Origin of the sequence: Streptomyces showdoensis, from assembly GCF_039535475.1 — a bacterium.
Lineage (GTDB): Bacteria > Actinomycetota > Actinomycetes > Streptomycetales > Streptomycetaceae > Streptomyces > Streptomyces showdoensis.
The window spans coordinates 288358-342866 of sequence record NZ_BAAAXG010000002.1; the positions used below are offsets into that span (position 1 = coordinate 288358).

The 54509-nt window shown below is 74.1% G+C and carries 57 protein-coding genes and 2 pseudogenes (2 of these 59 only partly in view); 25 read left to right on the forward strand and 34 right to left on the reverse strand.

The window, feature by feature from the left end; all coding sequences use genetic code 11:
• Positions 1–972 carry the 3' portion of a phospholipase D-like domain-containing protein gene (locus ABD981_RS01290; RefSeq protein ID WP_345527442.1) on the forward strand. 621 nt of this gene lie to the left of the window's left edge, so the window shows 972 of its 1593 coding nt (coding positions 622–1593); its start codon lies off the left edge, out of view; its stop codon occupies positions 970–972.
• A gap of 109 nt (positions 973–1081) precedes the next feature.
• On the opposite strand, the gene ABD981_RS01295 is transcribed toward ABD981_RS01290, so the two are convergent.
• The 6 genes and pseudogenes from ABD981_RS01295 to ABD981_RS01320 form a co-directional block, all read right to left on the reverse strand.
• On the reverse strand, positions 1082–1468 hold the full coding sequence (locus ABD981_RS01295; protein WP_345527444.1) for a hypothetical protein: 387 nt from the start codon (positions 1466–1468) through the stop codon (positions 1082–1084).
• 334 nt (positions 1469–1802) lie between these two features.
• Positions 1803–2721, reverse strand: a pseudogene (locus ABD981_RS01300) (MurR/RpiR family transcriptional regulator).
• A 98-nt stretch (positions 2722–2819) separates the two neighbouring features.
• On the reverse strand, positions 2820–4187 hold the full coding sequence (locus ABD981_RS01305; RefSeq protein WP_345527446.1) for a tannase/feruloyl esterase family alpha/beta hydrolase: 1368 nt from the start codon (positions 4185–4187) through the stop codon (positions 2820–2822).
• A gap of 325 nt (positions 4188–4512) precedes the next feature.
• Positions 4513–5352, reverse strand: coding sequence for a hypothetical protein (locus tag ABD981_RS01310; RefSeq protein WP_425586392.1), 840 nt, complete (start codon positions 5350–5352; stop codon positions 4513–4515).
• 233 nt (positions 5353–5585) lie between these two features.
• On the reverse strand, positions 5586–6107 hold the full coding sequence (locus ABD981_RS01315; protein ID WP_345527448.1) for a hypothetical protein: 522 nt from the start codon (positions 6105–6107) through the stop codon (positions 5586–5588).
• Positions 6108–6376: 269 nt separating this feature from the next.
• Positions 6377–6979 (reverse strand): class I SAM-dependent methyltransferase, encoded by a 603-nt coding sequence (locus ABD981_RS01320; RefSeq protein ID WP_345527450.1) that lies wholly within the window; start codon positions 6977–6979, stop codon positions 6377–6379.
• Between the two features lie 185 nt (positions 6980–7164).
• Between ABD981_RS01320 and ABD981_RS01325 the strand changes: the two genes are divergently transcribed.
• From ABD981_RS01325 to ABD981_RS01360, 8 genes are all read left to right on the forward strand, one after another.
• Positions 7165–8067 carry an MHYT domain-containing protein gene (locus tag ABD981_RS01325; protein WP_345527452.1) on the forward strand — a complete coding sequence of 301 codons (903 nt, stop codon included), beginning with the start codon at positions 7165–7167 and terminating at the stop codon, positions 8065–8067.
• A gap of 114 nt (positions 8068–8181) precedes the next feature.
• Complete coding sequence (locus ABD981_RS01330; RefSeq protein WP_345527454.1) at positions 8182–11082, forward strand: sensor histidine kinase; 2901 nt, start codon at positions 8182–8184, stop codon at positions 11080–11082.
• Positions 11079–11513, forward strand: coding sequence for a roadblock/LC7 domain-containing protein (locus tag ABD981_RS01335; RefSeq protein WP_046911522.1), 435 nt, complete (start codon positions 11079–11081; stop codon positions 11511–11513). Before ABD981_RS01330 ends, ABD981_RS01335 begins: the two co-directional genes overlap by 4 nt.
• A gap of 183 nt (positions 11514–11696) precedes the next feature.
• A complete protein-coding gene (locus ABD981_RS01340) occupies positions 11697–12041 on the forward strand; it encodes a DUF742 domain-containing protein (protein WP_046911553.1) in 345 nt (114 codons plus the stop codon).
• Positions 12022–12636 carry a GTP-binding protein gene (locus ABD981_RS01345; RefSeq protein ID WP_046911523.1) on the forward strand — a complete coding sequence of 205 codons (615 nt, stop codon included), beginning with the start codon at positions 12022–12024 and terminating at the stop codon, positions 12634–12636. Before ABD981_RS01340 ends, ABD981_RS01345 begins: the two co-directional genes overlap by 20 nt.
• Positions 12637–12753: 117 nt before the next feature.
• Positions 12754–13176, forward strand: a complete 423-nt coding sequence (locus tag ABD981_RS01350) for a roadblock/LC7 domain-containing protein (RefSeq protein ID WP_046911524.1) — start codon at positions 12754–12756, stop codon at positions 13174–13176.
• 60 nt (positions 13177–13236) lie between these two features.
• Positions 13237–14262 carry a DUF6397 family protein gene (locus ABD981_RS01355; protein ID WP_046911525.1) on the forward strand — a complete coding sequence of 342 codons (1026 nt, stop codon included), beginning with the start codon at positions 13237–13239 and terminating at the stop codon, positions 14260–14262.
• 149 nt (positions 14263–14411) lie between these two features.
• Positions 14412–15959, forward strand: coding sequence for an ATP-dependent DNA ligase (locus ABD981_RS01360; protein WP_046911526.1), 1548 nt, complete (start codon positions 14412–14414; stop codon positions 15957–15959).
• 132 nt (positions 15960–16091) lie between these two features.
• Here ABD981_RS01360 and ABD981_RS01365 read toward each other — a convergent pair.
• Positions 16092–16739 (reverse strand): annotated as a pseudogene (locus ABD981_RS01365) (IS110 family transposase); the annotation flags it as partial.
• A gap of 259 nt (positions 16740–16998) precedes the next feature.
• Complete coding sequence (locus tag ABD981_RS01370; protein WP_046911554.1) at positions 16999–17475, reverse strand: DUF6328 family protein; 477 nt, start codon at positions 17473–17475, stop codon at positions 16999–17001.
• A 366-nt stretch (positions 17476–17841) separates the two neighbouring features.
• On the opposite strand from ABD981_RS01370, the gene ABD981_RS01375 reads away from it, so the two are divergent.
• The 4 genes from ABD981_RS01375 to ABD981_RS01390 all read left to right on the forward strand — a co-directional run bounded on the left by ABD981_RS01375 (position 17842) and on the right by ABD981_RS01390 (position 20754).
• Positions 17842–18219, forward strand: a complete 378-nt coding sequence (locus tag ABD981_RS01375) for a hypothetical protein (protein WP_046911528.1) — start codon at positions 17842–17844, stop codon at positions 18217–18219.
• Between the two features lie 261 nt (positions 18220–18480).
• Positions 18481–19266 carry a polysaccharide deacetylase family protein gene (locus ABD981_RS01380; RefSeq protein WP_046911529.1) on the forward strand — a complete coding sequence of 262 codons (786 nt, stop codon included), beginning with the start codon at positions 18481–18483 and terminating at the stop codon, positions 19264–19266.
• 418 nt (positions 19267–19684) lie between these two features.
• Complete coding sequence (locus ABD981_RS01385; protein WP_046911530.1) at positions 19685–20386, forward strand: hypothetical protein; 702 nt, start codon at positions 19685–19687, stop codon at positions 20384–20386.
• Positions 20383–20754: a peptidase inhibitor family I36 protein gene (locus ABD981_RS01390; RefSeq protein WP_046911531.1), complete on the forward strand. Its 372-nt coding sequence runs from the start codon at positions 20383–20385 to the stop codon at positions 20752–20754. The genes ABD981_RS01385 and ABD981_RS01390 overlap by 4 nt, the downstream gene beginning before the upstream one ends.
• A gap of 70 nt (positions 20755–20824) precedes the next feature.
• Here the strand turns inward: ABD981_RS01390 and ABD981_RS01395 are convergent, their stop codons facing one another.
• The 5 genes from ABD981_RS01395 to ABD981_RS01415 form a co-directional block, all read right to left on the reverse strand.
• A complete protein-coding gene (locus ABD981_RS01395; RefSeq protein ID WP_123955142.1) occupies positions 20825–21559 on the reverse strand; it encodes a rod shape-determining protein in 735 nt (244 codons plus the stop codon).
• A 104-nt stretch (positions 21560–21663) separates the two neighbouring features.
• Positions 21664–22851, reverse strand: a complete 1188-nt coding sequence (locus ABD981_RS01400; RefSeq protein ID WP_046911533.1) for a globin domain-containing protein — start codon at positions 22849–22851, stop codon at positions 21664–21666.
• Between the two features lie 84 nt (positions 22852–22935).
• A complete protein-coding gene (locus tag ABD981_RS01405; protein WP_046911534.1) occupies positions 22936–23382 on the reverse strand; it encodes an RrF2 family transcriptional regulator in 447 nt (148 codons plus the stop codon).
• Between the two features lie 36 nt (positions 23383–23418).
• Complete coding sequence (locus tag ABD981_RS01410; protein WP_240495461.1) at positions 23419–24213, reverse strand: hypothetical protein; 795 nt, start codon at positions 24211–24213, stop codon at positions 23419–23421.
• Positions 24214–24356: 143 nt separating this feature from the next.
• The gene (locus tag ABD981_RS01415) at positions 24357–24761 is read right to left on the reverse strand and encodes an SHOCT domain-containing protein (protein ID WP_046911535.1); all 405 of its coding nucleotides are present in this window, start codon (positions 24759–24761) and stop codon (positions 24357–24359) included.
• 164 nt (positions 24762–24925) lie between these two features.
• On the opposite strand from ABD981_RS01415, the gene ABD981_RS01420 reads away from it, so the two are divergent.
• Positions 24926–25372 (forward strand): DUF6325 family protein, encoded by a 447-nt coding sequence (locus tag ABD981_RS01420; protein ID WP_046911536.1) that lies wholly within the window; start codon positions 24926–24928, stop codon positions 25370–25372.
• An 11-nt stretch (positions 25373–25383) separates the two neighbouring features.
• Positions 25384–25728 carry an SHOCT domain-containing protein gene (locus ABD981_RS01425; protein ID WP_046911556.1) on the forward strand — a complete coding sequence of 115 codons (345 nt, stop codon included), beginning with the start codon at positions 25384–25386 and terminating at the stop codon, positions 25726–25728.
• 10 nt (positions 25729–25738) lie between these two features.
• On the opposite strand, the gene ABD981_RS01430 is transcribed toward ABD981_RS01425, so the two are convergent.
• Entirely contained in the window at positions 25739–26194 is a 456-nt protein-coding gene (locus tag ABD981_RS01430) for a peroxiredoxin (RefSeq protein WP_046911537.1), read from the reverse strand.
• A gap of 34 nt (positions 26195–26228) precedes the next feature.
• Positions 26229–26807 (reverse strand): PadR family transcriptional regulator, encoded by a 579-nt coding sequence (locus ABD981_RS01435; RefSeq protein ID WP_046911538.1) that lies wholly within the window; start codon positions 26805–26807, stop codon positions 26229–26231.
• Between the two features lie 438 nt (positions 26808–27245).
• Between ABD981_RS01435 and ABD981_RS01440 the strand changes: the two genes are divergently transcribed.
• The 4 genes from ABD981_RS01440 to ABD981_RS01455 all read left to right on the forward strand — a co-directional run bounded on the left by ABD981_RS01440 (position 27246) and on the right by ABD981_RS01455 (position 30241).
• Positions 27246–27731, forward strand: coding sequence for an SRPBCC family protein (locus ABD981_RS01440; RefSeq protein WP_046911557.1), 486 nt, complete (start codon positions 27246–27248; stop codon positions 27729–27731).
• Between the two features lie 88 nt (positions 27732–27819).
• Positions 27820–28383 (forward strand): MBL fold metallo-hydrolase, encoded by a 564-nt coding sequence (locus ABD981_RS01445; RefSeq protein ID WP_046911539.1) that lies wholly within the window; start codon positions 27820–27822, stop codon positions 28381–28383.
• 183 nt (positions 28384–28566) lie between these two features.
• A complete protein-coding gene (locus tag ABD981_RS01450) occupies positions 28567–29880 on the forward strand; it encodes a L,D-transpeptidase (RefSeq protein WP_345527479.1) in 1314 nt (437 codons plus the stop codon).
• A 43-nt stretch (positions 29881–29923) separates the two neighbouring features.
• Positions 29924–30241 carry a CU044_2847 family protein gene (locus tag ABD981_RS01455; protein WP_046911540.1) on the forward strand — a complete coding sequence of 106 codons (318 nt, stop codon included), beginning with the start codon at positions 29924–29926 and terminating at the stop codon, positions 30239–30241.
• 36 nt (positions 30242–30277) lie between these two features.
• Here the strand turns inward: ABD981_RS01455 and ABD981_RS01460 are convergent, their stop codons facing one another.
• The 7 genes from ABD981_RS01460 to ABD981_RS01490 all read right to left on the reverse strand — a co-directional run bounded on the left by ABD981_RS01460 (position 30278) and on the right by ABD981_RS01490 (position 39213).
• Positions 30278–30775 (reverse strand): DUF6069 family protein, encoded by a 498-nt coding sequence (locus ABD981_RS01460; protein WP_046911541.1) that lies wholly within the window; start codon positions 30773–30775, stop codon positions 30278–30280.
• A gap of 130 nt (positions 30776–30905) precedes the next feature.
• Entirely contained in the window at positions 30906–33428 is a 2523-nt protein-coding gene (locus tag ABD981_RS01465; RefSeq protein ID WP_046911542.1) for an ATP-dependent Clp protease ATP-binding subunit, read from the reverse strand.
• 133 nt (positions 33429–33561) lie between these two features.
• Positions 33562–34974 (reverse strand): threonine/serine exporter family protein, encoded by a 1413-nt coding sequence (locus tag ABD981_RS01470; RefSeq protein ID WP_123955146.1) that lies wholly within the window; start codon positions 34972–34974, stop codon positions 33562–33564.
• 53 nt (positions 34975–35027) lie between these two features.
• On the reverse strand, positions 35028–35843 hold the full coding sequence (locus ABD981_RS01475; RefSeq protein WP_046911543.1) for an ABC transporter permease: 816 nt from the start codon (positions 35841–35843) through the stop codon (positions 35028–35030).
• 49 nt (positions 35844–35892) lie between these two features.
• Positions 35893–36795, reverse strand: coding sequence for an ABC transporter permease (locus tag ABD981_RS01480; RefSeq protein ID WP_046911544.1), 903 nt, complete (start codon positions 36793–36795; stop codon positions 35893–35895).
• A 9-nt stretch (positions 36796–36804) separates the two neighbouring features.
• Complete coding sequence (locus ABD981_RS01485) at positions 36805–38004, reverse strand: ABC transporter substrate-binding protein (RefSeq protein ID WP_046911545.1); 1200 nt, start codon at positions 38002–38004, stop codon at positions 36805–36807.
• A gap of 102 nt (positions 38005–38106) precedes the next feature.
• Positions 38107–39213, reverse strand: coding sequence for an ABC transporter ATP-binding protein (locus ABD981_RS01490; protein WP_046911546.1), 1107 nt, complete (start codon positions 39211–39213; stop codon positions 38107–38109).
• Positions 39214–39392: 179 nt separating this feature from the next.
• Between ABD981_RS01490 and ABD981_RS01495 the strand changes: the two genes are divergently transcribed.
• The 3 genes from ABD981_RS01495 to ABD981_RS01505 all read left to right on the forward strand — a co-directional run bounded on the left by ABD981_RS01495 (position 39393) and on the right by ABD981_RS01505 (position 41672).
• On the forward strand, positions 39393–40181 hold the full coding sequence (locus ABD981_RS01495) for a FadR/GntR family transcriptional regulator (RefSeq protein WP_345527488.1): 789 nt from the start codon (positions 39393–39395) through the stop codon (positions 40179–40181).
• Positions 40132–40989, forward strand: coding sequence for a cache domain-containing protein (locus ABD981_RS01500; RefSeq protein WP_123955147.1), 858 nt, complete (start codon positions 40132–40134; stop codon positions 40987–40989). The genes ABD981_RS01495 and ABD981_RS01500 overlap by 50 nt, the downstream gene beginning before the upstream one ends.
• A gap of 182 nt (positions 40990–41171) precedes the next feature.
• Positions 41172–41672 carry a tetratricopeptide repeat protein gene (locus tag ABD981_RS01505; protein WP_046911548.1) on the forward strand — a complete coding sequence of 167 codons (501 nt, stop codon included), beginning with the start codon at positions 41172–41174 and terminating at the stop codon, positions 41670–41672.
• A gap of 50 nt (positions 41673–41722) precedes the next feature.
• Here ABD981_RS01505 and ABD981_RS01510 read toward each other — a convergent pair whose 3' ends face one another.
• The 4 genes from ABD981_RS01510 to ABD981_RS01525 form a co-directional block, all read right to left on the reverse strand.
• A complete protein-coding gene (locus ABD981_RS01510; protein WP_165591026.1) occupies positions 41723–42154 on the reverse strand; it encodes a LysR substrate-binding domain-containing protein in 432 nt (143 codons plus the stop codon).
• Positions 42046–42378, reverse strand: coding sequence for a LysR family transcriptional regulator (locus ABD981_RS01515; RefSeq protein WP_338058660.1), 333 nt, complete (start codon positions 42376–42378; stop codon positions 42046–42048). Before ABD981_RS01515 ends, ABD981_RS01510 begins: the two co-directional genes overlap by 109 nt.
• A gap of 67 nt (positions 42379–42445) precedes the next feature.
• The gene (locus tag ABD981_RS01520; RefSeq protein ID WP_046911549.1) at positions 42446–42778 is read right to left on the reverse strand and encodes a cupin domain-containing protein; all 333 of its coding nucleotides are present in this window, start codon (positions 42776–42778) and stop codon (positions 42446–42448) included.
• Positions 42779–42858: 80 nt separating this feature from the next.
• Complete coding sequence (locus ABD981_RS01525) at positions 42859–44085, reverse strand: MFS transporter (protein ID WP_240495463.1); 1227 nt, start codon at positions 44083–44085, stop codon at positions 42859–42861.
• Between the two features lie 89 nt (positions 44086–44174).
• Between ABD981_RS01525 and ABD981_RS01530 the strand changes: the two genes are divergently transcribed.
• The gene (locus ABD981_RS01530; RefSeq protein ID WP_046911551.1) at positions 44175–45089 is read left to right on the forward strand and encodes a LysR family transcriptional regulator; all 915 of its coding nucleotides are present in this window, start codon (positions 44175–44177) and stop codon (positions 45087–45089) included.
• A 4-nt stretch (positions 45090–45093) separates the two neighbouring features.
• Positions 45094–45984, forward strand: a complete 891-nt coding sequence (locus ABD981_RS01535; protein ID WP_046911561.1) for a DMT family transporter — start codon at positions 45094–45096, stop codon at positions 45982–45984.
• Here ABD981_RS01535 and ABD981_RS01540 read toward each other — a convergent pair.
• From ABD981_RS01540 to ABD981_RS01575, 8 genes are all read right to left on the reverse strand, one after another.
• Positions 45981–47144, reverse strand: coding sequence for an oxygenase MpaB family protein (locus tag ABD981_RS01540; protein ID WP_046911552.1), 1164 nt, complete (start codon positions 47142–47144; stop codon positions 45981–45983). The genes ABD981_RS01535 and ABD981_RS01540 overlap by 4 nt on opposite strands.
• 115 nt (positions 47145–47259) lie before the next feature.
• Complete coding sequence (locus ABD981_RS01545) at positions 47260–48330, reverse strand: polyprenyl synthetase family protein (protein ID WP_046910024.1); 1071 nt, start codon at positions 48328–48330, stop codon at positions 47260–47262.
• Positions 48323–48601: a hypothetical protein gene (locus ABD981_RS01550; protein WP_046910025.1), complete on the reverse strand. Its 279-nt coding sequence runs from the start codon at positions 48599–48601 to the stop codon at positions 48323–48325. Before ABD981_RS01550 ends, ABD981_RS01545 begins: the two co-directional genes overlap by 8 nt.
• An 86-nt stretch (positions 48602–48687) precedes the next feature.
• The gene (locus tag ABD981_RS01555; RefSeq protein WP_240495364.1) at positions 48688–49995 is read right to left on the reverse strand and encodes a M20 metallopeptidase family protein; all 1308 of its coding nucleotides are present in this window, start codon (positions 49993–49995) and stop codon (positions 48688–48690) included.
• A 58-nt stretch (positions 49996–50053) separates the two neighbouring features.
• Positions 50054–51706 (reverse strand): acyl-CoA dehydrogenase family protein, encoded by a 1653-nt coding sequence (locus ABD981_RS01560; RefSeq protein ID WP_046910026.1) that lies wholly within the window; start codon positions 51704–51706, stop codon positions 50054–50056.
• Complete coding sequence (locus ABD981_RS01565) at positions 51690–52331, reverse strand: TetR/AcrR family transcriptional regulator (RefSeq protein ID WP_046910027.1); 642 nt, start codon at positions 52329–52331, stop codon at positions 51690–51692. Before ABD981_RS01565 ends, ABD981_RS01560 begins: the two co-directional genes overlap by 17 nt.
• A 43-nt stretch (positions 52332–52374) precedes the next feature.
• A complete protein-coding gene (locus ABD981_RS01570) occupies positions 52375–52914 on the reverse strand; it encodes a hemerythrin domain-containing protein (protein WP_123954860.1) in 540 nt (179 codons plus the stop codon).
• Between the two features lie 52 nt (positions 52915–52966).
• Positions 52967–53551: a TMEM165/GDT1 family protein gene (locus ABD981_RS01575; RefSeq protein WP_046910028.1), complete on the reverse strand. Its 585-nt coding sequence runs from the start codon at positions 53549–53551 to the stop codon at positions 52967–52969.
• Positions 53552–53882: 331 nt separating this feature from the next.
• Here ABD981_RS01575 and ABD981_RS01580 point away from each other — a divergent pair, with 331 nt between their 5' ends.
• Positions 53883–54509 carry the 5' portion of a TetR/AcrR family transcriptional regulator gene (locus ABD981_RS01580; protein ID WP_123954861.1) on the forward strand. The gene runs 105 nt beyond the window's last position, so 627 of the gene's 732 nt are visible here — the first part of the coding sequence; it begins with the start codon at positions 53883–53885; its stop codon lies beyond the right edge, outside the window.

Consider the following 54509-nt stretch of genomic DNA (forward strand, 5'->3'; position numbering starts at 1 on the left):
GGCGGCATCAACAGCTGGAAGGACGACTACCTGGACACCACCCACCCGGTGAACGACGTCGACCTCGCGCTCTCCGGCCCGGCGGCGGGTTCCGCGGGCCGCTACCTCGACGCCCTGTGGGACTGGACCTGCAAGAACAAGAGCAGCTGGAGCAGCGTCTGGTTCGCCTCCTCCAACGGCGCCGGCTGCCTGCCCACCCTGCCCCGGACCACCGCCCCGGCGGCCGTCGGCGACGTCCCCGCGATCGCGGTCGGCGGCCTCGGCGTCGGCATCCGGCAGAGCGACCCGGCCTCGCCCTTCAAGCCCGCGCTGCCGGACGCCTCCGCCGCCAAGTGCGGCCTGACCGGCCGGGACCACACCAACGCCGACCGGGACTACGACACGGTCAACCCGGAGGAGAGCGCCCTGCGCGCGCTGGTCGCGAGCGCGACCGAGCACGTCGAGATCTCGCAGCAGGACCTGAACGCGTTCTGCCCGCTGCTGCCCCGGTTCGACATCCGGCTCTACGACACCCTGGCCGCGAAGCTGGCCGCCGGGGTGAAGGTCCGCATCGTCGTCAGCGACCCGGCCAACCGGGGTGCCGTCGGCAGCGGCGGCTACTCCCAGATCACGTCGCTGTCCGAGGTGAGCGACGTCCTGCGGGCCCGCCTCAAGCTCCTGACGGGCGACGACCGGAAGGCGCGCACGGCCATGTGCCAGAGCCTCCAGCTCGCCTCGTTCCGCGCCTCCGACAAGGCCACCTGGGCGGACGGCAAGCCGTACGCGCAGCACCACAAGCTGGTCTCGGTGGACGACGCGGCCTTCTACATCGGCTCGAAGAACCTGTACCCGTCCTGGCTCCAGGACTTCGGCTACGTGATCGAGAGCCCGGCCGCCGCCCGCCAGCTCGCGGACAGCCTGCTCGCCCCGCAGTGGAAGTACTCGCAGGCGACCGCCACGTACGACTACGCGCGCGGCGTCTGCCAGGGCTGACGGAGACAGGGTCCGGCCGACCCGCCCGGTCCGTGCGGCCTTCCCGGCCCTCCCGGTCCTCCCGTCCCTCCTGGTCTTCCTGGTCTTCCCGGTCTTCCCGGCCCTCCGGTCAGTGCCTGCGCTGCCCGGAGGGGCCCACCAGAAGCGCTTCGGAGACCAGGCGGACGCCCCGGGAGAGCCGGCCCAGCTGGTCGAGCTCGGTGGCGTACATCCGGATCGTGTTCTCGATGACCACCTCGGCCACGCCCATCCTCGGCAGCTCGGCCCGGCTCGTCTGGAGGGCCGCGCGCACCGTCCGCATCTCGTGCTGGAGCTGCAGCTGCACGTGCCGGGTGAGCACGGCGGGGTGGCGGGTCAGCGTCGAGTAACCGCCGTAACGGGCCGGGAGGAGGTCGCGCATCCAGCGGGTCGCGGTGCGCTCCCAGTCGTGCGTGCCGGGGGCCTTGACCTGGAGGGGCCAGTCGGGGCTGCGCGTGAGGGTGGCCGTCTGGGACATTCTCGTCACTTCCGAGGGGTGTCGAAGCTCTGATCGAGACAGTGGGAGGCGGCCTCGGCCCAGGGGGGGTTGGCCGAGGCCGCCACGGGCGCTCCTCCGAGGGATCCATGAGCCTTGAACGTCACCCGGTCCCGCCGCGAGGAGGTGCGACGCGCTGGGTGGCTGATCGACGAGGACGTGGGGTCGTCCTCCCTGGCTCCTGACGGATCCGGAACGCCGCAGTCAGTAAATATATTTACTGTCGAGTACGCAAGGGTATGAAAAATTTCATGCAGGAGCGGGTCCTGAATACCCCTCTGCGGAGACACGGCCTCCGCGGCCTCCGGAGCTGCCGCTAGAGGAAGAATCCGTGCTGGTCAGCGGCCTGCTCATACTGTTCGAGCCGGGCCTGGGTCCGCTCCGGGTCGGCGTCGGCCATGGCCTGGAGCAGGGCGGCCGAGAGCATCCCGGGAGCCGCGTACGAGTCGAAGACCAGCCGGGAACCGGTCCCCGCGGTCAGCACCACGTCGGCCTCCTCGACCAGCGGGCCGACCGTCGGGTCGGTGATCAGCACCACCCGCAGGCCGGTGCTCCGGGCGGCCCGCAGGGCGGCCAGGGTCTCGTTGGCGTGCCGCGGCATGGCGAAGGCCAGCACCCACTCGCCGCCGGCCGCCCGGGCCTGGAGCAGCGCGTCGTAGGCCACGCTGCCGCCCCGGGTCACGAGGCGGACGTCGGGGTGGATGCGGCGGGCCGCGTACGCGAAGTACTCCGCGAGCGACACCGAGATCCGCAGGCCCAGGACGGTCAGCGGCACCGAGCGCGCCAGCTCGCGGCCGATCTCGAGGACCTGGTTGGTGTCGGCGAGGAGGCGGCGGACGTTCTCCAGGTTCTCGATCTCGGCGTCGACGGCGGCCTGGAGCTCGTTCTGCCGGATCTGCTCGCGCGTGTCGGGGGTGCCGGCCACCGCGCTCAGGGCGATGGGCTGCAGCGCGTCGCGCAGGGCGGGATAGCCGCTGAAGCCGAGGGAGACGGCGAACCGGGTCACCGAGGGCTGGCTGACGCCGACGCGCTCGGCGACCTCGGTGATGGAGAGGAAGGCGGCCTCGGTGAGGTGGTCGATCAGGTACTGGGCGATCCGCCGCTGACCGGGGGAGAGTCGGTGTCCGTCGAAGAGCGCGAGCAGCCGGTCGGCGGGCGCCTTCTCCTGCCCCCGGCGGGGTCCCGCCGGGCGTGATCGCGGCCGCCTGTGCGCGTGCCTGCTGCCCCGATGACACCGGCGGACCTCCCTCTCAGTCGCTCGTGTTCCAACATAGCCCACGCCCCGCAGGCGGATGATCATTGCGCCGTGCGGGGCGGGGCCGGCGGGCGACCATCACTCCACGGAGCAGGAGTTGACCACGTCGCCGTCGGCCGGCCGGGCGATCACGTGGTCCGCGGGCGGCGTCACGTCCCGCTCGACCCACCGGGTCAGCGCGGTGAACGCCGAGCGGTAGCAGGGCAGGATCGGCCGCAGCCGGTCCGGGTACGTGTCGTACAGCCCGTCGGTGTGGGTGCCGTCCTGGACCGTGTAGAAGCGGTGCAGCGCGCCCCGCCCCCGTCCGTCGATCATCCGCGCGTACACGTCCGAGTCGGTGGCGACCGGCAGCAGCGTGTCCAGGTCGCCGTGCAGCGTGATCAGCGGCTTGCCGATCCGGCCGGTCAGCGCCACCTTGGCGACCGCCCGGTGCACCGAGGCCGGCCGGGACGCGTAGTCGTACGCGGCGTCCGACGCGCACGGCGCGAGGATCTCCGGCACGGTGGTGCCGGCCGTCGCGCCGGGGCACTTCGGGTCGTACGAGGGGTCGAACTCCGCCCGGAACATCTTCTGCGTCAGACCCCAGTAGGCCTTCTCGTGGTACGGCCACAGGAAGCGCGAGCCGGGCGCGAAGCCGGCGCGGAGCAGGTCCTCGTCCGTGGCCGTGCCGAAGGTCCGGGCCACGGTGACCGGGAGGCTGGTGAGGAGGTTGGGGCCGCGGGTGGTCCACAGCACGCCCTCCCAGTCGACGCCGCCGTCGTACAGCTCGGGCCGGTTCTCCAGCTGCCAGCGGGTCAGATAGCCGCCGTTGGAGATGCCCGTCATGTACGTGCGGCGCGGGGCCTTCCCGTAGCGCTGGCGCACCGCCCTCTTCGCCGCCTTGGTCAGCTCGGTCACCCGGCGGTTCCATTCCGCGACCGCGTCGCCCGGCTCCCGCCCGTCCGTGAAGAAGTCGGCGCCCGTGTTCCCCTTGTCCGTGGCGGCGTACGCGAAGCCCTGGGCCAGCACCTGGTCCGAGACGATCGTGTCCGCGGAGTACTGCCGACGGGTGCCCGGGGCGCCCGTGACGACCAGGCCGCCGTTCCAGTCGTCGGGCAGCCGGATCACGAACTGCGCGTCGTGGGCCCAGCCGTGGGTCGCGTTGGACCGCGAGTCGTCGGGGAAGTACCCGTCGATCTGGACGCCCGGGACCCCGGACGGATGGCGCGTCCCCTTCGCCGAGAGCCCCGCCTGGTCGCCCATGTCGGTGTACGGCGTGCCGGCGAGCCCCGCGGTCGTCAGGTCCGGCAGGCACGCCGACTCCTGGCGCTCCGCCCCCGGCACCTGCAGTCGCTCCTGTCGGGCGCAGTGCCCGGGGACCTGCGCCCCGGCGGGAGCCGCGGGCCCGAGGACGGTCAGCCCCGTCAGGAGCGCGGCGAGCAGGGGGACGCCTTGGGACGGGCGCATGGTGGGCCTCCGGGGGTGACGACGGTACGGGCGCCCGGCGCGCTGCGGGCGCCGGCGCGCGCCGTGGTGCGTCGGCGTACACCGCGGCGCGCCGCCACATCCTGCGCGGCACCCCCGGTCACCGGACCATGGGCCCGGGCCACACCTCGGCCTCCGCCGACATGTGGACCGCGGGCACCCTCGCGCCGGGCCCCGTGCCGTCTCCTCGCGCCGGGCCCCGTGCCGTCCCCTCGCGTCGTCCCCTCGTCTTCCCCGGGCGCCTACGAGGGCCGGACCGCCATCGCGTCGAGCGCTTCGAGGAGCGCGGGCAGCTTCGGCCCCGGGGTCACCGGAAGCACCTCGTTCGGCGCGTCGTCGAGGAGGACGAAGGCCATGTCACCGGTCCGCGCCACCAGCGACCAGCCGGGCCCGTCGGCGCGCAGGGTCCGCGCGTCGCCCCGGCGAAGCTGGACCGGACCCGGCCGACGGGCGGAGCCTCCTCCAGGTAGGCGCCGAGTTCGGCAAGCGCCCGGCGCACCCCGGCGGAGGGGCCGGGCACGGGCACGGGGGAGCCGCCGGCCGCGGCGGCATCCGAGCCCGCCGCGGCGTCCCCGCCCGGGGCTCCCGTTCCGCCCCCACCCCTGGCCACAGTGCCGGCCCCGTCCCCGGCCCCTTCCGTCCCGGCGTCCATCCGCCCGCGCCACTCGGCCCACTGAAGGGCCACCATGTCCGCGCCGAGCCGCCGCTGGGCCGGCCCCCACCCGTTCTCGTCCGGCGGCGAGAGCGGCTCCAGGGAGCCCTCCTCCGGCGCGGGATCGTGGGGCGCCGGAAGGCCGTGCGCGGCGGCGGCGACCGCGAGCGGCCAGCCGGGGAGCGCGGAGACGACCGAGCGCTCGTCGGGGGAGAGGTCGTACGGCATCCCGCAGTCCCAGGTGGAGATGGCCACGGCGACCAGCGACACGTCGTCGACGACCACGGTCCACCGGGCGCCCGTGCCGTCCTGCCCGAGCACGAGCCCGTAGCCCTCGGCGTACGGTGCGAGGCCCAGGGAGGCACAGGCGGCCGGGTAGTCGTCGCCGAGCACGGTCGGGAACCGCGCGGGCGTCAGCAGCGCCGCCGTCAGCACGAACAGCGCGTCGTCGTCGCCGTCCTCCGCGCCGGGCACGGCGGATTCCGCTCCACTCACGTGAGCCTCCCCATCTGGTCGTCGGCGCACCCTAACCAGCCGGTAACCTGCCCGTCGAGAGGAATGCAGTGTGACCTGCGCGGATGAGGAACGGCTACGTCCCCCGTCCGCATCCCCTGCAAGCTGACCAGCGGTACGCGAGGCGTACCGCAGCCGGCCCGGAGGCGTTGCGAGGTCAGGGGAGCGCGGCTTCACGAGGAGTGCTCCACCGAGCCGCCGAGCGCTCCGCCTCGTCAGCGCAGTGTCTTGCTCCAGCTTCCGTTGACCTCCACCGCGTCCGCGTAACCGTAGGAGCCGTAGAGGCCTGCTCCGGCGGGTTCGAGGGCCAGGATGGGCTCACCCCGTCCGCTGGTCTTGCGGTAGACCACCACGAAGGACCCGATCATCGGGAAGTCCCGCAGGAACTGCTTGATGATGTCCCGGCAGGAGTGGCAGGGGCCCTTGTCCGTGACGAGCTGGATCTCGCCACCGGTGACCTGCGCCAAGATCTGGTTCAGGTACTGGTCGTCAGGGCAGCCGAGCCGCTCCAGGACCATGTTGGCCAGGAGGTTGATGGTCTGCCGCTCCGGATCCTTGTTGTGCATGTAGTTGCCCGCGTTCACGCCCTTGGGGTCGGGCAGCCCGTGGTAGTAGGTGCTCCCGACCACGGTGGTGCCCGACGTGCGCTGGAGCGTTCCTTCGAGGTCGGGACCTGCGGTGAAGGAGAGACGGAACTTCAAGGTCGCCTCGTTGAGGTATGCGGCTGCCGTGGTCACGTGTACTCCGTCCGCTGATGGGGCTGGGTCCGGAACACCGTGACACACGCCAATAAACGAGGAATAAACGGGCAGTTGAGGGCCATCCGGCACGAGGATCGCCGTCATGCCCCTGGAGCGGTCCTCGTCGCCGGCAGAGGGCTCGCCGTCGATCGGCCAGTTCTTGAAGACGTGGCCGGGCGGGCGGGCCGGGGTGGCCGGGCCTCGTCCGGCGGGGCGGCGGGAGACTTCCTCGCGGCACAGGCGTGATCACCGGATCGCCCGCACGGTCACTCCGTACGCCGCACCGCGAGGGCCAGGTACCGGTCGTCCTCGTCCACGTAGCTCTCCAGCTCCCATCCCGAACCGGTCAGCACCGCGCGGAGGTTGGGCTCGGCGCGCAGGTCGTCGTCGGTGATCTGCCGGCCGTGCCGGGCGGCGAGCGCGGCGCGGCCGATCGGGTGGAAGAGGGCGAGCCGCCCGCCGGGCCGGACCACCCGGGCCAGCTCCCGCAGGTCCGCGGCCGGGTCGGCGAGGTGCGAGACGAGCCCCGCCCCGAACACGGCGTCCAGCGCGCCGGACCGCAGCGGGAGCCGGGCCACGTCCGCGAGGACCAGCGCGGCGGCCTTCCCGCGCCCGGCCGCCACCGCCGCGTCGAGCATCTCGGGCGTCAGGTCCGCGCCGATCACGGTGCCCGCCGGGCCGACCGCCTCGCGCAGCGGGGGCAGGGCGCGGCCGGTGCCGCAGCCCGCGTCGAGCACGGCGTCGCCGGGGCGCAGCCCGAGGTCGGCGACGGCGGCGGCGTAGGCGGGGCCGTCGTCGGGGAACCGGGAGTCCCAGTCGGCGGCGCGCACGCCGAAGAACTCGCGTACCTGTGTGGGGTCATCGCTCATGCGCCCCATGATCGCGTACCGGCGGGGTCACCCGCAGGCGTGAGGTTCCTCCCCGGACGAGTGAACGTTCTGTGTGCACGTTCGAGTCCGCCGCGATCGTTCGGGACCATCTCTCTGTCATATTCCATCAGCTTTCGAAATGCGCCCCTGATGCGCCCCTGGGGGCGCACTAGCGTCCCTGAGTCATGGGACACCTGGACCACGCCACCTTCGGCTGGCTGACACCCGCGCTGTCGTACGCGATGGCCTGCATAGGCGCCGCCCTCGGTCTGCGCTGCACCGTACGCGCCCTCGACGCCACCGGCCGCTCACGGCGCAACTGGCTGCTCGCCGCGGCCTCCGCCCTCGGCACCGGCATCTGGACGATGCACTTCGTCGCGATGCTCGGCTTCGGCGTGACCGGCACGGACATCCGCTACGACGTCCCGCTCACCCTGCTCAGCCTGGTCGTCGCCATGGCCGTCGTCGGCGTCGGGGTCGTCGCCGTCGGATACGGACGCGACAGCCGCCGCTCCCTCCTGATCGGCGGCCTCACCACCGGCGTCGGCGTCGCGAGCATGCACTACATGGGCATGGCGGCCCTCCGGCTGCACGGGGAGGTCCGGTACGACCCGATGCTCGTCGCCCTCTCCGTCGTCATCGCGGTCGTGGCGGCCACGGCGGCCCTCTGGGCGGCGCTCAACATCCACGCACCGGCGGCCGTGGCCCTCGCCTCCCTCGTCATGGGCGCCGCGGTCAGCAGCATGCACTACACCGGCATGCTCGCCGTCCGGGTCGAGGTATCCCCCTCCGCCGCGCCCCTCCCGGGCGCCTCCGTCATGCAGTTCATCTTCCCGCTCGCCGTCGGCCTCGGCTCCTACCTCTTCATCACCTCGGCCTTCGTCGCGCTCTCCCCGACCGCGAGGGAACGCGCCGCCTACGCCTCCGCCGGACGGCTCACCGAACCCGACGACCGCGCCGTGGACGTCGCACCCCCCGGCTTCCGCCCCGAGCCGCCGGACGCCCGCCACCCCGTCCCGCCCGCCCGCCCCCATCCCTCGGGCCCGGTGGACGACACCCCGGCGGACCCCCGCCACGTGCGGGCCTGAGGCCCCAGGGGCGCCCGCCGGGACACCACAGGCGCCGTCGCCCGCACCGTAAGCCCCGAGCACCAGGCGGACCGCCCCTTACCGGCCGGCCGTGAACGAAGGAACGAGGAGGCCATGCGAACTCCCCGCAAGACCCCGGAGGCCGAGCCCCCGGCGCAACCGTCCACGGCGGCCCGCGGCCGCCGCGCGCACGCCGGGCGGCCCGCCGACGAGACGGCACGGAGCGAGCCGACCGCCCCCCGCACGGCCACCGCCCACTCGGCCACCGCCCACTCGGCCACCGCCCACTCGGCCTCCGCCCACTCGGCCTCCGCCCACTCGGCCTCCGCAACCGCCGGCCCCCGTCCCGGTTCCGCCGGCCCCGCCTCCCGCCCCGGCAGCCGCCCGCCCGCGCGCGCCCGCGTGAGCGGACTGCGGCCCCGCACGGTCCGCGCCAAGATCGTCTCCCTGCTCATGGTCCCGGTCGTGTCCCTGCTCGCCCTCTGGGGATTCGCCACCGTCACCACCGCCCAGGACATCGCCCGCCTCCGCCTCCTCCAGACGGTCGACACCGACATCCGGCAGCCCGTCGCCGCCGCCGTCGCCGCCCTCCAGGACGAGCGCCGCGCCGCCGTCCGCCAGACGGCGGCCCCCGGCACCGGACGCTCCGCCGAGCTCAAGGACCGGATCGGGCGCACCGACGCCGCCGTCGCCCGGCTCCGCCTCGACGACCGGCACACCGTCGGCGACACCGGCAACCTCCCCGAGGACGTCTCCGGCCGGGTCGCCGCCTTCGTCGCGAAGGCCGAGGGACTGAGCCGGCTCCGCACCGCCGCGGCCGAGGGCCGCGCCGACCGGGACCAGATCTACGACGCGTACACCTCCGCGGTCTCCGCCGGGTTCGCCGTCACCGGCGCCCTGACCGGCATCCAGGACGCCCAGGCCGGCTCCGACGCCCGCGTGCTCCTCGAACTCGCCCGCGCGGGGGAGATGCTGGCCCGCGAGGACGCCCTCCTCGGCTCCGCCCACCTCACCGGGCAGCTCGACGCCGACCACCTCCGGGCGTTCGGCGGCGCCGTCGAGGCCCGCCGCGCCCTCGTCGAATCCGCCACCGCCGACCTGCCCGCGGCCCAGCGCACCGCCTGGCACGCGCTCACCGCCCAGCCCGGCTACCGGCAGCTCACCGAGGCCGAGGACCTCGTCCGCGCCGCCGACCCCGGCCGCCGGGCCGCCCAGGCCGCCCCCTCCGCCGACTGGGACGACGCCCACGCCGTCGTACGCGACGGCATCTCCGCCATCGAGGCGGCCGCCCACCGCGCCGCGGCCGACCGGGCCGACCCGTTCGGCGGCGGCGCCTTCAGCACGGGCGGCGCCGCCGTCCTCCTCGGCCTCGCCGCCGTGGCCGCCTCCCTCGCCATCTCCGTCCGCATCGGCCGCGGCCTCGTCGTCGAACTCGTCAGCCTGCGCAACACCGCTCTGGAGATCGCCCGCCGCAAACTCCCCTCCGCCATGCGCCGGCTGCGCGCGGGAGAGGAGATCGACGTCCAGGCCGAGGCCCCGCCGGGACCCGCGCCCCAGGACGAGATCGGCCAGGTCGGCGAGGCGCTCACCACCGTCCACCGGGCCGCGCTCTCCGCCGCCGTCGAGCGCGCCGAACTCGCCAACGGCATCTCCGGCGTCTTTGTCAACCTCGCCCGCCGCAGCCAGGTGCTGGTGCACCGCCAGCTCAACCTGCTCGACACCATGGAACGGCGCGCCGACGACCCCAACGAACTCGGCGACCTCTTCCGGCTCGACCACCTCACGACCCGGATGCGCCGCCACGCCGAGAGTCTGATCATCCTCTCGGGCGCCGCCCCCGGCCGCGCCTGGCGCATGCCCGTCCCCCTCACCAACGTCGTCCGCGCCGCTGTCTCCGAGATCGAGGACTACGCCCGCGTCGAGGTCCGGCAGCTCCCCGAGACCGCCATCGTCGGCGGCGCCGTCGCCGACCTCACCCACCTGCTCGCCGAACTCATCGAGAACGCCGCCCAGTTCTCCCCGCCGCACACCAAGGTCCGGATCAGCGGCGAACCCGTCGGCAACGGCTACGCCCTGGAGATCGAGGACCGCGGCCTCGGCATGGGCAAGGACAGCCTGGCCGAGGCGAACGCCCGGATCGCCCAGTCCGAGGCCCTCGACCTCTTCGACAGCGACCGGCTCGGACTCTTCGTCGTCTCCCGCCTCTCCGCGCGGCACGAGATCCGGGTCCACCTGCGCACCTCGCCCTACGGCGGCACCACCGCGGTCGTCCTGCTCCCCACCGACCTGCTCCAGGGCGCCCTCCCGCCCGGCCGCGGCACCGCCACCGGCCACCCCGCACAGATCCCCCATGCGCCCGGACCCACGCGCGGCGCCGAGACCGGCCACGCCGCCGAGGCGCCCGTACGCGGAGAGCGCCCCGACCCGGTCGTCCTCCCGCCCCAGGCCGCCCGCGGGCACGACCCCGAAATGCCCCGCCCGCCCCGGATACCGGCGCTCCCCGCACCTCGTGAGGCGCAGGGCGGGCCGCAGGCGGCGGGCGGCCGCGCCGCGCAGGGCCCGCCGCCCGCCGGAGTCACCGCCCTCCGCCAGCGCACCCGCTCCGTGACCGCCGCACCCCCGCCGCGCCCCGCCCCCGTCCTGCCGCCGCCCCCGGCCCCGCCCGGCGACGGCGCCGACGGCCGGCCGCCCGAGGCGGGCGGCGAGGGAGCACCGGACCCGGGCGCCGACCTGCCCCGACGGGTGCGACAGGCCAGCCTCGTACCGCAGTTGCGCGAGGCACCCGCCGCCGGGCCGTACGCCCCGGCGGACACCGGGCCCGCCCCGGACGAGCGCACCCCCGAGCAGGTCAGGGACCGCATGGCCGCCTACCGCGACGGCTGGCAGCGCGGCGGCGGCCCCGCCCCGGGCACCCCGGCCCACGGCACCCCCCTCGGCAGCAGACGCCCCCTGGGCTCCGGTCACCACGGCCGGCCCGCAACCAGCGCCCCCGGCAGTGAAGGAGACGACGCATGATCGACCACGAGAGGATGTCCCACCACCGCTCCGGCGAGCTCGACTGGCTCCTCGACGACCTCGTCACCCGGGTCCGCGAGGTCCGGCACACCGTCGTCCTCTCCAACGACGGCCTCGCGGTCGGCGCCTCCAGCGGGCTCAGCCGCGAGGACGCCGAGCACCTGGCCGCCATCGCCTCCGGCTTCAACAGCCTCGCCAAGGGCGCCGGACGCCAGTTCCACACCGGCGGGGTGCGCCAGACGATGGTCGAGATGGACGACGGCTTCCTCTTCGTCGCGGCCGCCGGAGACGGCTCCTGTCTGGCCGTGCTCAGCTCCGTCCACGCCGACATCGGCCTCATCGCCTACGAGATGGCCCGCCTGGTGAAGCGGGTCGGCGAACACCTGCACACCCCGCCGCGGCTCACCGTGACCCCGCCGGCCGCCGGCTGACCGGAGAGCCCCATGAACACCGACAGCACGGGCAGCACCGCCGGCGATGACGGCATCGGCAGCATCGGCAGTACCGGCAGAACCAGCAGCACTGACAGCACGGGCAGCGCCGGCAGCGCTGGCAGTGCCGGTCCGGCCCGGGCAGAGCCGGGCAGTCGGTGGTACGACGCCGAGGCCGGGCCGCTGGTCCGGCCGTACGCCCTGACCGGCGGCCGCACCAAACCGGGACCGAGCAACGTACGGTTCGACCTCATCGCGCTCGTCGTCGTCGACGACGACCCGCCGGGCGGGGCCGAGGAGTCCCTGCTCGGCCCCGAGCACCGGTCCCTGCTCGCCCTGTGCCGGGCCGAGACCCAGTCGGTCGCCGAACTCGCGGCCGACGCCGACCTCCCGGTCGGCGTCGTGCGGGTGCTCCTCGGCGACCTCCTCGAAGCGGGGTTCGTACGGGTCAGCAGGCCCGTCCCGCCCGCGCAACTCCCTGATGAACGCATCCTGAGGGAAGTAATCGATGGCCTACGAGCGCTCTGAGAGCACCCCGGCGGGCGGCGTGGACACCACGGCCCTCGCGCTGAAGATCCTGGTCGCCGGCGGCTTCGGGGTCGGCAAGACCACCCTCGTCGGCGCCGTGAGCGAGATCCGGCCGCTGCGGACGGAGGAACTGCTCAGCCGGGCCGGGGAGTCGGTGGACGACACCGGAGGCGTCGCCCAGAAGACCACCACGACCGTCGCCATGGACTTCGGCCGCATCACCATCCGTTCCGGACTCTCCCTCTACCTCTTCGGGACCCCGGGACAGGACCGGTTCTGGTTCCTGTGGGACGAGTTGTCCCAGGGGGCGCTCGGCGCGGTCGTCCTCGCCGACACCCGGCGCCTGGAGGACTGCTTCCCCGCCGTCGACTACTTCGAGCACCGCAAGATCCCCTTCGTCGTCGCCGTCAACTGCTTCCCGGGCGCCCGGACGTACGGCGCGCACGACGTCTCGCGCGCCCTGGACCTCGACCGCGGGACCCCGGTGGTGCTCTGCGACGCCAGGGACCGCGACTCCGGCAAGGAGGTGCTGATCCGCCTGGTCGAGTACGCCGGCCGGATGCACACGGCACGGCTTCTGGACTCGGTGGGATGAGCGCCGTCGGGCGTCGCGTGCGCGGGGCGGCGCGCAGGTGGCGACGGGTGCTTGCTCTGTCCACGACAGTGCGTAAGGCTGACCGGTGACAGGCACCAACAGGGGGAGGACCACACGATGGCGTTGGACCGAGGACTCGACTGGCTTCTCGACGACCTGACCGGTCGGGTCGATTCCATACAGCACGCACTGGTGTTGTCGAACGACGGCCTGGTGACCGGGGCGAGCAGCGGCCTGGCCCGGGAGGACGCGGAGCACCTCGCCGCGGTCTCCTCCGGTCTGCACAGCCTCGCCCGCGGCTCCGGCCGGCACTTCAAGGCCGGGCGGCCACGGCAGACGATGGTCGAGTTCGACGAGGCCCTGCTCTTCGTGACCGCGGCCGGGGACGGCAGCTGCCTGTGCGTCCTGAGCGCGGCGGAGGCCGATGTCGGCCAGGTCGCCTACGAGATGACGCTGCTCGTGAACCGGGTCGGCGAGCACCTGGGCGTGGCGGCGCGACAGCCCGGCGGCGAGGTTATCCACAGGCCGAGCGAAGGATAGTCACTACGGGTTACGGTCGTCACCGAGAGTATTCACGACTCGTGGGGGAGGACCGACCGTATGGACACGCAGGAGAACGGCTCGCCGACGGTGGCACCGGGGCGGGCGGCAGAAGAGCTGGGACTGCGGCGCGACGAGTTCCAGCTCGCCGTCCAACTGGGCGTCGTCCGGACCGTACCGGGACGGGCGCAGGGGACGGCGACGGGCTCCGCGCCCGCCGCCGGCCCGGACGGGCCCGCGGGCGCGGCCCGCCGACGCGTGCACCGGAGCGAGATCGAACGGCTCAGAGCCGCCCCGGACTTCCCCGACGGACTCAGGGACCGGGTCCGCCTCGTCGGCGCGACGGAGGGTGCCGGTCTGATGGAGGTCACCCGGGACCGCTTCACCAGACTCGCCAGGACCGGCCACTTCAGCCCGCTGAGGTTCTACGTCAACCGCTATCGACGGGTCGTCTGGCTCTACCCCGCCTCCGAACTGGGCGAGTTCGCCCTCAACCACCCTGGCCTCCTCAGCGGGCGCCTCCCCCTCGACGTGCGCTCCAGGGCCGAGGGCTTCGAGGACTGGCGGCCGCGCAACTGGAGGGCCCGGCGGCTCGGTTCGCTGCTTCGGGCGAGCGACGACCCCTGGGTGCGCACGGCGGCGATCGCCTCGCTGCTCGACCCCCTCCAGCTGGCGGAGGTCGTCGACGACCCGTACGAGCGGGTCTATGTGGACCGGCTCCGGCCCGCGCCGCCCGCGTGGCGTCCGACCGGCCCGACCGCCCGCGAGATCGCCGACCGGCTGATGCTCGCGGACGACCCGGACGAGATCCTCTGGCACCGGATGAGCCTCGCCCTCGCCCTGGACGAGGCCCGGGCCGACCGCCCGGCCCCACGGCCGGACGGACGGAGGGGGCCGCCCGCCGCCGCGGTGGGGGCGGAGGCGGCGCCCGTCCGTGAGGACGGTGAGGGGCAGGAGGACGATCCTCCGTCCGGCGCACCCGGCCCGGTGCGCCCGGCGGGCGTCACCCGGCCGCCCGGGAGGCGCGTCAGGCGCGGCCTGCTCGACCGGCTCCGTCGCAGGCGCAGGGAGGCGGTGCGCGGCTAGGCCGGGTGGCGCGGGGCAACGGCGGAGGACGGAACCGCCGAGCGGCGGTGCGATGCCCGGCGGAACTGCGGAGCGGCGGAACGTCGCCCGGCGGTCGGCCGGCGGTCGGCCGGGGTGCGGAGGGGCGGGGGCGCGGGCACGATGGGCGCATGTTGCTGGCCCGGGTCGCGGACGTGTCGGGGAAGGTCGCGGCCACCTCGGCGCGGTCCCGGAAGATCGGCCTGCTGGCCGAACTGTTCGCGGAGGCGGCGCCCGAGGAGAGCCCGCTGGTCATCGCCTACCTCTCCGGGCGGCTTCCGCAGGGGCGGATCGGCGTCGGCTGGAGCGTGCTCAAGCACGTCGTCCCGCCGGCCGTCGGGCCCGCCGCCGAGCCGACCCTGACCCTCGCCGGCACCGACGGGGTCATGACCGAACTCGCCGCCGTCTCCGGCGCGGGGGCGCAGGCGCGTCGCGAACGGCTCGTACGCGGGCTGATGGAGGCCGCCACCCTCAGCGAGCAGGAGTTCCTGATCCGGCTTCTGTCCGGGGAGGTGCGCCAGGGGGCTCTCGACGCCATCGCGCTGGAAGGGGTGGCCCGGGCCGCCGAGGTGGCACCGGAGGAGCTGCGGCGGGCCGTCATGCTCGAAGGCTCGCTGCCCCGGGTGGCGAGGGCCGTGCTCGCCGAGGGCGCCGCGGTGCTCGACACGTTCACGCTGCGGGTGGGCAGTCCCGTGCAGCCCATGCTCGCCCACACCGCGGGCAGCGTGACGGAGGCCCTCGGCGGCCTCGGGCCCTGCGTCGTGGAGGAGAAGCTGGACGGGATCCGCATCCAGGTCCACCGCCTCGGCGAGGAGGTCCGGGTGTACACCCGCTCCCTCGACGACATCACCGACCGGCTCCCCGAGGTCGTCGCCGTCGCCCTGGAGACGCGCGGCGACGGGCTCGTCCTGGACGGCGAGGTCATCGCGGTCGACCCCGCGACGGGGCGGCCGATGCCCTTCCAGGACATCGCCTCCCGGGTCGGCTCCCGGGTCGACGTGGCCACTGCACGGGCCGCGCTGCCCCTGTCGCCGGTCTTCTTCGACGTGCTCGCGGCGGACGGCCGGGTGCTCGTGGACCTCCCGGGGGAGGAGCGGCACCGGGTGCTCGCCCGGCTGCTGCCCGAGCCGTTGCGGGTGCGCCGCAGCGTCGTCGCCGACCCGGCGGAGCCCGGCGCGGCCGAGGCCGCCGAGGACTTCTTCCGGGAGGCGCTGGCCCGCGGCCACGAGGGCGTGCTGGTCAAGGCGCTCGACGCGCCCTACGTCGCGGGGCGCCGGGGACGCAGCTGGCTGAAGGTGAAGCCCGTGCACACCCTGGACCTGGTGGTGCTCGCCGCCGAGTGGGGGCACGGGCGGCGTACCGGGCTGCTGTCCAACCTGCATCTGGGGGCCCGGGCGGCCGACGGCACGTTCGTGATGTTGGGGAAGACCTTCAAGGGGCTCACGGACGAGATGCTTCGTCTGCAGACCGAGCGGCTCGGCGAACTGGCCGTGTCCGACGACGGGTTCACGGTGCGGGTGCGGCCGGAGTTCGTCGTGGAGGTCGCCTACGACGGGCTCCAGCGCTCCACCCGCTACCCGGCGGGGGTGACCCTGCGCTTCGCCCGGGTCCTGCGGCACCGCCCGGACAAGAGCGCGGCCGAGGCCGACACGGTGGAGCGGGTCCTCGCGGGCGGCTGAGAGCCGTCCACAGGGAGGGCGGAGGGCGGAGGGGGGGAGGGGGGTGCCCCTATCTTTGGTCAAGGGAAACGGGGGTGCGTCGAGTCGGTGAGCCGGGGCAGCATGGCGGGGTGGCTGATCTGCTGTGGGATGACGTGAAGTGCTTCTTCGACCCTTCGGCCGCAGCAGCGTGACCAGTCGACGCCGTCCGGCCTTGCGTATCTGGTCCGGGGAGCCGAACCGTTCCAGCAGGGTGAGGATGGCCGGGTGCTGCAACCGCGGTCCCAGCACCCGTTCCAGGGAGGGATGGATCTGGGTCAGCAGGCCGTGCAGCCGGTTCGCGACCCTGGTCGCCTCGCCGGCCAGGTCGTCGTCGAACCCGACGATCATCTCCAGCTCGGCGATCGTCTCGTCCTCGCCGTCGATCGCCCGCAGTGTGTGCGGCATCGCGCGGGCCGCGTCCGCGATGATGAAAGCGTCTCTCGCGTCGGTCTTGGCCTCGCACGGGTAGAGGTCGGCGATCCGTCTCATCGTCAGCCCCGGCAAGTAGGCGACCGGGCAGCCCATGTCCCGGGCGACCGCCAGCGGCAGGGCGCCGATCGAGGCCGGCTGGTCGACCACGACGAGCACCGTTCCGTGCTTGGCCTGGAGTTTTGCGAACAGCTCGCGGAGTTTGGGCTCGGTGTTGGGCAGGCGCTTGTCGAACGCCTTCTTTCCGGCCGGGGTGACGGCGGTGGCGTGGTGTTCGCCCTTGCCGACGTCCAGGCCGAGGAAGACGTCGATGTCGCCGGTGTCGATCACGCGCAGGCCCCTCCATCACGCTTTCGTCCGGCCTTGCCTCGGCACCGAGCTGCCACATCCACGTTACGGAGAGCTCTTCCAGCCTGGGTGAAGCCGGTGCTCAAGCCCCTCATCACCGGGTCCGGCGATGCCTCCGGACCCGGTGACACCACCCCCCGGATCCTGAACAACAAGGGGGGGGGAAGTCATGCCGGACCCGAAGGCCGGAGGCCCCATTGCGGAGCCACGGAAAAGGTAACGGGGGGGAGGGCCCCCGGGGTCAGCGGTTGTCGTCCGTGTGGCGGCGGCGGACCCAGAGCGGGAGGACGAACCAGCACAGCAGGTACCAGAGGAACAGGCCCCCGACCAGCCAGGGCACGTAGGAGGCCCGTGTCGCCACCCGGAGCACCAGCAGCAGGGCCGTGGTCAGGGTGGCGAGGAGCAGCACGAGCCCGACGGAGATCAGCCGGGAGGTCCAGATGACCGCCCGGGGCTTGAGGCGGCGCCCGGCGACCATCCGGTGGAAGGAGACCGGGCCGATCAGCGCCCCGATCGCCGCGGCGGAGAGCGAGACGGTGATCACGTAGATCGTCCGGTCGGTGTCCGGCAGTTCGGCGAAGCGGGGGGTGAAGACGACCGTGAGGAGGAAGCCGAAGAAGATCTGCACGCCTGTCTGGGCGACCCTGATCTCCTGCATCAGTTCGCCCCAGCGCCGGTCCGCCCGTTCCTCGGGCGTCTCGTGGCGCCCGCGGCGCAAGCCCGCGTCGTCGGGCCGCGCGGGTTCGTCCTGCCCCGCGGGTTCGTCCTGCCCCGCGGGTTCGTCCTGGCCCGCAGGTTCGTCGGGCCCCGAGGGTTCGTCGGGCCCCGCAGGTTCCTCGGGGCTCGCGGGTTCCTCGGGGCTCGCGGGTTCCTCGGGCCCCGCGGGTTCCTCGGGCCCCGCGGGTTCGTCAGGCCGCTCCGGTCCTCCGGCCACCTGTCCTCCCGTGTCCCTCTCGATGTTCCTCTCGTGTCCCTGCCTGCCCCTGGCTGTCCCTGCCTGTCCTCCGTGTCGCTCCCCTCCACCGTGCCACGAACCTCGCGGTACGCCCTGCCGGGGGGCATGCTGGAAGCGGGACATGAGGAGATGAGCGACGTGTACGACTTGCACATCGACACCGATGTCACCGTGCAGCTGAGCGAATGCTGCCGGGAGGACGCCCAGGCCGTCTTCGAGGTCCTCGACCACACCTATCAGCTCGAGGACATGACGGCACCGGGCCCCAAGGCGGCCACCGGGCCCGCCACCACCGTCTGGATGGCCACCTTCGACACGGCGGGGGGCCGGCACGAGAAGACCCCGCCGGTCCGGCTGACCGCCATGGTCGGCGCGACGCTCACCGGCGGTTACCACGCCGTCGACGAGGTCGAGAAGGTGCTGGCACGCAGTTTCGACATCCAGTCCCTGCAATCCGTCTCCGGCGACCAGGAGACCGAGGCGCGACTCCTTCTCGCCTCCCGCTGAACCGTGACTCCGGGTGACGTCATGCGACCTCGTGACCCCATGAACCCGTGACCCCGTGACCCCCGAGCCCCCGGGCGGAGCGGACGGGCGCCGCCCGGGGCCGTCCTGCGCGGACGGGCCAGGAGCCGGTCCGGCGCCCGGCCGGGGCCCCCTCGCGGCGCAGCTATACACCGTGTGTAGAGTGCTGGATGTGCCGGAAGGCCCCGCCATGACCAGCGCGGGCCCGGCACTCGAACCATCTTCGGGGAAAGTGGGTAGCTCATGTTCCGAACCAGGTCGGGCCGACGCCGGGGACCGGCGGTCGCCCTCCTCGCCGCCGCGTCCCTGGTCCTCACCGTCTCCGGCTGCTCCGCGGACACGGTCACCCCCGGTGACGCGCGCGGCGGCGCCCCGGTGGACCGCAAGGGCGCGGCCGCCGCCGGCGTGGACTGCGCCAAGGCCAAGTGCATCGCGCTCACCTTCGACGCGGGACCGGGCAAGGACACGCCGCACCTCCTGGACGTGCTCAAGGAGAAGAAGGTCCACGCGACCTTCTTCCTGCTCGGCAAGAAGCACGTCGACCGCTATCCGCAGGTCGTCAAGCGGATCTCGGACGAGGGGCACGAGGTCGCCAACCACACCTGGACCCACGGGATCCTCACCGACCTGGACGCCGCAGAGGTCCGCGACGAGCTCTCCCGCACCCAGGACGCGATAGCGAAGATCACCGGGCACAAGCCCACCCTCATGCGCCCGCCGCAGGGCCGCACCGACGAGACCGTCGCCGAGGTGAGCCGCGAGCTCGGTCTGGCCCAGGTCCTGTGGAGCATCACGGCCAAGGACTACTCCACCACCGACACCGCGCTCATCCGGAAGCGGGTGCTGGACCAGGCCCACCGCGACGGGATCATCCTGCTCCACGACATCTACGACGGCACCGTCCCGGCCGTGCCCGGGATCATCGACGAGCTGAAGAGCCAGGGGTACACCTTCGTCACCGTGCCCGAGCTGCTCGCCCCCGGGAAGGCCGAGCCGGGTGTGGTGTACCGCCCCGAGAAGGACGACTGATCCGGCCGGAGCCGTGGAGCGGGTGCCAAAACGGGTGAGGTGACTCACATCCGGCACAGGGGACACCCCGGAACAAGGGGCGAAGGTTTAGCGTTCATCTGTATGTGACGGTGAAGGGGCCCGGTGCCCTAGGTCCCCCCCCAAGTGGCGACCGCCCTTCCGCTACGTCACGGCAATCGGCCCCGGTTGGAATCCCCCGTCCAACCGGGGCTTTGTCGACTCCGGGCGCAGGCCTCGCACGCCCCGCACGCCCCCTGAGCACCCTCTTGGCGGCGCGTGCCCCGGCGTGTCCGACCCCTTCGAGTGAGTCGTACGGGCCCTCCGCATGGCCGGTACGGCGCCGGGCATTGATCGCCACGAACGGCGGCGAGCACGCCGTCCGACCGCCCCGATCAGGCCCGCCACCAGGGGGAACCCCATGCGTCACGGAATCCGCAGCGCACTCGTGACGGCCGCGGCCGCCCTCGTCCTGGCCGGCTGCGCCACCGTCCGGCCCGGCCTCCCGGGGCCGCCGGCCGCCACCACGCGGCAGGAGCAGGACCGGCTCCTCCGGTCCGTCGAGCACCGCCTCGTCGCCGACTGCCTCGACGACCGCGGCCTCGCCCTCACCACGCGTGCCCGGGCCCCCGCGGAGGACCGCCGGCTCGAGGCCGCACTCTTCGGCAGCGGACCCCGCGAACTCTCCCTGACCCTCGCCGGCGGGCTCACCGTCACCGCCAACAGCGACGGCTGCGTCGCCACCGCCCGCGCGAGCCTCTACGGCGACCAGTCCCGCTGGTTCCGCGCCCAGGTCACCGTCGACAACCTGCACGCCGAGGCCCAGGCCCGGATGAAGGACGACCCCGCGCACCGGGCGGCCCTCGACCGCTGGACCCGGTGCGCCGCACCGGACGGCGAGCCGCGGGACGCCCGCCCCGACCCGATCCTCGCCGAGCGCTGCTCCCGCGAGAGCGGACTCGCCGACGTCCGGGCCCGGCTGGAGCCCGTCGAGCTGGCCGCGGTGCGCACCCTGCACCGCGACCAGGTCACCGCCTACGAGCAGCTGCGCGCCCGCGCGCTGCGGCGGGCAGCCGCGCTGTCCGCGACCACCCCCACGACGAAAGGCAACGACGCTTCATGAAGCGATTCCTCGGCTCCACCGCCGCCGCCGTGCTCGCCCTCGCCGGCGGACTCGCGCTGACCGCACCGGCCGCCGCGGCCGAATGCCCCTCAGGGGAGTTCTGTGTGTGGCAGGACGCGAACTTCGGCGGCCAGCGGGCCAACTGGAGCGGCGACGACGGCTGGTGGGAGAGCTGGATCGCCGACACCGACTCCTCCTGGGCCAACCACGGCATCTCGGGCCCGGGCATCAAGGACCACGTCCGGGTCTACGAGAGCGCCTGGCAGGGCGGCTCGATGACGGTCTGTCTGGCCCCCGGTCAGGAGGTCGGGTCCAACGGCGCGGCCAACGACCGGGGCGACTCACACATCTGGGCCACCGGCTGCTGAGCCCCCGCCGGACGCCCGCGCCCCGCCCCCTAAGCTCCGGGGAGGCGGGGCGCGGCGTTCCGCCGGACGGTCAGCCGCGCGGGCCGCCCGGGTGTCGCAGGGCCGAGGAGAGCAGCAGTCCCGCGCCCCGCACCGTGCTGGTGGCCGGGTCGTTCGCCAGACGCAGCCGGACGCCGAGGCGCAGGGCGAGGCGGCTGGTCAGGTCGAGACGGAGCGCACCGCCGCCGGTCACCAGGACGCCGCGGCCCAGCGCTCCGCGGACCGCGCCCGTCGAGTCCCGCCGCCACAGGTCCACGACCATCTCCGCGGCCGCGTGCACGACCGCCCCCGGCGAACCGCCCGCCTCCGCGAGGTCGTCGAGGCCGACCTCGGCCAGGCGGGCGTCCTGGACGGCGCCGTCGACGAGCAGGGTGACCTCGGTCAGCTCCGCCCCCAGGTCGACCACGAGCAGCGGGCCGCCGCCCGAGGGGCCCGCGTAGGCCGCGGCCGCGCGGGCGCTGTTCACCGACACGATCCGCGCCGGACCGAGCCCGGCGACCATCCGCCGGGCCTCCTCGCGTTCCGCCGGGCCGGCCAGCACCGGGTGGCAGAGCATCACGACGGCCTCGTCCATCGTTCCGCCGAACGCCGACTCGGCGACCTGGCGGAGCAGCCGCCGGTGCGGGGTGGCGTCGGTGACCCGCCCGCGCCGCACCGGCCCGCTGGGCACGTCCGCGACGACGCCCGCGCCGGGTGCCCACACCCGGGTGCGTGAGCTGCCGATGTCCAGGGCGAGCCCGCGAACCGCCTTCTGCGCCGTACCCATCCGCCCGCTCCTGCCACTGATCATGAGGTGATTTAGCGGCATCACTATGCAATATCCCGGGCGATAAAGCTATGGCCCATCGGATTGCAGGAAGCTGCAGCCGGTCAGGCCTCGCCGCCCAGCCACAGGTCGGGGCCGAAGACCTCGTAGTGGACCGCCGCCGGGGCCACCCCGCGGGCGAGCAGGTCGCCGCGCACCGCGCGCATGAAGGGCAGCGGGCCGCAGAGGTAGGCGGTGAGGTCCGTCGGCAGGTCGAGTTCCGCGATCCGGGCCCGGCCGCGCCCGGCGTCGGCGGCGCCCGGTTCCTCGTACCAGAGGTGCAGCGAGCCCTGCGGCAGCGCGTCGACCAGGCGGCGCAGCTCCTCGCGGTGTGCGTGGCTCTCGGGGGAGCGGTCGGCGTGGACGACGGTCACCGGGCGGTTCGAGCCGGTGGCCGCGAGGTGGTCGAGCATCGCCAGCATGGGCGTCGAGCCGATGCCGGCGGAGGCGAGCAGCAGCGGACCCTCGCCCTCGGGGAGGACGAGGTCGCCGAACGGCGCCGAGACGGTGAGCCGGTCGCCGACGGCCGCGTGCGCGTGCAGCCAGGACGAGACCTCGCCGGCCGGGTCGCCGTCGACCCGCTTGACGGTGATGCGCCATTCGGGTCGGCCGGGCGCGGCGGAGAGGCTGTACTGGCGGATCTGCCGGGCGCCGTCGGGGAGCGTGACCTGGACGCTGACGTACTGGCCGGGGCGGAACGCGCCGGCCGGCCGGCCGTCGACGTGGCGCAGCACGAAGGAGGCGGTGTCGGGGGTCTCGGTGCGCCGTTCGGCGATCTCCATCGGCTGCCACACCTGCCCCTCCGCGACGCCCTGCTCCTGGTAGAGCCGGGCCTCGATGGCGATGAGGGCGTTGGCCATCAGCCAGTACACCTCGTCCCAGGCGCGGGCGACCTCGGGCGTCACGGCCTCGCCGAGCACGGCGGCGATCGCGGCGAAGAGGTGCTCGTGGACCACCTTGTACTGCGCGGAGGTGACGCCGAGCGAGGCGTGCTTGTGGGCGATCCGGGAGAGCATCACGTCGGGGCGGGCCCCGGGCTGCTCCAGCAGCGCCCCGGCGAAGGCGGCTATGGAGCCGGCCAGGGCCTTGCGCTGGTCGCCGGTGGCCTGGTTGCCGCGGTTGAAGAGGTCCCGCAGCAGCTCGGGGTGGGCGGCGAAGAGCCCCGCGTAGAACCGTTCGGTGATCTCGTCGAGCGCCCCGCCGACGGCGGGGAGGGTGGCGCGGACGACCGGGGTGGCCTGCTCGGACAGCATGGCGGCTCCATAAGTGGTAGATGATCTACGTATTTAAAGAGGTGTGGAAGCCCCGCGGGTGCGCGGGGGAGTGGCGGGGCTCGGTCAGTCGGTGCGGCGGCCCGCGGACAGGGCGACGAGCACCGGGCCGGTGGGGGACTCGACCAGCTCCGCGACGGTCAGCGGATCGAGGGTGCGGTAGAAGGCCTCCTGTGCCTCCCGCAGTGCGCCGCGCAGCCGGCAGGCCGTACGCAGCGGACACGGAGGATCGCCCTCACAGGCGACGACCTCCTCCTCGCCCTCCAGGGTCCGGGCCAGCCAGCCCACCGAGGAACGCCGGCCGAGCTCGGTCAGCGTCAGCCCGCCGCCCCGGCCGCGCCGCGCCTCGACCACGCCGAGGTGCTGGAGGCGCGTGACCACCTTCGCCATGTGGGCGTGGGGGACGGCCATGGACTCCGCCACCTCCCGTGTGGTGGGGGAGTCGTCCTGCCCGGAGACCGCCAGGCGCATCACGGCTCGCAGCGCCAGGTCGGTGAATTTCGTCAACCGCACGGAACGACCGTATCAAAGGCGTATCTGGCATGCGTATTAAGGGTCGGGTTCTCCGTGCCGCCGCTTGTGGTGCCGCCACAGCCACCAGCCGCCGACCGCCATCGACCCCGTGAACAGCGTGATGCCCAGGACCGGCCACTGCCGGTCGGCGATCCGGGCGTCCGTGAGCGCGACCACCGTGAGCGCCACCAGGGGGACGAGCAGGGACAGCACGGCCCGCAGTGAGGCGACCACCATCGCCGGGTCGAGCCGCCCGGAACGGCGCGGCAGCCGCGCCCCGGCGTAGAACAGCGTCGCGCGGTCCGCGACCCGGGCCGTGCTGCGGTGGTACGAGACGGCCATGTACGGCAGCCAGACCAGTGGGGCCACCAGACCGACCAGGAACACCACGACGACGAGCAGCCACTGGCCGATCCGCACGAGGAGCCTGGTCCGCGGGCCCTCCTCGGGGGTGGCGAGGCCGAGCAGTCGGGCCATCCGCAGGACCAGCGCCCACAGGGCGCCGAGCCGCCCCGGCCGCCGGGCGGGTGGCGCGTGCGGGGCGGCGAGCCCGGCCCGCGCCGCGTCGGTGTCCTCGTACACCCCCTGCAGGACGAGCAGTTCGGCGGTCCGCTCGGGGTCGGCCGGATCGCGGCCCTCCAGCGCCGCGAGTTCCAGCATCATGCGGGCCTGGGAGAGGAGGGCAGCGCAGAACGCGAACGGGATGAACAGCATGAACGGCCCGCCCACGAAGGCGCCCTCGGACGTCGCCGCCCGGTTGCCGCGCGCCACGATCCGGGCGCGCAGCCGCTCCGGGGTCTCGTCGGGATGCGCCGTGCGCAGCCGCTCCACCGTCCGGCCGGCCCCGTGGCCCAGCCGGCGGGTGGCGAAGTCGGCGAGGAGTTCCGGCAGCCGGGCCGGCTCCGCGCTCGCCGCGCGCAGCAGCGAGCGGGGGAGGTCCGACGGCGCCTCGTGCTCCTCGCCGTTCCGTCCGGTCAGGACAGGACCTTGGCCTTCGCCTTCTCGAACTCCTCGTCCGTGATGGCTCCCTTGTCCTTCAGCTCGGCGAGCCGCGCGAGCTCGTCGGCGCTGCCGCCGGTGCCTCCGCCCGCCCCGCTGCCCGCGGTCTTGCGGATGTAGTCCTGGAACGCGGCCTCGCTCTCCTGCGCCTGCTTGAGGTCGCGCTTGCCCATCCCCTTGCCACGGGCGATGACGTAGATCAGCACGCCCAGATAGGGCAGCAGGATGCAGAGGATCAGCCAGCCGGCCTTGCCCCAGCCGCTCAGCTCGTGGTCGCGGAAGATGTCCGTGATGACCTTGAAGAGCAGGAAGAGCCACATGATCCAGAGGAAGAACCAGAGCATGGTCCAGAAGAGGTTGAGCAGGGGGTAGTCGTCCATGCCTGTACTCCGTTTCCCGACGGCCTGGAACAGCCGGCGTGAAAGTGATCCTCGCCGACCCCGTGCGGTCCCGCATGTCGTGGCCGGCTCCGGGTGCGGACCCGGCGGGACCGTGTTCGGATGGGCGGGCGCAAGCGAACGGCACTCGTACCAGAGGGAGTCACATGGGGCCGGTGGAATGTCTGGTGCTCGCCTTTCCCGGTGAGCGGCTCAAGGTCGCCGCGGTCACGGCCGTCGCCGACCTGCGCAAGGCGGGGCAGGTGCGGCTCATCGACTCGCTGGTCGTCACCAAGTCGGCCACCGGCGAGGTCTCCGGCTCCGAGCTCGCCGACTACGAGGAGTACGAGGAGGCCGCCGCCGAGATCGGCCCCGAGGCCAACCTGCTCGGGCCGGAGGACGCCGCCGAGGTGGCCGAGACCCTCGAACCCGGCTCCTGCGCCCTCATGCTGCTCGTCGAACACGTCTGGGCGGCCGAGGCCGCCCAGGCCGTCCGCGAGGCGGGCGGGCACGTCGCCGGACGGGTGCCGATCCCGCACGAGTTCGTCGAACAGGCGCGCACCGCCTACCGGGAGGCCGTCGCCACGGCCGCGACCACGGCCGTCAGGAGCTGACCGCGATGTTCATGCGTCGACGTCCCCTCGTCCGCCCGGTCGTCCGGCCCGCGGGAGCCCCGCTGCTGCGCGGCGCGCTCGTCGGCGGCGCCGCCTACGCGGCCGGCCGCAGCGCGGCGCGCAGCTCCCGCCGGGAACAGGACCAGGAACAGGCCATCGCCGACCTCCAGGCGGCCCAGCAGGCGCAGCCGGTCGCGCCGCCCCCGCCGCCGGCCCAGCCCGTCGCGGCGGCACCCCCGGCCGCCGACCCTTCCTCGGTCATCGACCAGCTGACCAGGCTCGGCGAACTCGCCCGGCAGGGCCTGCTGACCCCGGAGGAGTTCACGGCGGCCAAGGCCAAGCTGCTCGGCGTCTGAGGCGGGGAACTCAGCGCACGCGTGCCCTGAGGGCGGCGAGCGCCCGGTCCGCATGGGCGCTCATCCGCAGCTCGCTGCGCACGACCTCCAGCACCTTCCGGTCCTGGTCGATCACGAACGTGACCCGCTTCGTCGGCGCCAGCGAGAAGCCCCGCTTCACCCCGAACCGGTCCCGTACGGCCCCCGTGGGGTCGGAGAGCAGCGGGTAGCCGAGCGAGTGGCGGTCGGCGAACTCCTGCTGCCGCTCCACCTCGTCCGTACTGATGCCGACGGGTCCCGCGCCGACCGCGCGGAACTCGCCCGCCAGGTCACGGAAGTGGCAGGCCTCCGCCGTACACCCGGGAGTCAGGGCGGCAGGGTAGAAGAAGAGGACGACGGGCCCTCCGGCCAGCAGTCCGGAGAGGGAGCGGGGCGTCCCCGTTTCATCCGGAAGAGTGAAGTCCTCGACGATCTCACCGACGTTCATGCGGAGCGACGCTACCGCACGGTAGCCGCGGACGTCACCGGTCCTGGCGCACCCGCGGGGAGGCCTCGCGGGCGGCGAGCACCGCCAGGACCCGCTCGCCCCAGCGCACGTTCTCCTCCTCGAAGGCCCGGCCGCGCATCAGCGTCAGGTACGGGCCGACCCGCTCGGCCTCGCGCAGATAGGTCTCCTCGTCCCGCCCGTCGAGCAGCCACTCGCGCAGCCGCTCGTAGCGCGCGATCTTGCCGCGGGCCCACTCCATCCGTCCGCGCACGTGCTCGCGCACCGCGGCCGTGTCGCCCTCGTCGCAGGCCTGCACCTGCACCATGAGCTCGTCACGCACGGCCGTCGGCCTCGGCGGATGCGCGGTGTAGGCCACGAGGTCCTTGCGGCCGGCCTCGGTGAGGGTGAACATGCGCTTGTTGGGGCGGCGTTCCTGCTGCACCACCCGGGCCGCGATCAGACCGGCCTCGGAGAGCCGGTCCAGCTCCCGGTAGAGCTGCTGCGGCGTGGCCGCCCAGAAGTTGGCCACGGACACGTCGAAGAGCTTGGCCAGGTCGTATCCGGACGCCTCGCCCTCCAGAAGGGCCGCCAGGACCGCGTGCTTGAGAGACATCCGGACAAACTAGCAGTTCGTCCAATAGTTTCCTCCGCACCTATTCACCGATGAAAGCCCTGGTGAGGGGCGGGCGGAAGGGCGGTGCGGGCCGCCCCGCGTGCGCCCCGGAGCGCGTGCGCGACCCCGCGGAGCGCGAGATCCTGGTGCCGAGGAGGAATCCCGCGCACGAGGCGGTACGGAGCTTCCTTGCCGAACGCGGCCTGACGGCCCCCGAGGCGCGCCCCTCGGCCCTGCTCGCGCGGCGGGGACGGTCGGGTCGTGGCCGCGGGGCCGGCAGCGGATCGCGCGGTCGGTGCGCTCGCGCTCCTCCGCCGTGCGGCCGAACGGCTGCCCGTCGCGGTGCGGCGCGGGAGGCCGCGGGAGAAGCTGCACTATCCGAAGGCCGCCCCGGTCACCGCCCCCGCCGACCCGAAGTCCGCAAGGGAGCAAGCTCCGATGGACAGCAACGCGTTCGTCTACACGACGTACATCCGCACCACCCCCGACGAACTGTGGCAGGCGCTGACCGAGCCCGCACTCACCCGCCGCTACTGGGGCGTGGCCTTCGAGACCGACTGGGCCGCCGGTTCCGCCATGGTCTGGGACGAGAACGGCCGCAGGACCGCCGACCCCGAGCAGGTCGTCCTCGACGCCGAGCCCGGCCGCCGGCTCGCCTACACCTGGCACACCTTCACACCCGCCTGGGCCGAGGCGGTCCGGATCGACCCGGAGACCTACGCCCGGCTCGCCGCCGAGCGGCGCTCCAAGGTGACGTTCGCGATCGACCCCGCCGGGGACATGGTCAGACTCACCGTCGTCCACGACGACCTGGAGCCCGACGGCACGATCCGCGGCCTGGTGGGCGAGGGCTGGCCCGCCCTGATCTCCAGCCTGAAGTCGCTCCTGGAGACCGGCGAGGAACTGCCGGAGGTCCCGCGCTGAGCGCGCCGGTGCCCGCGAACGCCCGACCGCCGTCACGGCTCCGGGGAATTCCCCCGAACGGCCCAGCGCCACGCGCTAGCGTGCGCGCATGACCGCCACCGTGACCGTTCTGACCGCCGGCTACGTCGGCCCGCGCACCGCCTCCACCGTCTCCCTGCTCCGCGACGGGGACACCCTCGTCGTGGTCGACCCCGGCATGGTCGCCGACCGCTCCCTCATCCTGGCCCCGCTCGCCGCGGCGGGCGTGACGCCCGAGCAGGTCACCGACGTCGTGTTCAGCCATCACCACCCCGACCACACGCTCAACGCGGCCCTCTTCCCCGCCGCCCGCTACCACGACCACTGGGCGATCTACCAGGACGACCTGTGGACCGACCGCCCCGCCGACGGCTTCGCGCTCTCCCCGTCGATCCGGCTCGCCGCCACACCCGGGCACACCCCGGAGGACATCAGCACCCTCGTCGACACCGCCGACGGTCTCGTCGTCCTCACCCACCTCTGGTGGTCCGCCGAAGGACCTCCGGAGGACCCCTACGCGACCGACCCCGAGGCCCTGCACGCCTCGCGCCGCGCGGTCCTCGCCCTCGGCCCGGTCCTCGTCGTGCCCGGACACGGGGAACCCTTCGCGCCCGGCGCGGCGACGCCCCACTGACTCCCGCACCCGCCCCCGTTGGTGCTTTCGAGTCGTCTCGCGGCCCTCTCCTGCGCCACGCCCGGTCATGTGATCATCTTTTCGGCCCCGGATCGGTTTTGATGCACCCGTCGGACCGGTTCGGCGCAGGTGAGAAGGGGTGGGTGCCCGACGTGGCGTCAATCAACAGCATCAAGGGGTGGGGTGCGCTCTCCCTCGCGGCCGGAGCCGTCCTCGCCGTCAACGCCGCCCGGCCGCCGGCCGGCTACGCCCCCGAGCTCCCCGCGGCCCCCCGCGCTCGTCAGCGTCGACGCCTGCCCCGCCGCGACCGGCGGACCGTGCACCATCCCCCGCCGCACCGTCCTCCTCGACGGCCGCCGGGCCGCCCTCGCCCTCGACGGCCGCACCCCCCGCGGCCCCCTCGGCCTCGCCCTGCTCAGCCCCGGACGGCTCGCCGACGTCACCGTCACCGACCACCAGGGCCGCCGGGTCGCCGGAGCCGTCAGCGCCGACGGGGACCGCTGGACCAGCACGGTGCCGCTCCGCGCCGACGGCCGCTACACCGCGCGCCTCGTCGTCGAACGCACCGACGCGGGACGCTTCCGCCGCGAGCGCGCCCGTCTCGACCTGCGTACCGCGGCGTCGCCGACGGGCGAACGGCTCACCGCCGAACTCGGCCCCGTCCGCGAAGGAGCCCCCGGCGAGGACACCTACGGGGTCGGCCAGCCGATCACCGCCGAGCTCAGCCACCCCGTGCCCGCCGACGACCCGGAGGCCCGGCGCACCGTCGAGCGGGCCCTTGAGGTCCGCTCCACCCCCCGGGTCGACGGCGCCTGGCACTGGGTCGGACCCACCACCCTCCACTACCGGCCGCGCACCTACTGGCCGGCCCGCGCCACCATCCGCGTGCACAGCGCACTCGACCGGGTCCGCGTCGCCGACGGCCTCTACGGCGGCCCCTCCGAACCGCTCACGCTCACCACCGGCGACCACGTCGAGGCCGTCACCGACGTCGCCGCGCACACCATGACCGTGTACCGCGACGGCCAGGTGATCCGCACCATCCCGGTCACCACGGGCAAGGCCGGCTACCGCACCCGCGAGGGCGTCAAGGTGGTCCTCGGCAAGGAGGCCACCGTCCGCATGCGCGGCGACTCCATCGGCATCACGCGCGGCAACAAGGACTTCTTCGACCTGAAGGTCCGCTGGGCGACCCGGGTGACCTGGAGCGGCGAGTACCTGCACGCCGCCCCCTGGTCGCTGGACGCGCAGGGGAGCGAGGACGTCAGCCACGGCTGCACCGGCATGAGCACCGAGGACGCGGCCTGGTTCTTCCACACCGTCCGCGAGGGCGACCTCGTCCGGGTCGTCAACGGCCTCGGCGAGCCGATGAGCCCCTTCGACAACGGTTACGGAGACTGGAACCTCAGCTGGGCCGAGTGGCGCCGGGGCAGCGCCCTCGGTCCCGCCGCCCCCGCCGGCCCGCACGCCTCCGGAGCGCTCAGGCCCGCGCTCTGAGCCCGGACCGGCCGCTCACCCCCGTACGTACCGAGGAGTGACGATGACAGCGATGACCAAGGTCGAACTCGCCGACGGCGTGATGTACGTGGAGGTGGAGACGCTCGTCGCCGAGTCGGCGTCCGACGAGCTCGAAGGCCTGCACGACCGGCTGCCCGACCTGTCGGGTGTCACCGCCGCGCTGTCCTCCCTCGCGGGACAGCTCGGCGACGCCCTGCACCAGGCGGCGCCCGACCGCGCGGTGGTCGAGTTCGGCTGCCAGCTCGGCGTCGAGGCGGGCAAGCTCACCGCGCTCGTGGTCCAGGGGACCGCGACCGCGAACATCAAGGTCACCCTGGAATGGGACAAGAACCGGAGCTGAGGCGGACCTTCGCGGGGAGCCGTCCGAAGGGCCCGGTCAGTCCCCGCGGACCGCGCCCCGGGCGACCGCCGAGAGCAGCGAGCCGATCGTGACGCCGATCGCCAGGTAGACCGCGGCCGTCCCGATCTTCGCGTCCAGCGGCAGCCCCGTCGTGAACGGCAGCAGCACCATCACCACCGTCGCCAGGCCCACGATCCAGGAGAAGAAGCGGCCCGGCTGGGGCGTGCCCAGGATCAGCAGGTGCAGCAGGGCCGTCGCCGCGAGCGCGGCGACGGCGGCACCGCCCGCGAGCAGTCCGGTGGAGGCGTCGCCCATGGCGCCGTCGCCCTCCGGCGCGAAGACCGGGATGCCGAGCACCCCGCGCACCAGGAGCACCCCCACCACCGCCATCAGGGAGGCCACGACCGCGGTCATCACCCCGCCCGACCACAGCCGGGCCGGGTCGAGCCGAGGCCCCCGGGCGGGCTCCGGGACGGGGCCCCGGGCGGACTCCCAGGTCGACGGCGGTCCGTAGGGCGACTGCTGCGGGTCCATGGGATCCCCTCCGGTGGAACGGCGGATGCGTCCCTCCGATCGTCACCCGGCCCGGACCCGCCGCAAGCCGGGCGGGTCCGAACGGGCGCGTACCCGGGGACGCGCACCGGGGATGGCGAACCGGGGGGCCTCAGGCCTCCGCCGCGGCCTCCGCCGGCTTCTCGATCCGGCACACGAGCGCGTCGTTCTGGATGTCGGCGACCACCTTGTCCCCGGGGTCGGCCTCGCCGCCCAGCAGCAGCGAGGCGATCCGGTTGTCCAGCTCCGTCTGGATCGTGCGGCGCAGCGGCCGGGCGCCGAACTCCGGCTGGTGCCCGTGGGCGACGAGCAGCTTCTTCGCCGCCTCCGTCACCTCCAGGTCCAGCCCCTGCGCCCTGACCCGCCGCTTGCTCTGGTCGATCAGCAGGTCGAAGATCCGCGACAGGTCCTCCTCGCCGAGACCGTGGAAGATGATCGTCTCGTCGATCCGGTTGAGGAACTCGGGCCGGAAGTAGTCCCGCAGGTCCTGTTTGAGCTCCTCGCGGATCTCCGAGACGTCGCCGTGGTGGGCCAGGATCCGCTGGGCGCCGATGTTCGAGGTCATGATGACCACGCAGTGCCGGAAGTCGACCGTACGGCCCTGGGCGTCGGTGAGCCGCCCGTCGTCCAGCACCTGGAGCAGCGTGTTGAAGACGTCCGGGTGCGCCTTCTCCACCTCGTCGAAGAGCAGCACGCTGTACGGCTGGCGGCGCACCTTCTCGGTCAGCTGGCCGGCCTCCTCGTGCCCCACGTACCCGGGCGGCGCCCCGACCAGCCGGGAGACCGTGTGCTTCTCCTGGAACTCGCTCATGTCGAAGCGGATCAGCCGGTCCTCGTCGCCGAAGAGCAGCTCCGCCAGCGCCTTGGCCAGCTCGGTCTTGCCGACGCCCGTCGGGCCGAGGAAGAGGAAGGAGCCCACGGGCCGCTTGGGGTCGCCCATGCCCGCCCGGTTGCGGCGCACGGCCTGGGCGATCGCCACGACCGCCTCGTCCTGGCCGACCACCCGGCTGTGCAGGGCGTCCTCCAGCTTGAGCAGCCGCTCCTTCTCGTTCTCGGTCATCTGCGTCACCGGGATGCCGGTGCGCCGCGACAGGACCTCGGCGATGTCCGCGGGCGTCACCTCCAGGACGCCCTCGCGGCGCTCCTCGATGCCCGCGAGCTCGCCCTCGACCCGGGCGATGTCCTGCTTGATGCCGTTGGCGCGCTCGAAGTCCTCCGCCGCCACCGCTTCGTCCTTCTCGCGGCGCAGCTTGGCCAGCCTGTCCTCGCGCTCGACCGCCTCGGTGGACCGGCCCAGCGAGCGCAGCCGCACCCGCGCGCCGGTGTGGTCCATGAGGTCGATCGCCTTGTCGGGCAGGAAGCGGTCCCGGACGTAGCGGTCGGACAGCTCGGCCGCCGCGGCCAGGGCGTCGTCGCCGTAGCGCACCTGGTGGTGGGCCTCGTAACGGTCCCGCAGGCCCTCCAGGATGCCGATGGTCTCCTCGACGGTCGGCTCGGGGATGAGCACCGGCTGGAAGCGCCGCTCCAGGGCCGCGTCCTTCTCCACGTACCGCCGGTACTCGTCGATCGTGGTCGCGCCGACGACGTGCAGCTCGCCCCGCGCGAGGGCCGGTTTCAGCATGTTGCCCGCGTCCATCGCGCCCTCGCCGGCGGCGCCCGCGCCGACCACGGTGTGCAGCTCGTCGATGAACAGCACCGTCGAGTCGGCGGCCTCCTTCACCTCGTCGATGACCTTCTTCAGCCGCTCCTCGAACTGGCCGCGGTACTGCGCCCCGGCGACCAGCCCCGAGAGGTCGAGGGCGACGACCCGTCGGCCCTCCAGGGTGCGGGGCACCTCGCCCGCGACGATCCGCTGCGCGAGGCCCTCGACGATCGCGGTCTTGCCGACGCCGGGCTCGCCGATGAGCACCGGGTTGTTCTTCGAGCGGCGGGAGAGGATCTCCACGGTCTGCTCGATCTCCTCGGCCCGGCCGACCACCGGGTCCAGCTTCCCGGCCCGGGCCTCCTCGGTGAGGTCCCGGCCGTACTCGTCCAGGGTCGGCGTCTTCGACTCGGGCTTCGCCGCCGGCGGGGCCTCGGCTCGTACGGCACGGTCGGCGGTGGAGCGCAGCGTCCCGACGTCCGTGCCGTACGAGCCGAGCAGCTTGGCCGCGGCCGAGGACGGGGTGTCGAGGAGCGCGCCGAGGATGTGCTCGGGGCCGATGTACGAGACCCCGGACTCCCGCGACCGTTCGTAGGCGCGCAGCAGCACCCGCTTGGCGGCCGGCGTGAGTCCGGGCTCGGCGGACGGCACCCCGCTCTCGCCGGGCAGCACCTCGGCGACGGCCCTGCCCAGTTCGTCGGGGTCGGCCCCGCCGCGGGCCAGCAGCCCGCGGGCCGGTTCGACCTGGGTGCACGCCCACAGCAGGTGCTCGGTGTCGAGGTCGGAGCTGCCGTCCTCGGAGGCCTTGTCGGTCGCCCGGCCGAGGAGCTCGCGGGCCGAGTCGGTGAGCAGCCGTCCGATCGGCACCCGCTGGACGGCCGGGGGAGAGGCCGCGGGGGACGTGCCGAAGAAGCGGTTGAGCAGGTCGTTGAAGTGGTCGGAGCCGCCGAAGGGGTCGGAACCCCCGAAGGATCCGAAGGGGGACATGGTCATGGAGTGCCGTCCAGATGCGTCGACTTCCGGGCAGTTCTTGCTCCACTGGACCAGCAACGGGCGCCCGCCACCCGCCGGAGGGCGGTCACGGACGGTGGCCGGGCGCGGGCCGGACCCCTGGCCGTACGGGGGTTCAGCCCTCGCGGACCGGCCCGGAACCGGTGCCGTCCCCTCCGCCATCCGGGTCAAGCAGCCCGGCCGGGGACGGTTCGCCGATCCGCAGCCGGGTCCTGCGCTGCAGCCCCGCGCCGACGAGGACGCCCAGTGCGATGGCGGCGACGGTCACGATGGTGTTCACCAGGCTCGCCAGGCCGCCGTTGGTGTCGCCCTCGACGATGATCTCCGAGACGCTGGTGAGCCCGACCGCGCCCGGCACCAGCAGCCAGAAGCAGGGCAGGAAGACCACCTGGTCCGGTGTCTTGGAACGGCGCTCGATCCAGCCGGCCATGGGCGGCAGCAGCACCCCCGCCGCGAACGCGCCGAAGGTGACGCCGCCCAGTTCGCCCGCCGCCGACTGCACCAGCCGCTCGGCCAGCAGGGCGGCCAGCAGCCAGCCGGTGACCCGCGGCGGCGCCGAGAAGTAGAGCAGGAAGCCGAAGCCGAGGAGCAGCACCCCGACCCAGGGCGCCCAGGCGCCCAGCGCCTCGGACGGCGGCGTGCCGGCCGGCCGGGCGCGCACCAGCTCGGTGCCCACCAGGATGCCCAGCGCGAGCAGCAGCAGGACGTTGACGGCGCCCGCGAGCCGGGCGATGCCCGACAGGGCCGCGCCGGTGGCCAGTTCGATCGCGCCGAGGGTGAGCGCCGCGCCCGGCAGGAAGGCGATCAGCGGCGGGATGTAGAGGACGGTGGGCTGCTCGTGCAGGAGCGGGCCCGCCCAGCGCAGCGAGACGGCGGTGACCAGGATCGCCGTGACCACCGGCAGCGCCGAGCGGCCGGCCGGCAGCCGGTCCCCGAACAGCCGCAGCAGACCGACCCCGAGTCCGAGGACGGCGTAACCGGCGACGGCGGCCACGGTGGCGTGCCGCATCGCGCCCAGACCCACCGTCAGCAGGACGTAGCCGAGCACGGTGGTGGCCGGGCTGAACCGTTCGGGCTGTTCCCGCTCGGCCCGCAGCGCCGCCCGCACCTCCTCGAACGGCAGCCCCTCCTTCCGCAGCCGCTCGACCAGCGACTGCAGCGCCTCGACCTGGTCCAGGCGCAGGTCCGGCCCCTCGACCGGCGCGAAGTCCAGCTCCCCGCCCCGCCCGTCGGGGCCGCCCCCGACCCGGACGAAGAGCCCGGTCGGCACGACGAAGCAGCGGACCCGCATCCCGTACCGGGCGGCGACGTCGTGGAGGGCGGCCTCCACCTCGGCGGTCCGGCTCCCGGCCCGCAGCAGCTCCGAACCGAGCTCGCACAGCAGCGCGGCGAGGTCCCGCAGCCGCTCCCGGCCCGCGTCCTCGGCCTCCGGCAGGGTGAGCGTGCCGGGGGCGCGGCGGCGCAGCGGCCGCAGCGAGGCCGCCCGCCGGGCGAGGGCGCGCAGGTCGAAGGAGGGCAATTGCCGCATTCCGGAAAGCTAGCAGCACGCCACCCGGTTCGCGCCCGGCACCGGCCGGGGCCTCAGACCCGTCCGCCGCCCGCCGTGTCCGAGGACAGCCGCTGCGCCGCGTAGATCGGGATCACCGACAGCAGCACCAGCAGCGCCGCCACCACGTTCACGACCGGCGCCTGCTGAGGCCGCGTCATGTTGTCGAAGATCCACAGCGGCAGGGTCCGCACCCCGGGACCGGCCGTGAAGGTGGTCACCACGACCTCGTCGAAGGAGAGCGCGAAGGCGAGCAGCCCGCCCGCCAGCAGCGCCGAGCGCAGCAGCGGGAAGGTGACGTCCCGGAAGGTGCGGAAGGTGTGGGCCCCGAGGTCCATCGCCGCCTCCTCGTAGGAACCGGGCAGCCGGCGCAGCCGGGCCGTCACGTTGTTGAAGACGACCACGATGCAGAAGGTCGCGTGCCCCACGATCACCGTGAACAGTCCGAGGCCCACCCCGAGCGGCGCCAGGACGGTCCCGAAGGCGGAGTTGAGCGCGATGCCCGTGACGATGCCGGGCAGCGCGATCGGCAGCACCACCGCGAACGAGACCGCCTCGCGCCCGAAGAACCGGTGCCGCTGCACGGCGAAGGCGATCAGCGTGCCGAGGACCAGCGCGATCGCGGTCGCGGCGCCGCCCGCCCGCACCGAGGTCCACAGGGCCTCGCGGGCCCCCTCGTTCGCCCAGGCGGCCGCCCACCAGTCCAGGGTGAGCCCGGGCGGCGGCCAGCTCGCCGAGCGGTCCGGGTTGAGCGAGCCGACGAGCACGAGCAGCAGCGGCAGGTAGATCACCGCGAAGCCGAGCCCGGCCGCGGTGCGCAGCGCGATCCGGGCGGGACGGGAGAGGTTCATCGGGAGCGGTCCTTCCGCGGACGGGTCCGGCTGACGGTTCGCGGCCCGGTCACAGGCTGCGCAGCGCCCCGGTGCGCCGCACCGCGAGCAGGTAGAGCACGATGACGGCCACCGGCACGGTGCCGAGCGCGGCGGCCAGCGGCAGGTTGAGGGTGACGTTGGAGTAGACGAGGTTGCCCAGCAGCTGGGTCTTGCCGCCGACGATCTGCACGGTGATGTAGTCGCCGAGGCTCAGCGAGAAGGTGAACACCGACCCCGCCGCGACCGCCGGCCACACCATCGGCAGCACCACCGAGCGGAAGGTCCGCCCCGCCCGCGCCCCGAGGTCGGCCGAGGCGTGCAGGAGGTTGTCCGGGAGCTGCTCCAGGGCCGTGTGCAGCGGCAGGATCATGTACGGCAGCCAGAGGTACGTCAGCACCATGACCGTGGCGGTCAGCCCGTACCCGGGTCCGCTCAGGCCCAGGGGGCGCAGCGCCCAGTCGAGCGGTCCGCCCTCGGACAGGATGAGCCGCCACGCGTACACCTTGACCAGGTAACTGGCCCACAGCGGGGTGAGGATCGCGACCACGAGCAGCGGGCGGCGGCGCGGGCTCGCCACCCGGGCCGTGTAGAACGCGAGCGGGAAGGCGATCAGCGCGCACAGCACGGTCACGGCCAGGGCGACGCCGACCGTGCGCAGGGCGACCGTCCGGTAGACCGGCGAGGAGACCAGCTCCTGGAAGTTCTGCCCCGACCAGACCCGCACCACCTCGGAGGTGAAGGAGTCGGTGGTCCAGAACGCGGAGAGGAACAGCGCGGCCAGCGAGCCGAGATAGGCGAGCACCAGCCACAGCAGCGGCGCCGTGAGCAGCGCGGCGAGCCGGACCCGGGGCCTGCGGTGCAGGGCCCCGGCGAGCCGTCGGACGGCACCGGCGGCTCGGGGGGCGGCGGGGGTCGGGGAGAGGACGGTCATGGGACGGCGTCAGCCCTTGATCTCGTTCCAGGCCTGCACCCACTTGGCGTACGGCACGCACGTGGCGTCCGTGCGCCCGTCGAGGCACTGCTCGATCGGCGTGGTCCAGAAGTGCACGTTCTTCCAGTAGGCCTCGTCGCTCGCGTGGAAGGTGGCGCAGTGCGCCTTGTCCGCGGTCTCGGCACAGGACTTGGCGTTGGCGGGGGCCTCGCCGAAGTACTCGGCGACCTGGGCGTTGGCCTTCGGCGAGACGATCCAGTCGAGCCACTTGTAGGCGCAGGTGGGGTGCTTGGCCTTCGCGGACACCATCCAGGTGTCCGACCAGCCGGTGGAGCCCTCCTTCGGCAGCACCGCCTCGACCTCGGCGCCCTCGGCCTTCGCCAGGTTGGCGATCACCTGCCAGCTGGTGCCCACGACGGAGTCGCCGCTCTTGAAGGCGGAGATCTCCTTGAGGTAGTCGCTCCAGTACTCGCCGACGTGCTTGTTCTGCGCCTTCAGGAGCTCGACGGAGGCGTCGAACTGCTTCTGGTCGAGCGCGTACGGGTTCGTGATGCCGAGCTCCGGCTCGGTCGCCTTCAGGTAGAGCGCGGCGTCGGCCAGGTAGATGGGCGAGTCGTAGGCGGTCACCTTGCCGCTGTGCGCGGACGCCTTGTCGAAGACGGCCGACCAGGAGTCGGGCGCGGGGGTGACCTTCTTCTTGTCGTACATGAGGAGGTTGGCGCCGCGGCCGTGCGGGATGCCGTAGGAGACTCCCTTGACGGAGTTCCACTCCTTGTTCTTGAGCCCGGCGAAGACGTCCGCGTAGTTCGGCACCAGTGCCGTGTTGACGGGGGCCGCGTCGCCGGCGGCGATCAGCCGCAGCGAGGCGTCGCCGGAGGCGGAGACGGCGTCGTACTCACCGGTCTTCATCAGCGCGACCATCTCGTCCGAGGTGGCGGCGGTCTTGGCGTTGACCTGGCAGCCGGTCTGCTTCTCGAAGGCGGTCACCCAGTCGACCTTGGGGTCGTTGGAGCCGTCCTCGACGTATCCGGCCCAGGCGACGAGGTTGACCTGGCCCTCGGGTGCGCCGAGTGAGGTCGGCGCCTTCAGGGCGGGCGGGTGGAGGCCGCCGGACTTCCCGGACCCGGCCTGGTCGGCGGAGCCGCAGGCGGTGACGAGGAGCAGTCCGGAGACGGCGGCGGCCGTCAGGAGCGAGCGGTGCAGGCGCACGGGGTTCTCCGTTGCGTGAGTGTGCGGTACGGGGAGTGGTGCGGTACGGGGGTGGTGCGGGAGCCGGCCGGAGGGCGGTGGGGGCGGAGCGGTCGGAGGGGATCAGGCCCGGGGCGCGGGCGCCTGAGCGTCCGTCCGGGCGTCCGCACCCGGGGGCTCGGACGCCGGAGCCGGCACGGACGCCGGGACGCCGACGGCGTGCCGCGGGTGCCAGCGGAGGCCCACCCGCGCGCCCCGGAAGGCGGCGAGGTCGGCGGAGGAGGTCTCCAGGTTCTGCTGGACGGCGGTGAGCCGTCCGCCCGCGTCGAGGTCGACCAGGAAGCGGGTGGAGCCGCCCAGGTAGACGACCTCGGCGACGGTCCCCGCCGCGCTCGTGTGGCCCGGCTCGGCGGGTGCGGCCGGGTCCTTGACGACGCGGATCTTCTCCGGCCGGATGCTGTACGTGCCGGAGGTGCCGAGCAGGGTCCGCGCGCTCTCGCCACTGAGCAGGTTGGAGGTGCCGACGAAGCCGGCGACGAAGGGGCTGGCGGGGCGCTCGTAGATCTCGGCGGGGGAGCCGACCTGCTCGATCCGGCCCTGGTGGAAGACGGCGATCCGGTCGCTCATCGTCAGGGCCTCCTCCTGGTCGTGGGTGACGAACACGAAGGTGATGCCGACCTGCCGCTGGATCGCCTTGAGTTCGACCTGCATCTGCTCGCGCAGCTTGAGGTCGAGGGCGCCCAGCGGCTCGTCGAGGAGGAGCACCCGGGGGCGTCCGACCAGGGCGCGGGCCAGGGCGACGCGCTGCCGCTGGCCGCCGGAGAGCTCACCCGGCCGGCGCCTGCCCAGCCCTTCGAGGCGGACCTGGGCGAGCGCGGCGCGGGCCCGGACGAGGCGCTCGGCCTTGCCGACCCCGCGCACCTTCAGTCCGTAGGCCACGTTCTGTTCGACCGTCATGTGCGGGAAGAGCGCGTAGTCCTGGAAGACGGTGTGGACGTCCCGCTCGAACGGGGCGAGCCGGGTCACGTCCCGGCCCGCCAGTTCGACGCTGCCCGCGCTCGGGGTCTCGAACCCGGCGATCATCCGCAGCACGGTCGTCTTGCCGGAGCCGGAGGGGCCGAGCATCGAGAAGAACTCCCCGTCGGCGATCTCCAGGTCCACCCCCGCCACTGCCTCGGTCCGGCCGTAGCTCTTGCGCAGTCCTGAGAGCCGGATCGCCATTCCCTCCATGGGCGGGAACCTTTCTGGTGCGGTGGAGCGTTCTGACGAGCGTGAGCGTAAACATATGAAGTCATAGTTCAAATCTCAAGACCCCCTTAAGGTAAAGGCTGAGTCAACGCGCGAGGTGGTACACCGTGAGGCCAGACGGCAGACAGGGCGCGGGCGCGCCGGGGAGCGCCCGCAGGACCGTGTTCACCCCCGTCGACACCCGCGCGCGGGTCGACGCGGTGGTGCGCAGGCTCGGCGACGCCATAGAGCTCGGCCTCCTCGCCGACGGCGAGCAGCTCCCCGGCGAGACCGAGCTCGCCGCCCAGCTGGGCGTCTCCACCGTGACCCTGCGCGAGGCGCTCATGGCCCTGCGCCAGCAGGGGCTCGTCACCACCCGGCGCGGCCGGGGCGGCGGCAGCTTCGTCACCCTCCCCGAAGGGCCTCCCGAAGACCGGCTGCGCGCCCGCCTCGCCGACTGGTCCACCGAGGAGCTCCGCGACCTCGGCGACCACTGGGCCGCGGTCTCCGGAGCCGCCGCGCTGCTCGCCGCCCGGCGCACCCAGCCCGGCGACCTGCGCCCGCTGGCCCGGACCGTCGACGAGTTCACCGCCGCCGAGGACTCCGCCGCCCGCAGCCGGCTCTACGGACGCTTCCACGTGGAGCTGGCCGCCGCCGCCCAGTCGGCCCGCCTCACCCGCGAGGAGATCGCGCTCCAGACCGAGTTGGGCGCCCTGCTCGTCCTCGTCCTCGACGACACCGCGTATCTCGAATGCGTGGCGGATCGTCACCGCTCCGTGATCTCCGCCGTGCAGGATGAGGCCGACGAGCGGGCCAGGGAGCTGGCCGAGCAGTGCGTGCGCGAGTCGCTGGGCCGGCTGGTCGCCCTGCGGCTCGCTCCCCCCGCCCGCGCACCCGAGCCCCGTCCCGAGGAGGACACCGATGGCCAGGAGCACCGGGCTCGCCCGCCCCACGGGGGCCGCCGCCCCTGACCGGGCCCGCATCCTCGGGACCGGCACCGAGGCCGGCCCCGACTCCGGAGCCGGCGCCGATTCCTCCGCGGACGTCGGCGCCGACGCCGTCGCGCGGCGGGTCCGCGACACCCTGGAGGGCGTCTTCGCCGCCGTCGCCGCCACCCGCGCCGACACCGCTGCCCTGCTCACCGCCGCGGCCGCCGCCGGCCGGCCCCCCGTCTCCGCCGACCTCGCCGCACTCCGGCCCGGCCTGCACGGCCGGCTCGCCGCCCAGGACCTCGTCTCCGGCGCCGGGTTCGTCGCCGCGCCCGGTCTCCTCGGCGACGTACCGGCCTGGCTGGAGTGGTGGCAGCGCGGGCCCGAGGGCACGGTCCGCCCACTGCTGCTCGACCTCGACCCGGAGCACTCCGCGTACTCCGACTACACCCACTGGGACTGGTACGCGCTGCCCCGCGAGACCGGGCAGCGGGCCGTCGCCGGGCCGTACGTCGACTACCTCTGCTCCGACGAGTACAGCCTCACCCTCTCCGCCCCCGTCCACCTCGGCGGACGCTTCGTCGGGGTCGCCGCGGCCGACGTCTACTTGCGGCACTTCGAGGCGGCCGTCCTGCCCGTGCTCCAGCAACTCCCCGTCCCCGCGCGGCTGGTGAACGCCCGCGGCCGGGTCGCCGCCTCCACCGACCCCGGCCACCTCGGGGGCTCCCTCACCAAGGGCCCCGACCTCGCCGCCGTCCTCGCCGCCCCGCCGGCCGTCCACCGTCACGGAACCCTGCGCCTGACGCCCTGCGCGGGCACCCCGCTGGTGCTGGTGACACCGGAACCGTGAACGGCCCCCGGGCGCTGCCGACACCACCGGTACGCGACGGTCGGCACCACCGGTACGCGCCGGTCGGCGCCACCCGAGCCGCCCGGTCGGCGGAGCGGCCCCACGACCGGCCCCGCAGCAGGACGTTCCACGACCTGGCGGTCCCTGTCGGCGCGTCCCGGCCGAGCTGCGAGGATGACCCCATGAGCACCGAGGACAGAGACACCCTGCTGGCCGAGGCGGTCGCCCTGCGCGAGCGCGGCAGCCGCGAGGAGGCCCGCGAGCGACTCGTCGCCCTGGCGGCCCGCCACCCGGCCGACCCCGAGGTCGCCTACCAGGCCGCCTGGGCCCACGACGTGCTCGGCCTGGAGGCCGAGGCGGTGCCGTACTACGAGAGGGCCCTGGCGGCGGAGGGCCTGGCCGCCGAGGACCGCAGGGGCGCACTCCTGGGCCTCGGCAGCACCTACCGCACCCTGGGCCGCTACGAGGAGGCCGTCGCCACCCTGCGGCGCGGCACCGAGGAGTTCCCGGAGGACGGCGCCCTCCGCACCTTCCTCGCCATGGCCCTCTACAACACGGGCCGGCACCACGACTCCGCCCGGCTCCTGCTCCGCCTCCTCGCGGAGACGAGCGACGACCCGTTCGTCCGGCAGTACCGGAAGGCCATCGCGTACTACGCGGAGGACCTCGACCGGGTGGAGTGACGGGGCGGCGGAAGGCCCGCCGAGGGGAGCGGGGCACGGGCCGTCGGGGACTACGTCTCCGACGCCGCCGGGAGGGCCGTGCGCAGCCGGTCGAGGAGGACCCGGGCCGCCGGGCCCGAGGGGCCGGCGGCCTGCCAGGCGAGGGCGATGCGGGCGCGCATCCCGGGTTCGACGATCCGCACGCTGCGGAGCTCCCCGCCGGCGGCGGGCCCGTCGTCCTCCCCCGCGAGGACCGCGACGCCGAGGCCCCGGGAGGCCAGCCGGGCGAGCGTCCCCGGGGCGGCCGCCTCGAACGTCACCCGCGGCCTGAACCCCGCCTGCGCGCAGCCGCGTTCGAGCGCCGCGCACACCCCCGTACCGTGCGGCAGGCAGATCAGCGGCCGGTCGCGCAGCGCGGCGAGCGGCACCCCGGCGCCGTCGGTGTGGTCGAGGAGCGGTTCGCCCGGCGCGACGGCGGCGACCAGCGGGACATCGACGACCACGTGGTGGGGCCGCTCCCGGCGGCGGTTCCTCCGCCGCCGTCCCGAGGAGCGCGATGTCGAGGCCGCCCCAGCTCCTTCTCCAACTGGCGGATCCGGGCGCTGAGACCGGGCTGGGCCAGATGCAGCCGGGCCGCGGCGCGGGTGAAGCCGCCCTCGTCGACGACGGAGACGAAGTAGCGCAGTTGCCGGAGCTCCATAACCGGTGATTCCAGAGCGCAGCACATCTGCCCGTGGATCTGTCGTCCGACGCACGACAGGCACGGCCCCCGGCCTGACCCCGCCGGACGGGTGCTAGTCGTTCACCGCCGTCAGGAGCACCACCGAGTCCTCCAGGGCGGTGAGCCCGTGCCGTTCCTTCGGGATCATCTGGAGCCCGCCCGCCGCCACCTCCTGCGCGCGGCCCGAGGCGGTCAGTTCCACCCGGCCGCGCAGGACCTGGAGGCTCGCCGCCGGGGGCGCGTTGTGCTCGTCGAGGGAGGTGCCGGCGGTCAGCGCGATCACGCTCTGCCGGAGCACGCCGTCGTGCACCACCAGATGGGCGCTGCGGCCGTGGGGCGAGGTGCGGGCCAGGGCCAGGTGGTCGTCGGCGAGAGCGCCCAGGTCGAAGGGGGCGGGCTGCTGCATCGTGTCTCCCTGTGAGGGGCGCGGACCGGTACCCCCAGCCTTGCGCGTGGCGGGCGTGGCGCAAGTCGGGGCCGGGCGCCTCAGACCCGGGCGGCGCGGCGGCGCCGGGCGGCGGCCCGGGCGCCCGCGGTGGTGAAGACGCCTGCGGCGAGGACCGTGGCCCGCCAGCCGTACGCCCCGTACAGCCACGCCGCCGTGAGCGAGCCCAGGGCGCCGCCGCCGAACGTGGCCAGCATGAAGACCGTGTTCGCCCGCGCGGCCACCTCGCGGCCGAGCCCGAGGACCCGGGCCTGGTTCGCGACCTGGCAGGCGCTCGTGCCCAGGACGACGAGGCCGGCGGCCGCCACCAGGGCCACCGGCGAGCGCGGCGCCAGGCCCGCGACCGCGAGCCCGAGGCCCACGCACCCGAGGGCCCGGCGGCCGACCCGGCCCGCGCCGAGCCGGTCGGTGAGCGGCCCCGCGTACGCCGAGGCCAGCGCGGCCGGCACGGTGAGCAGCCCGAACAGTCCGGCCGCCCCCGGCCCGTACCCGAGGGGCGGGGCCGCCAGGTGGAAGACGAGCGCCGCCCAGAAGACGCTGTACGCGGCGAAGACGCACGCCCCGACGAGCGCCGACCGGCGGAGCGCCCGGTGGAGGCCCAGGAGCCCGGGCAGTCCGGCCAGCATCCGCCCGTACGGCACCCGGCGCCGGTCCGGCGCGCCCAGTCGCTCCGGCAGCGCCCGCGGCAGCACGCAGAGCAGGGCGGCCGTCGCCGCGGCGGCCACCAGGTAGGCCGCGCGCCAGCTGCCGCTCGCGTCGGACACGGCGCCGGAGACGGTCCGGGACAGGGTGGAGCCGAGGGTGAGGCCCAGGCCGATCAGGCCGACCACCCGGCCGCGCCGCTCGGCGCCCGCGAGGACGGCCGCCACCGGGGTGAGGATCTGCGGCAGCACGGTGGTCGTCGACAGGGCGAGGGTCGCGAGGAGGAGCGTGAGGACGTTCGGGGCCGCGGCGGCCACGAGGAGCGCGCCGGCGGTCAGGGCGAGCAGCGTTCCCGTCAGGCGGCGCAGCCGGGCGGTGTCCGCGAGCGGCACGAGGAGCAGGAGGCCCAGCGCGTAGCCGGCCTGCGCCGCGGTGGCGACCAGTCCGGCGGTCCGGTCGGAGACGCCGAGGCCGTCGGCCACGGCGGCGAGCAGCGGTTGCGGGAAGTAGATGTTGGCGACGGTCACCGCCCCGGCGAGGGCGAGCACCAGCACGTTGACGGGAGCGGGCGCGGGCGCGGGAGCGGGAGCAGACGCGACGCGTGGGCGGGAGGGGAGGAGGGTCACGTCCTCAGCGTTCCGTCCGGGGGCACCGCCCATCAAGGTGCAACAATGCAAGCGGCGTTGAGTCAGGCTAAACGATCGGAGGCGGCCCGGTGCTCGAACGGCATGAACTGGAGGCGTTCCTGACCCTCGGCGACGAGCTGCACTTCGGCCGCACCGCCGAGCTCCTCGGCGTCTCCACCGGCCGGATCAGCCAGACGATCAGGAAGCTGGAGCGCCGCGTCGGCACCCCGCTCTTCGCGCGGACCAGCCGCAGCGTCCGGCTCACCCCCGTCGGCCGCCGCCTCCACGAGGAACTCCGCCCGGCCCACCGGCAGATCCTCGCCGCCCTCGAACGCGCCACCACCGCCGGACGCGGGATGCTCGGCACCCTGCGGGTCGGCTTCGCCTCCCCCTGGGGCGGCGCCCTGCTCACCGCCGCGGCGGACGCCTTCCTCGCCGACCACCCCGGCTGCGCGATCACCCTCCGGGAAGTCCCGCTCGACGTCGGCACCCGCCCGGTCGAGGACGGCGAGCTCGACCTCCAGTACGCCACCTTCCCGGCCGCCGCCCCCGGCCTCACCGCCGGACCGGTCCTGATCCGCGAGGACCGGGTGCTGCTCGTCGCGGCCGCCCACCCGCTGGCCGGGCGCGCCTCCGTCGGGCTCGACGACCTCGCGGGGGAGACCCTGGTGACCTCCGGCGCCGGCCACCCCCGCGCCTGGCGCGAGGCGCACTACCCGACGCGCACCCCCTCCGGCGCGGCCGTCCGCCACGGCCCCTCCGCCGCCACCTGGGAAGAGGTGCTCTCCCTGGTCGGCGCCGGCCGCGGCGTCTCCCCGGGCGCGGCCCGCGGCGCCCGCTACCACCCGCGCCCCGGCATCGTCTACGTGCCCTTCCACGACGCCCCGCCCCTGGAGTACGGCCTCGTCTGGGCGACGGCCGCGGAGTCCGCCCTGATCAGGGCGTTCACCGAGACGGCGGCGCGTGTCCCTGCCGAGGACGGGGGGACACCGGGGCTACGGTGAGCCGGTGCAGCGCGCCGAGGACCGGCTGACGCTCGCCGCGTTCGCGGCCACCGCGTTCCTCGCCGGCGGCAACGCGGTCGGGATCCGCTTCAGCAACCGAGAGCTCGACCCCCTGTGGGGTGCCTCCCTCCGCTTCGGCACGGCCTCGTTGGTCCTGCTCGCCGTCATGGCCGTGATGCGGCTGCGGTTCCCGCGCGGGAAGGCGCTCGCCGGAGCGGCCCTGTTCGGCCTCCTCGACTTCGGCGTGCCCTTCGCCCTCGCCTACTACGCCCTCGTCCACGTCCACGCCGGACTCGCCCAGACCGTCCTCGCGCTCACGCCCCTCGTCACCCTGCTCCTCGCCGTCGCCCAGCGTCTCGAACGCTTCCGGGTGACCGCGGCCGTCGGGACCGTCCTCGCCGCCGCCGGAGTGGCCGTCATCTTCCGGGTGCCGCTCAGCGGCTCGGTGCCGCTGTTCTCCTTCCTCGCGATCCTCGGCAGCACGTTCTGCTTCGCACAGGCGGCGGTCCTGGTGCGGCGGCTGCCCGAGGTGCACCCCGTCACCATGAACGCCGTCGGCATGACCACCGCCTCCGTGCTCCTCCTCGCGGGCTCGGCCGCCGCCGGCGACGTCTGGCGCCTCCCGCACCGCCCCGCCACCTGGTGGGCGCTCGCCTACCTGGTCGTGGTCGGCTCCGTCCTCCTCTTCGTGCTCTACCTGTTCGTGCTGCACCGCTGGGACGCGTCCCGCGCCGCGTACGTCTTCGTCATCGTCCCCGTCATCACGATCGTGCTCTCCGCCTGGCTCGACGACGAACCCCTGACCTCCTCCCTGCTCCTGGGCACGCCGCTGATCCTCGCCGGCGTGTACGTGGGCGCGCTGTGGCGCCGGCCCCGGGACCGGGACGCCTCCTAGGAGCCCAGCACGGGCGCGGGCGGGGTCCAGCGCCGGGTGCGGGGGACCGTGGACGCGACCCCGAAGTCGGCCTTGAGGTGCTCGGGGATGGCGTAGTGCATCACGCGCCCCCGGGTCAGGGAGGAGAGCTCGAAGACCGTGGTCAGGTGGCCGATCCGGTCGAGGGCCCAGGCGCCCAGCGGGGAGTGGTCCTCGATGGTCTCCAGGACGCCCAGGAGGTGCGGCACGGCCTTGACCACCGTGTCCCACGCGGTGCGCGGCACCTCCAGCCAGTCGGCGGAGGTCTCGCCGACGAGGAAGCGGATCAGGGCCGAGACGATCGGGTCGAAGAAGGTGCCGGGCACGACCTCCTCGTACAGGTCGATCAGCTGCCGGGTCAGCACCGCGCCCTCCGCGGAGGGACCCATGTACCGGATCATGTAGCGGTCGAGGAACTCCCTGGCCTCGGCGAGGTCCTGCGGGACGCTGTCCTGGTCGACCCCGAGCATGGCGCCGACGACCTTCCACGCGTAGTAGTAGGCCTCCGCGCCCTCCGTGGACATGTGGACACCGAGCCGGTGCAGGCTGTCGAGGACGAGCATCGAGAAGAACATCTGCCCGCCGATCATGTCCTCCTGACAGATCGGCACCCCCAGAGCGGCGGTGTCCCAGCGGTCCTCGCGGGTGAGGTGGTGCCGGATCGAGGCGTGCAGGAGGCGCACCTTCTGGGCGGCGGGGACGAACCGGCCGCCGGCCTCGAAGGCGTCGGGCCGCATCAGGTGGACGGTGAACTGGCCGGTCTCGGCCATCCGCTTGGACGGGTACGCGAGCCCGTGGGTGGTCGCCAGCAGCTTCGCCACGTGGGGGACGAGGTAGCAGGCGGGCATGGAGGCGAAGGACAGCGCGGTCGTGATGTGCACGTCGTTGTCGATGAAGAACAGCCGGGCCTTCTCCATCTCCTCCCAGTCCACCCAGGACGGAGCCGCGCTCGTGACGTGGAGGTACTCGCGCGCCACTTCGGGCAGCCCGTCGGGCAGGGGGGCGCCGGCGACGGACACGTACCGCATCAGGGTGTTGAACTTTCCGACCTCGCCGCGTTCGAAGAGCGTGGCGACCGTGGCGTCGGCGAGTTCGTCGCCGGTCCGGCGCAGGGCGTCCATCGACGCCTCGGTGAGGGACATGCGGGGCTCCTTGGGTCTCCTTGCACGGGGGTCGTACGCAGGGGAGGGGAGGGGAGGGGAGGGGAGGGGAGGGGAGGGGACGGGGCGGGGCGGGACGGGAACGGGCGGTACGCGGTCAGGAGGGCCGGATCGCGGCCGAGTGCGCGAGCGCGGTCAGGGCGGCGGCGCTCGCCGGGGCCACGTCCAGGGAGCCGAGCGCGCCCAGCGCCTCCTCGACCCGCGCGGCGATCATGTCCTCGACCCGGTGGGGCGCCTTCAGCCGGAGCATCAGCGCGCGGACCTCGTCCAGCGCGCCGCGCTCCGTCCGAGGGTCGCCGTCCGGACCGCCCCGCCCCAGGAGGGCGCGCAGCCGGTCGCGGTCACCCGGCCCGGCGAGCCGCCAGGTCTCGGCGAGCAGGGCCGTGGGCCGGTGGCCGCGCAGGTCGTCCCCGTCGGACTTGCCGGTGCGCTCCGGGTCGCCGAAGAGCCCGAGCAGGTCGTCCCGGAGCTGGAACGCCTCGCCCAGCGGCAGCCCGTACGCCGCGTACCCCTCGCCCAGGAGCCGCCCGGCGCCCGCGAGGGCACCGCCGATCAGCAAGGGCTGCTCCACGGTGTACTTCGCGGTCTTGTAGCGGATCACCTTCAGCGACGCCTCCGTGTCCGGGACGGCGCCGGTGTGCAGGATCTCCAGGCACTCGCCCGCGACCAGGTCGCGGGCCAGCAGTGCCCACAGCGGACGGGCCCGGCCGAGATAGGCGGCGGGCAGGCCGCTGGTCACGAACAGCTGGCCGGCCAGCGACATCAGCAGGTCGCCCACGAGCATCGCCAGCGAACGGGCGGCGCCGGCGGCCCGCGGATGGTGCGGCAGGGCGGCGCGCAGCGCGAGGTGCGCGGTGGGCCGGCCGTGGCGGAGCGGGCTGTCGTCGACGAGGTCGTCGTGCACGACGGCCGCCGCGTGGACCAGTTCGAGCGCGGCCGCCGCCCGCAGCAGGGCCTCGCTGTCCGGCTGCCCCGCCCCGCGCCAGCCCCAGTAGCAGAACGCCGCCCGCAGCCGCTTGCCCGCCGCGACCGCCGTCTCCAGCTCGACGGCGACCGGCGCCAGGGCCGGGTCGACCGCCGCCAGCAGATCGGCCTCCTGGGCGACGAAGCGGTGCAGCGCGGTGTCGACGCGGGCCTTGAACGCGGCCGGGTCCCAGGCCTCAGTCATCGGCGGAGCCCCGCCGGTCCCGCACGTGCCGGGCCAGCACCTCCAGGTGCGGCGGCGGTGCGGCGGCGTACCGGTCGAGCGCGAGGCGGCCGCGTGCCCTCAGGTCCCGCTCGGCCTCGGAGGCCAGCTCGGCCGCGTCCGAACGGCGCAGCAGCCCCCGGACCGTGCCCAGCGCCGACCCCAGCGTGCTCACCGCCAGATCGGCGAGTCCCGCCACGAGTAACACGGCCTGGTCGTCCAGGCCTTCGGGGCGTCCCTCGTCCCGCGTCATGTCGTCCTCCCACCTCGGATGCGTCCGGTCCAGCGTGACGCGGTGCGCGGCGGGAGACCGACGGAACTCACGAACGAGTGAACGAGCTACGGGGAGGTGGTCAGCGCCCCCGTGAGGTGCGCGTACGCCACCTGCGCGTGCAGCCGGACCCCGGTCACCAGGGTGTCGTCGTCCGCGTAGAAGTGCGGGTTGTGGTTGGTGACGAGCCCGCGCCCGCCGGGCACCGGGACCGGACGCCCGGCGGCGTCCAGGGTGGCGTCCTGGACGCCGAGCGTCACGTAGAGGCCGCCGAAGCGGTCGATGAACTCCGACACGTCGTCGTAGCCCAGCGTGCCGCCGGTCTCCACCACCCGCTCCTCGCCGGCCACCCGGCGCAGGGTCGGCAGCCCCGCGGCCACCCACTCGGCGCTGTTGTGGACCGGCGGCACCGGCTGGAGGTAGTCCACGGCGGCCGTGGCGTTGTACGCGGCCGCCGTGTGCTCGGCGAGCGTCGTCAGGCGCCGCTGCACCTCCGCCATGTCCGACGCGACCGCGCAGCGGACGGTGCCCCACAGGGTGACGGTCTCGCCGATGATGTTGAAGCGGCCGACGTCCTCGACGTGCCCGATGGTGACGGTGACCGGGTCGAAGGCGGAGACCTGGCGGTAGATCTGTCCGATCCCGGTCATGATGCCGCCGGCCGCCGGCATCGGGTCGACGCCCTGCCACGGGGTCGAGCCGTGCACCTGCTTGCCGGTGACGACGATCCTGACCAGCGTGGACGCCGCGTACTGGTTGCCGACGCGGTAGCCCACGTACCCCTTGGGGTACGGGGTGACGTGCATCCCGAAGACCATCGTCGGCACCGGCCCGGCGAACGCGCCCGCCTCCACCATGGCCCGCGCCCCGCCCTCCTCGGTGACCGGCGGTCCCTCCTCGGCGGGCTGGAAGACGAACAGCACGGTTCCGGGGAGGCGTTCGCGCGCCCCGGCGAGGACGGTCGCGGCGCCCATCAGCATCGCGGTGTGGCAGTCGTGCCCGCAGGCGTGCGAGACGGGGAACGGGCCGCCCGGGTACGCCGCGTCGACCACCTCGGAGGCGAAGTCGGCACCGCACAGGTCCCGCACGGGAAGGGCGTCGATGTCGGCCCGCAGCGCCACCGTGCGCGGCCCCGGGAGGCCGCCCCGCAGCACCCCGACGACGCCGTGCCCGGCGATGCCCGTGCGGACCTCGTCGAGCCCCAGCGCGCGCAGGTGGTCGGCGACGAACCGCGCGGTCTCCACCTCGCGGTTGGACAGCTCGGGATGACGGTGCAGATGGCGGCGCCAGGCGATCACCTGGGGCGCCGCCTTCTCCGCGCTCCGGTCCAGTTCCTCGTGGATCTCGTGGATCTCGTGGTCGGGTTCCGTGCTCACGAAGGCCTCCGTCTCACCGTGAGGGGCCTTCAGGGTGCCACGGGGGCGTCGGTTCCGGTCAGGCCGCCGGGAAGCCCGGCGCGCCCCGCTCGATGATCGCCGCCGTGTCCAGGCCCGGCGGGAGGGTGCCGAAGGCGATGCCCCATTCCCCGTCCAGGCGGGAGGCGCAGAAGGCGTCGGCGACGGCGGGGTGCCCGTGCCGGACCAGGAGCGAGCCCTGGAGGACGAGGGCGAGGTGCTCGACGATCCGGCGGGCGCGGTACTGGAGCGCGTCGGGGTCGCCGAGCTCCGCGAGGTCCTTGCGGAGGCGGGCCGTCGCCGCGTCGAGGCGCCGGTCGGCACCGGCCGCCCGGTCGACCTCCGCGAAGAAGGCGTCCACGGCCTGCGGCTGACGGGCCATCGCGCGCAGCACGTCGAGCGCGGCCACGTTGCCCGAGCCCTCCCAGATGGAGGGGAGCGGCGACTCGCGGTACAGGCGCGGGAGCCCCGAGTCCTCGACGTAGCCGTTGCCGCCCAGGCACTCCAGGGCCTCGGCCGCGTGGGCGGGGGCGCGCTTGCAGACCCAGTACTTGGTGACGGCGAGCCCGAGGCGGCGCAGCTGCTCCTCCTCGGCGTGCCCGGCCGCCGCCCGGTCCACCGCTCCCGCGAGGCGCATCGCGGCGACCGTCGCTGCCTCGGCCTCGACCGCCAGGTCCGCGAGCACGTTGGTCATGAGCGGCTGGTCGACCAGCCGGGCCCCGAAGGCGCTGCGGTGCGTCGCGTGGTGCACGGCCTGGACGAGCCCCTGGCGCATCCCGGAGGCCGAGCTGACGGCGCAGTCGAGCCGGGTCATGTTCACCATCCGGATGATGGTGGCGACCCCGCGGCCCTCCTCGCCGACGAGGTGTCCGAGGGCACCCTCGTACTCGATCTCGCTGGAGGCGTTGGAGCGGTTGCCGAGCTTGTCCTTGAGCCGCTGGAAGCGGATCGCGTTGCGCGAGCCGTCGGGCAGCACCCGCGGCACCAGGAAGCAGGACAGTCCGCCGGGCGCCTGCGCGAGGGTGAGGAAGACGTCCGACATCGGCGCGGACGTGAACCACTTGTGCCCGGTCAGCGCGTACGTCCCGGGCTCGCCCGTGGGAACCGCCCGGGTGGTGTTGGCGCGGACGTCCGAGCCGCCCTGCTTCTCGGTCATGGACATCCCCGCGATGATCCCGCGCTTCTCCGTCGGGACCCGCAGCCCGAAGTCGTAGGCCGAGGAGGTGAGCAGCGGCTCGTAGACCGCGGCGAGCTCCGGCGCGGCGCGCAGCGCGGGCACCGCCGCGTACGTCATCGAGATCGGACACAGGTGGCCCGGGTCGGCCTGCCCCCACACGAAGACCTTCGCGGCACGGGCCACGTGCGCGCCCGGCCGGCCGTCGGCCCAGGGCGCGCCGTGCAGACCGTGCTGCACGGCCACGTTCATCAGTTCGTGCCAGTACGGGTGGAACTCGACCTCGTCGACGCGGTGCCCGTACCGGTCGTGGGTGTGCAGCACGGGGGAGTTCCGCTCGGCGAGCCGCCCCCACTCCTGGGCCTGCTGACCGCCTGCCATCACGCCCAGCTCCCGGACGTCGGTCTCCGCCCACTCCGCGCCCTCGCGGCGCAGGGACTCCAGGAGCGCCGGGTCGGCGGAGACGTCGTAACCGGTCAGCGGCGGGACTTGGTTGGTGACCTCATGCGTGGCGGGCATCGGCAACTCCCAGGGCTCGGAGGGTGAAGGTGACCAGGGCGGGTACGGTGCCGGGCCCGACGGTCTCCCCGGCCGTCGGGTCGGCGGACGGTCCGGTCAGCGGGCCGATGAGCGCCTCGGCGCCCGCGCCCACCAGGGCGGAGGCGGTCACCCGGGCGTCCTGGGGCGGGAGTTCGCCGCTCTCGACGCCGGTGACGACCAGCGCGGCGAAGACGTCGCGGAACGCGCGCCGGAAGACGAGGCGCTCGGCGTCGACGGCCGGGTCGACCGGCTCGGCGAGCAGCGCGTAGGCGAGGCGGGGCGCCTTGAGGGCCCGGGTCGCGAAGGTCTCTATGACGGCCACCACGCGGTCGGCGGAGGTCCGGTGCGTGTCCAGGGCCGCGGCCTCGGAGACGGCGGCGACCTCGCGTCCGACGACCGTGCGGAACAGCTCGACGGAGAGCGCGGCCTTGCTGGGGAAGTGGCGGTACACGCTGCCGGTGGCGATGCCCGCCCGCGCGGCGACGGCGGCCATGGTGCAGCCGGCGTAGCCGTGCTCGGCGAGCAGCCCGAGGCCCGCCTCGACCACGGTGGTGCGCTGTGCGTCGAAGCGGGCCTGGACCGCCGGTGTGCGTCGGTAGGGCATGGAAGGAGTGAAGCAGTGATTCATTCCTTCATCAAGGACCCGCTCACCGCTCCGTGGGATCCCGCAGGCCACGCAGCGCGAAGTCCTCGAAGCCGGCGGGCAGCGGGCCGGCGGACCCGTCGAGCCCGTTCAGGGCGGCGACGAGCTTGCGTTCCTCGTACGTGAAGTGGGACTCGACCAGGGCGACGAGGCCGTCCAGCTCCCCGCTGATCCGGCGGACCTCGGCGGGGTCCGGCTCGGGGCCGGTGCCGAGTCCGTCGACCAGCTTCTGCACGGCCCGCAGGATCTCCGTCACCTGTTCGTGGTCCCGGGACAGCTCGTCGAGCACGGGCCGCAGCTCGGGGTGGCTCCGGGCGAGGGTGGGGAAGACGCCCTCGTCCTCGGCGGTGTGGTGCCGGGTGAGGGCGGAGCAGAACGCGAGGCAGTGGGACCGCAGTTCGCGCGGGCGCTCCCCGCCGGAGGCGAGATGGGCGGCCACGTCCGCGCGCAGGCGGGCCAGCTCCTCGCGGAGGTAGAGGTGGACGTCGACGAGTTGGTTGCCGAACGCCGCGAGGCGGTCGGTCGGTTCGGGACGGAGGGACATGCCCGCATCGTAGGTGCGCGGGCACGTCCCCGGGTACGGTCCGCCGCCGGCCTCAGCCCGTGAAGATCTCCACGAGCGACCAGATCGCCAGCGCGGCCATGCAGACGCCGCCGATCCGCTGCACGGTCTTGAGCGGGACGCGCTTCGCGATGAAGCGGCCCGCGACGAGCGCGAGCGCGGACACGCTCATCAGGGCTGCCGCGGAGCCGATCGCCGTCGACCAGGTGCCGTTGGTGGCGGCGAGGTTGGCCGTGGTGATCTGGGTCAGGTCGCCCCACTCGCTGATGAAGACGGCCATGAAGGCGGTCGAGTAGACGGGCCAGAAGCCGGTCACGGTCTTGCCGCCGGTGTCGTCCTCGTCCTCGTCGCCCCCGCCGCGCAGCAGCATGAAGGCGCCGAAGCCGAACATCAGGGCCGAGACGAGCTTGACGCTCCAGTCGGGGAGGAGTCCGAGCAGGCTGCCCGCGCCCACGGCGATGGCCACATGGACGATGAACGCGGTCGAGGTGCCGAACCACACGTACAGCGGACGCATGCGCGTGCCCATGGCGAGGGACGCGAACATCGTCTTGTCGGGAAGCTCGGCGAGGAAGATCAGCCCGAAGGCGGTGATGATCGCCAAGGGGTCGAGGTGCATACCGGGAGCTCTCTGCTCGGACCGGGCCCGGGCCCGACACGGCGCCTGGTGGGGCGACGGGAGGACCACTCGGCCCGGCATGACGAACCACGCCCACAGGTGCGGGCGCGGCGATGATGCCTGGCCGAAGGTCTCGCCCGTCCGCGCTTCCGCGCGGACCCGGTCACCGGGAGTCCGAGGACTCCAGTGTGTCGACGACCGGTTCGCAGGGCTACTCCCCTTCGCTGCCCACCAGTGTAACGGACAGCTCGGGCCGACTGTCGTAGACGGTGTCTACTGCGCCGCTCGAGGGGGGTAGACAGTGTCTACCAAGATCGGATAGACAAGGCCCATGCCCGCAGAATCCGCAGAGCCAGCAGAATCCACAGAGCCCGCAGAATCCGCAGAGTCGGCGGAGTCGGCAGAGTTCGACGACTCGGCCGACTCCACTCCGTCTCCCGCCTCCGTCGCCCCGCCGTCCTCGCCCGAGACCGGGCTGCGCGACCGCCTGGTCCGGGTCGGCGTCGAGCTCGTCGACGCGGAGGGCGCCCAGGCCCTGTCGCTGCGCGAGATCGCCCGCCGGGCGGGGGTCTCGCACGGTGCGCCCCGTCGCCACTTCCCGACCCACCTGGACCTGCTCTCGGCCATCGCCCGCGAGGGCTTCCGCGAACTCGGCGCCCGCACGGCACGGGCGGAGGCGGAGGCGGAGGCGGAGGGGGGCACGGAGGGGGAGCGAGCGGCCCGCGCGCGGATCGAGGTCCTCGCCCGCGCCTACCTCGACTTCGCGCGGACCCGCAGCGGGATGTACGAACTGATGTTCCGCCACGATCTCCTGGAGAGCGGCCGGCTCGGCCTGCGCGACACCAGCCTCCCGCTCTTCGCCGGCTTCGTCGCCCTCGTCGCCGAGGCCCGCCCCGATGCCGACCCCGCCACCGCCGCCGGCGCGCTCTGGGCCAACCTGCACGGCATCGCCCAGCTC

Coding starts and splice junctions, on each gene's coding strand:
- ABD981_RS01390 (WP_046911531.1), top strand. CDS start 20,383: ATGAAGCGATTCCTCGGCTCCACCGCCGCCGCCGTGCTCGCCCTCGCC.
- ABD981_RS01505 (WP_046911548.1), top strand. CDS start 41,172: ATGAGCACCGAGGACAGAGACACCCTGCTGGCCGAGGCGGTCGCCCTG.
- ABD981_RS01560 (WP_046910026.1), bottom strand. CDS start 51,706: ATGCCCGCCACGCATGAGGTCACCAACCAAGTCCCGCCGCTGACCGGT.
- ABD981_RS01520 (WP_046911549.1), bottom strand. CDS start 42,778: ATGCAGCAGCCCGCCCCCTTCGACCTGGGCGCTCTCGCCGACGACCAC.
- ABD981_RS01295 (WP_345527444.1), bottom strand. CDS start 1,468: ATGTCCCAGACGGCCACCCTCACGCGCAGCCCCGACTGGCCCCTCCAG.
- ABD981_RS01325 (WP_345527452.1), top strand. CDS start 7,165: ATGGGACACCTGGACCACGCCACCTTCGGCTGGCTGACACCCGCGCTG.
- ABD981_RS01430 (WP_046911537.1), bottom strand. CDS start 26,194: ATGAACGTCGGTGAGATCGTCGAGGACTTCACTCTTCCGGATGAAACG.
- ABD981_RS01360 (WP_046911526.1), top strand. CDS start 14,412: ATGTTGCTGGCCCGGGTCGCGGACGTGTCGGGGAAGGTCGCGGCCACC.
- ABD981_RS01350 (WP_046911524.1), top strand. CDS start 12,754: ATGGCGTTGGACCGAGGACTCGACTGGCTTCTCGACGACCTGACCGGT.
- ABD981_RS01545 (WP_046910024.1), bottom strand. CDS start 48,330: ATGACTGAGGCCTGGGACCCGGCCGCGTTCAAGGCCCGCGTCGACACC.
- ABD981_RS01565 (WP_046910027.1), bottom strand. CDS start 52,331: ATGCCCTACCGACGCACACCGGCGGTCCAGGCCCGCTTCGACGCACAG.
- ABD981_RS01540 (WP_046911552.1), bottom strand. CDS start 47,144: ATGTCCCTCACCGAGGCGTCGATGGACGCCCTGCGCCGGACCGGCGAC.
- ABD981_RS01500 (WP_123955147.1), top strand. CDS start 40,132: ATGGCCAGGAGCACCGGGCTCGCCCGCCCCACGGGGGCCGCCGCCCCT.
- ABD981_RS01355 (WP_046911525.1), top strand. CDS start 13,237: ATGGACACGCAGGAGAACGGCTCGCCGACGGTGGCACCGGGGCGGGCG.
- ABD981_RS01385 (WP_046911530.1), top strand. CDS start 19,685: ATGCGTCACGGAATCCGCAGCGCACTCGTGACGGCCGCGGCCGCCCTC.
- ABD981_RS01575 (WP_046910028.1), bottom strand. CDS start 53,551: ATGCACCTCGACCCCTTGGCGATCATCACCGCCTTCGGGCTGATCTTC.
- ABD981_RS01380 (WP_046911529.1), top strand. CDS start 18,481: ATGTTCCGAACCAGGTCGGGCCGACGCCGGGGACCGGCGGTCGCCCTC.
- ABD981_RS01425 (WP_046911556.1), top strand. CDS start 25,384: ATGCGTCGACGTCCCCTCGTCCGCCCGGTCGTCCGGCCCGCGGGAGCC.
- ABD981_RS01375 (WP_046911528.1), top strand. CDS start 17,842: ATGAGCGACGTGTACGACTTGCACATCGACACCGATGTCACCGTGCAG.
- ABD981_RS01480 (WP_046911544.1), bottom strand. CDS start 36,795: ATGACCGTCCTCTCCCCGACCCCCGCCGCCCCCCGAGCCGCCGGTGCC.
- ABD981_RS01420 (WP_046911536.1), top strand. CDS start 24,926: ATGGGGCCGGTGGAATGTCTGGTGCTCGCCTTTCCCGGTGAGCGGCTC.
- ABD981_RS01395 (WP_123955142.1), bottom strand. CDS start 21,559: ATGGGTACGGCGCAGAAGGCGGTTCGCGGGCTCGCCCTGGACATCGGC.
- ABD981_RS01335 (WP_046911522.1), top strand. CDS start 11,079: ATGATCGACCACGAGAGGATGTCCCACCACCGCTCCGGCGAGCTCGAC.
- ABD981_RS01570 (WP_123954860.1), bottom strand. CDS start 52,914: ATGTCCCTCCGTCCCGAACCGACCGACCGCCTCGCGGCGTTCGGCAAC.
- ABD981_RS01445 (WP_046911539.1), top strand. CDS start 27,820: ATGACCGCCACCGTGACCGTTCTGACCGCCGGCTACGTCGGCCCGCGC.
- ABD981_RS01435 (WP_046911538.1), bottom strand. CDS start 26,807: ATGTCTCTCAAGCACGCGGTCCTGGCGGCCCTTCTGGAGGGCGAGGCG.
- ABD981_RS01320 (WP_345527450.1), bottom strand. CDS start 6,979: ATGAGCGATGACCCCACACAGGTACGCGAGTTCTTCGGCGTGCGCGCC.
- ABD981_RS01345 (WP_046911523.1), top strand. CDS start 12,022: ATGGCCTACGAGCGCTCTGAGAGCACCCCGGCGGGCGGCGTGGACACC.
- ABD981_RS01330 (WP_345527454.1), top strand. CDS start 8,182: ATGCGAACTCCCCGCAAGACCCCGGAGGCCGAGCCCCCGGCGCAACCG.
- ABD981_RS01470 (WP_123955146.1), bottom strand. CDS start 34,974: ATGCGGCAATTGCCCTCCTTCGACCTGCGCGCCCTCGCCCGGCGGGCG.
- ABD981_RS01465 (WP_046911542.1), bottom strand. CDS start 33,428: ATGACCATGTCCCCCTTCGGATCCTTCGGGGGTTCCGACCCCTTCGGC.
- ABD981_RS01490 (WP_046911546.1), bottom strand. CDS start 39,213: ATGGAGGGAATGGCGATCCGGCTCTCAGGACTGCGCAAGAGCTACGGC.
- ABD981_RS01460 (WP_046911541.1), bottom strand. CDS start 30,775: ATGGACCCGCAGCAGTCGCCCTACGGACCGCCGTCGACCTGGGAGTCC.
- ABD981_RS01400 (WP_046911533.1), bottom strand. CDS start 22,851: ATGCTGTCCGAGCAGGCCACCCCGGTCGTCCGCGCCACCCTCCCCGCC.
- ABD981_RS01455 (WP_046911540.1), top strand. CDS start 29,924: ATGACAGCGATGACCAAGGTCGAACTCGCCGACGGCGTGATGTACGTG.
- ABD981_RS01475 (WP_046911543.1), bottom strand. CDS start 35,843: ATGAACCTCTCCCGTCCCGCCCGGATCGCGCTGCGCACCGCGGCCGGG.
- ABD981_RS01515 (WP_338058660.1), bottom strand. CDS start 42,378: ATGTGCTGCGCTCTGGAATCACCGGTTATGGAGCTCCGGCAACTGCGC.
- ABD981_RS01305 (WP_345527446.1), bottom strand. CDS start 4,187: ATGCGCCCGTCCCAAGGCGTCCCCCTGCTCGCCGCGCTCCTGACGGGG.
- ABD981_RS01550 (WP_046910025.1), bottom strand. CDS start 48,601: ATGACGCGGGACGAGGGACGCCCCGAAGGCCTGGACGACCAGGCCGTG.
- ABD981_RS01415 (WP_046911535.1), bottom strand. CDS start 24,761: ATGGACGACTACCCCCTGCTCAACCTCTTCTGGACCATGCTCTGGTTC.
- ABD981_RS01440 (WP_046911557.1), top strand. CDS start 27,246: ATGGACAGCAACGCGTTCGTCTACACGACGTACATCCGCACCACCCCC.